The 45,300-nt window shown below is 63.5% G+C and carries 41 protein-coding genes; 31 read left to right on the forward strand and 10 right to left on the reverse strand.

The genetic code is table 11. From position 1 onward, the window contains the following. Positions 1-33: 33 nt before the first annotated feature. Together hflX and ACIQC5_RS07535 are read left to right on the forward strand one after the other, a co-directional pair. Positions 34-1,596 (forward strand): GTPase HflX, encoded by a 1,563-nt coding sequence (hflX, locus tag ACIQC5_RS07530; protein WP_400280048.1) that lies wholly within the window; start codon positions 34-36, stop codon positions 1,594-1,596. Further along, positions 1,589-3,646 carry an ATP-dependent DNA helicase gene (locus ACIQC5_RS07535; protein ID WP_400280050.1) on the forward strand — a complete coding sequence of 686 codons (2,058 nt, stop codon included), beginning with the start codon at positions 1,589-1,591 and terminating at the stop codon, positions 3,644-3,646. Before hflX ends, ACIQC5_RS07535 begins: the two co-directional genes overlap by 8 nt. Before the next feature lie 9 nt (positions 3,647-3,655). On the opposite strand, the gene lexA is transcribed toward ACIQC5_RS07535, so the two are convergent. Next, complete coding sequence (lexA, locus tag ACIQC5_RS07540; RefSeq protein ID WP_400280052.1) at positions 3,656-4,399, reverse strand: transcriptional repressor LexA; 744 nt, start codon at positions 4,397-4,399, stop codon at positions 3,656-3,658. Between the two features lie 354 nt (positions 4,400-4,753). On the opposite strand from lexA, the gene ACIQC5_RS07545 reads away from it, so the two are divergent. The 8 genes from ACIQC5_RS07545 (at position 4,754) to ACIQC5_RS07580 (ending at position 10,975) form a co-directional block, all read left to right on the forward strand. Beyond that, positions 4,754-5,113, forward strand: coding sequence for a LysM peptidoglycan-binding domain-containing protein (locus tag ACIQC5_RS07545; protein WP_400280054.1), 360 nt, complete (start codon positions 4,754-4,756; stop codon positions 5,111-5,113). Positions 5,114-5,235: 122 nt separating this feature from the next. After that, entirely contained in the window at positions 5,236-6,354 is a 1,119-nt protein-coding gene (locus tag ACIQC5_RS07550; RefSeq protein ID WP_400280056.1) for a histidinol-phosphate transaminase, read from the forward strand. A gap of 46 nt (positions 6,355-6,400) precedes the next feature. Further along, positions 6,401-7,027 carry an imidazoleglycerol-phosphate dehydratase HisB gene (gene hisB, locus ACIQC5_RS07555; RefSeq protein WP_026541582.1) on the forward strand — a complete coding sequence of 209 codons (627 nt, stop codon included), beginning with the start codon at positions 6,401-6,403 and terminating at the stop codon, positions 7,025-7,027. Then, positions 7,024-7,770 (forward strand): imidazole glycerol phosphate synthase subunit HisH, encoded by a 747-nt coding sequence (gene hisH, locus ACIQC5_RS07560; RefSeq protein ID WP_400280059.1) that lies wholly within the window; start codon positions 7,024-7,026, stop codon positions 7,768-7,770. Before hisB ends, hisH begins: the two co-directional genes overlap by 4 nt. Position 7,771: 1 nt before the next feature. Next, positions 7,772-7,930, forward strand: a complete 159-nt coding sequence (locus tag ACIQC5_RS07565) for a hypothetical protein (RefSeq protein WP_400280061.1) — start codon at positions 7,772-7,774, stop codon at positions 7,928-7,930. A 33-nt stretch (positions 7,931-7,963) separates the two neighbouring features. Further along, positions 7,964-8,707, forward strand: a complete 744-nt coding sequence (gene priA / locus ACIQC5_RS07570; protein WP_400280063.1) for a bifunctional 1-(5-phosphoribosyl)-5-((5-phosphoribosylamino)methylideneamino)imidazole-4-carboxamide isomerase/phosphoribosylanthranilate isomerase PriA — start codon at positions 7,964-7,966, stop codon at positions 8,705-8,707. After that, positions 8,707-9,621, forward strand: coding sequence for an SseB family protein (locus ACIQC5_RS07575; protein ID WP_400280065.1), 915 nt, complete (start codon positions 8,707-8,709; stop codon positions 9,619-9,621). The genes priA and ACIQC5_RS07575 overlap by 1 nt, the downstream gene beginning before the upstream one ends. A gap of 52 nt (positions 9,622-9,673) precedes the next feature. Then, complete coding sequence (locus ACIQC5_RS07580) at positions 9,674-10,975, forward strand: MFS transporter (RefSeq protein ID WP_400280067.1); 1,302 nt, start codon at positions 9,674-9,676, stop codon at positions 10,973-10,975. An 89-nt stretch (positions 10,976-11,064) separates the two neighbouring features. On the opposite strand, the gene ACIQC5_RS07585 is transcribed toward ACIQC5_RS07580, so the two are convergent. Continuing rightward, the gene (locus ACIQC5_RS07585) at positions 11,065-11,463 is read right to left on the reverse strand and encodes a DUF1844 domain-containing protein (RefSeq protein WP_400280069.1); all 399 of its coding nucleotides are present in this window, start codon (positions 11,461-11,463) and stop codon (positions 11,065-11,067) included. A gap of 393 nt (positions 11,464-11,856) precedes the next feature. On the opposite strand from ACIQC5_RS07585, the gene infC reads away from it, so the two are divergent. The 5 genes from infC (at position 11,857) to ACIQC5_RS07610 (ending at position 15,992) form a co-directional block, all read left to right on the forward strand. Beyond that, on the forward strand, positions 11,857-12,885 hold the full coding sequence (gene infC / locus ACIQC5_RS07590; protein WP_400280071.1) for a translation initiation factor IF-3: 1,029 nt from the start codon (positions 11,857-11,859) through the stop codon (positions 12,883-12,885). Between the two features lie 117 nt (positions 12,886-13,002). After that, complete coding sequence (gene rpmI, locus ACIQC5_RS07595) at positions 13,003-13,197, forward strand: 50S ribosomal protein L35 (protein ID WP_059387794.1); 195 nt, start codon at positions 13,003-13,005, stop codon at positions 13,195-13,197. Between the two features lie 119 nt (positions 13,198-13,316). After that, complete coding sequence (rplT, locus tag ACIQC5_RS07600; protein WP_400280074.1) at positions 13,317-13,997, forward strand: 50S ribosomal protein L20; 681 nt, start codon at positions 13,317-13,319, stop codon at positions 13,995-13,997. Positions 13,998-14,023: 26 nt separating this feature from the next. Beyond that, positions 14,024-14,920 carry a TrmH family RNA methyltransferase gene (locus tag ACIQC5_RS07605; protein WP_400280076.1) on the forward strand — a complete coding sequence of 299 codons (897 nt, stop codon included), beginning with the start codon at positions 14,024-14,026 and terminating at the stop codon, positions 14,918-14,920. Positions 14,921-15,071: 151 nt separating this feature from the next. Beyond that, positions 15,072-15,992: a cation diffusion facilitator family transporter gene (locus ACIQC5_RS07610; protein WP_400280078.1), complete on the forward strand. Its 921-nt coding sequence runs from the start codon at positions 15,072-15,074 to the stop codon at positions 15,990-15,992. 131 nt (positions 15,993-16,123) lie between these two features. On the opposite strand, the gene ACIQC5_RS07615 is transcribed toward ACIQC5_RS07610, so the two are convergent. Further along, positions 16,124-17,332 (reverse strand): MFS transporter, encoded by a 1,209-nt coding sequence (locus tag ACIQC5_RS07615; RefSeq protein WP_400280080.1) that lies wholly within the window; start codon positions 17,330-17,332, stop codon positions 16,124-16,126. A 133-nt stretch (positions 17,333-17,465) separates the two neighbouring features. On the opposite strand from ACIQC5_RS07615, the gene ACIQC5_RS07620 reads away from it, so the two are divergent. Next, positions 17,466-17,900: a (deoxy)nucleoside triphosphate pyrophosphohydrolase gene (locus tag ACIQC5_RS07620; protein ID WP_400280082.1), complete on the forward strand. Its 435-nt coding sequence runs from the start codon at positions 17,466-17,468 to the stop codon at positions 17,898-17,900. A gap of 32 nt (positions 17,901-17,932) precedes the next feature. Here ACIQC5_RS07620 and ACIQC5_RS07625 read toward each other — a convergent pair whose 3' ends face one another. Next, positions 17,933-19,039 carry an Rv2578c family radical SAM protein gene (locus tag ACIQC5_RS07625; protein ID WP_400280084.1) on the reverse strand — a complete coding sequence of 369 codons (1,107 nt, stop codon included), beginning with the start codon at positions 19,037-19,039 and terminating at the stop codon, positions 17,933-17,935. Positions 19,040-19,116: 77 nt separating this feature from the next. Between ACIQC5_RS07625 and pcp the strand changes: the two genes are divergently transcribed. Continuing rightward, the gene (pcp, locus tag ACIQC5_RS07630; RefSeq protein ID WP_400280086.1) at positions 19,117-19,758 is read left to right on the forward strand and encodes a pyroglutamyl-peptidase I; all 642 of its coding nucleotides are present in this window, start codon (positions 19,117-19,119) and stop codon (positions 19,756-19,758) included. On the opposite strand, the gene ACIQC5_RS07635 is transcribed toward pcp, so the two are convergent. Together ACIQC5_RS07635 and ACIQC5_RS07640 are read right to left on the reverse strand one after the other, a co-directional pair. Further along, the gene (locus ACIQC5_RS07635) at positions 19,755-20,387 is read right to left on the reverse strand and encodes an SIMPL domain-containing protein (protein WP_400280088.1); all 633 of its coding nucleotides are present in this window, start codon (positions 20,385-20,387) and stop codon (positions 19,755-19,757) included. The two genes, pcp and ACIQC5_RS07635, sit on opposite strands and share 4 nt — an antisense overlap. Positions 20,388-20,389: 2 nt before the next feature. Continuing rightward, on the reverse strand, positions 20,390-20,836 hold the full coding sequence (locus ACIQC5_RS07640) for a hypothetical protein (protein ID WP_400280090.1): 447 nt from the start codon (positions 20,834-20,836) through the stop codon (positions 20,390-20,392). Positions 20,837-20,951: 115 nt separating this feature from the next. Between ACIQC5_RS07640 and ACIQC5_RS07645 the strand changes: the two genes are divergently transcribed. The 5 genes from ACIQC5_RS07645 to ACIQC5_RS07665 all read left to right on the forward strand — a co-directional run bounded on the left by ACIQC5_RS07645 (position 20,952) and on the right by ACIQC5_RS07665 (position 27,904). Further along, complete coding sequence (locus ACIQC5_RS07645; RefSeq protein WP_400280092.1) at positions 20,952-21,995, forward strand: LppM family (lipo)protein; 1,044 nt, start codon at positions 20,952-20,954, stop codon at positions 21,993-21,995. Positions 21,996-22,214: 219 nt separating this feature from the next. Then, complete coding sequence (gene pheS / locus ACIQC5_RS07650; RefSeq protein ID WP_400280094.1) at positions 22,215-23,276, forward strand: phenylalanine--tRNA ligase subunit alpha; 1,062 nt, start codon at positions 22,215-22,217, stop codon at positions 23,274-23,276. 2 nt (positions 23,277-23,278) lie between these two features. Next, positions 23,279-25,822, forward strand: a complete 2,544-nt coding sequence (gene pheT, locus ACIQC5_RS07655) for a phenylalanine--tRNA ligase subunit beta (RefSeq protein WP_400280096.1) — start codon at positions 23,279-23,281, stop codon at positions 25,820-25,822. 184 nt (positions 25,823-26,006) lie between these two features. Further along, a complete protein-coding gene (locus ACIQC5_RS07660) occupies positions 26,007-26,873 on the forward strand; it encodes a trypsin-like serine peptidase (protein ID WP_400280098.1) in 867 nt (288 codons plus the stop codon). 380 nt (positions 26,874-27,253) lie between these two features. Continuing rightward, complete coding sequence (locus ACIQC5_RS07665; RefSeq protein WP_400280100.1) at positions 27,254-27,904, forward strand: 4'-phosphopantetheinyl transferase family protein; 651 nt, start codon at positions 27,254-27,256, stop codon at positions 27,902-27,904. 18 nt (positions 27,905-27,922) lie between these two features. Here the strand turns inward: ACIQC5_RS07665 and ACIQC5_RS07670 are convergent, their stop codons facing one another. The 4 genes from ACIQC5_RS07670 to ACIQC5_RS07685 form a co-directional block, all read right to left on the reverse strand. Then, entirely contained in the window at positions 27,923-29,251 is a 1,329-nt protein-coding gene (locus ACIQC5_RS07670) for a M1 family metallopeptidase (protein ID WP_400280102.1), read from the reverse strand. A gap of 65 nt (positions 29,252-29,316) precedes the next feature. Beyond that, positions 29,317-33,273, reverse strand: coding sequence for a Pls/PosA family non-ribosomal peptide synthetase (locus ACIQC5_RS07675; RefSeq protein WP_400280104.1), 3,957 nt, complete (start codon positions 33,271-33,273; stop codon positions 29,317-29,319). Between the two features lie 103 nt (positions 33,274-33,376). Further along, the gene (locus ACIQC5_RS07680) at positions 33,377-34,342 is read right to left on the reverse strand and encodes a quinone oxidoreductase family protein (protein WP_400280106.1); all 966 of its coding nucleotides are present in this window, start codon (positions 34,340-34,342) and stop codon (positions 33,377-33,379) included. An 83-nt stretch (positions 34,343-34,425) separates the two neighbouring features. Further along, positions 34,426-35,514, reverse strand: a complete 1,089-nt coding sequence (locus ACIQC5_RS07685; protein WP_400280108.1) for a fatty acid desaturase family protein — start codon at positions 35,512-35,514, stop codon at positions 34,426-34,428. A gap of 182 nt (positions 35,515-35,696) precedes the next feature. On the opposite strand from ACIQC5_RS07685, the gene argC reads away from it, so the two are divergent. The 9 genes from argC (at position 35,697) to ACIQC5_RS07730 (ending at position 45,128) form a co-directional block, all read left to right on the forward strand. Next, positions 35,697-36,728: an N-acetyl-gamma-glutamyl-phosphate reductase gene (gene argC / locus ACIQC5_RS07690; RefSeq protein ID WP_400280110.1), complete on the forward strand. Its 1,032-nt coding sequence runs from the start codon at positions 35,697-35,699 to the stop codon at positions 36,726-36,728. Continuing rightward, positions 36,725-37,891, forward strand: a complete 1,167-nt coding sequence (gene argJ, locus ACIQC5_RS07695) for a bifunctional glutamate N-acetyltransferase/amino-acid acetyltransferase ArgJ (protein ID WP_400280112.1) — start codon at positions 36,725-36,727, stop codon at positions 37,889-37,891. The genes argC and argJ overlap by 4 nt, the downstream gene beginning before the upstream one ends. A 10-nt stretch (positions 37,892-37,901) precedes the next feature. Continuing rightward, complete coding sequence (argB, locus tag ACIQC5_RS07700; protein WP_400280176.1) at positions 37,902-38,843, forward strand: acetylglutamate kinase; 942 nt, start codon at positions 37,902-37,904, stop codon at positions 38,841-38,843. Then, positions 38,840-40,108 carry an acetylornithine transaminase gene (locus ACIQC5_RS07705; protein ID WP_400280114.1) on the forward strand — a complete coding sequence of 423 codons (1,269 nt, stop codon included), beginning with the start codon at positions 38,840-38,842 and terminating at the stop codon, positions 40,106-40,108. Before argB ends, ACIQC5_RS07705 begins: the two co-directional genes overlap by 4 nt. Continuing rightward, a complete protein-coding gene (gene argF, locus ACIQC5_RS07710; protein ID WP_400280116.1) occupies positions 40,105-41,106 on the forward strand; it encodes an ornithine carbamoyltransferase in 1,002 nt (333 codons plus the stop codon). The genes ACIQC5_RS07705 and argF overlap by 4 nt, the downstream gene beginning before the upstream one ends. Then, positions 41,106-41,642 carry an arginine repressor gene (locus ACIQC5_RS07715; protein ID WP_400280118.1) on the forward strand — a complete coding sequence of 179 codons (537 nt, stop codon included), beginning with the start codon at positions 41,106-41,108 and terminating at the stop codon, positions 41,640-41,642. The genes argF and ACIQC5_RS07715 overlap by 1 nt, the downstream gene beginning before the upstream one ends. A 55-nt stretch (positions 41,643-41,697) precedes the next feature. Further along, positions 41,698-42,903, forward strand: coding sequence for an argininosuccinate synthase (locus tag ACIQC5_RS07720; protein WP_091466547.1), 1,206 nt, complete (start codon positions 41,698-41,700; stop codon positions 42,901-42,903). Further along, entirely contained in the window at positions 42,903-44,318 is a 1,416-nt protein-coding gene (argH, locus tag ACIQC5_RS07725; protein ID WP_400280120.1) for an argininosuccinate lyase, read from the forward strand. Before ACIQC5_RS07720 ends, argH begins: the two co-directional genes overlap by 1 nt. 72 nt (positions 44,319-44,390) lie before the next feature. Next, complete coding sequence (locus tag ACIQC5_RS07730) at positions 44,391-45,128, forward strand: maleylpyruvate isomerase family mycothiol-dependent enzyme (protein ID WP_400280122.1); 738 nt, start codon at positions 44,391-44,393, stop codon at positions 45,126-45,128. The last annotated feature ends 172 nt before the right edge of the window (positions 45,129-45,300 follow it).

The following is a 45,300-nucleotide window of genomic DNA, read 5'->3' on the forward strand; positions in this document are numbered from 1 at the left end:
TATTCTGGATATGCCGAACAGTCTAAGGAGACCATGACCACCCAGAAGCACTCCGGATCCGATTCCGACGCCCAGGACATGAGTCCTGAACAAATCCAGGCCGTCATTGACCGGATTCTTTCCAAGGATGTACCTGCGCAAACATCCGATGACAACGATGCCAAAGGTGTGTTCGGCAAGGCGCAGGCGATCTCCACGCTTGATCAGGAACACAGCATCTACGACGGCGACCAGGAAGATCTGGCCGAGCGCCGTGCCCTGCGTCGTACCGCCGGCATGTCGACGGAACTCGAGGATGTCACCGAGGTCGAATATCGGCAGTTGCGCCTTGAGCGCGTTGTCTTGGCGGGCCTCTGGACCGAGGGGACGTTGGCAGACGCCGAGAACTCCCTCCGCGAATTGGCAGCTTTGGCCGAAACCGCGGGCTCGGAGGTCCTCGATGGCCTGGTGCAGCGGCGCATGAAGCCGGACCCCGGTACGTTCCTCGGCTCAGGCAAAGCCCAGGAGTTGAAGGACATCGTCTCTGCCACCGGCGCGGACACCGTGGTGGTGGACACCGAGCTTTCGCCGTCACAGCGGCGTGGACTCGAAGACATCGTCAAGGTCAAGGTTGTTGACCGGACCACGTTGATCCTGGATATTTTCGCCCAGCACGCAAAGAGCCGCGAAGGCAAGGCGCAGGTTGAGCTCGCGCAGCTGGAATATCTGCTTCCCAGGCTCCGCGGCTGGGGCGATTCCATGTCCCGCCAAGCAGGTGGACAGGTGGGCGGTGCCGGTGCCGGCATGGGCTCGCGAGGTCCCGGTGAAACCAAGATCGAACTTGACCGTCGCCGGATTCGCACGCGCATGGCCAAGTTGCGGCGTGAGATCGCCGCGATGAAGCCTGCGCGCGAGACCAAGCGCGCCAACCGCCGTCGTAACGCCGTACCGTCGGTCGCAATTGCCGGCTACACGAACGCCGGAAAGTCTTCGCTGCTCAACCGCCTCACGGACGCCGGGGTGCTCGTGGAGAATGCGCTGTTCGCCACGCTGGATCCCACGGTCCGCAAGGCGCAGACGCCGGACGGCATTGGTTACACGCTTGCTGACACTGTCGGCTTCGTGCGGTCACTGCCTACGCAGTTGATCGAGGCGTTCCGTTCCACGCTGGAAGAGGTGGCCGACGCCGACCTCATCCTGCACGTGGTGGATGCATCGCACCCCGACCCGGAAGGCCAAATCGCTGCCGTACGTGCGGTCTTCACGGAGGTCGACGCCCGCAAGGTTCCCGAAATCATCGTCTTGAACAAGGTGGACGTCGCGGATCCCTTCGTGGTGGAGCGGCTCAAGCAGAAGGAGCCGCGGCATGCCGTGGTCTCTACCCGGACGGGGCAAGGAATCGTTGAGCTCCTGAGGGACATCAGCGAAGCCATCCCGCGGCCTGGAGTGCGACTCGAAGTTCTCATTCCGTACAACCGTGGTGACATGATCAGCAAGCTGCACGGCTCCGATGCGGAGATCCTGAGCCTTGAGCACGAGGAACATGGCACCCGCGTAGTGGTCAAGGTCCGCGAGGGCATGGCCGCCGAACTGGAGTCTTTCGTCAGTAATGGTTGAGAAGGTGGCGGCGGACGCCGTCGAGTCGGCAGCGGAGAAGTTCGCGCTCGAACTGCTGGACAAAGCTGTTGACGGAATGGGTGGGCAAAGCCGTGCCGGCCAGCATGAGATGGCCCGGCATGTTGCCAAGGCCATTGATACTGGCGAGCACCTGCTGGTTCAGGCGGGAACGGGAACAGGTAAGTCCTTGGCGTACCTGATTCCGTTGATCGCGCATTCCATGGACAGTAACAAGCCGACTTTGGTGTCCACCGCCACCCTTGCTTTGCAAACCCAGATTGTTGGCCGGGACCTTCCCCGACTGCTGGAAACCATCAACCCTGCCTTGGAACGGCCGGTCAACGTGGCGCTCGTCAAGGGACGGGCAAACTACGTATGCCTGCAGAAACTCGAAGGCGGGTTTCCAAGTGAGGAACCGTCGGAGGGCCAGCTGTTCTCGTTGGGTGAGGACACGAGCGTGCCGCATTTTGCGGCGGCCGTTGGCGGTCCGTCGTCGCAGCTGGGCAAGGAAGTGGTCCGGCTGCGCGAGTGGGCCGGGAAGACAAGCACCGGCGATCGCGATGAATTGATGCCCGGTGTGACGGACCGGGCGTGGCGACAAGTGTCGGTGACCTCCATGGAGTGTCTGGGTGCCCAAAAATGCCCCATGGCAGAGGAGTGCTTCAGCGAGCTGGCCCGCGCCCGCGCGGCCGAGGCCGACGTCGTGGTCACCAACCATGCCATGTTGGCCGTGAGCGCCTTCGAAGGCCTTGCTGTGCTGCCTGAGTACGACGTCGTGGTGGTGGATGAAGCCCACGAGCTCCAGGACCGCGTGACGGGGGCGGTATCCGGGCAGTTGTCGGTCGCCATGGTGCACGCTGCGGCCTCGAGTGCACGCAAGCACACTGCCATAACCGTCGACGCGCTCAATGCGGCCGCAGACCGCTTGGATCTTGCGATTGCCGGCGTGTCCAACGGGCTGCTCCCGAGCGGACTCAATGACGAACAGCTGGATTGCCTGGACCAGCTGAGGGACGCGACCCGCGCGGCCCTTTCGGATTCGAAAACAGACTCTTCGAACGCGGTCGACGGCGGTCGGCAGCTGGCGCGGTCGCGGCTGATGCTGATTCTGGAACTCTGTGAACGGCTGCTCGCTGCCCGCGAGAACCGCGAGGTTGTGTGGTTTTCGCGCAACAGCACCTTCGATCCCCAGCAAGGCTATTCCCAGCCGGATGAAACCGCTCCGGCATTGATCAACATTGCGCCACTGAGTGTGGCCGGCCGGTTGCGGGAAGGGCTGTTCGCGGGTCATACCGTGGTGTTGACCTCAGCCACGCTGGCGATCGGTTCTGCTTTTGAACCTGCTGCCGGTGGACTCGGGCTTATCGGCGACGGCGCGCCCAGCTGGACCGGGATCGACGTCGGTTCGCCGTTCGATTACCCCAAACAGGGGGTGTTGTACGTAGCCAAGCACCTGCCAAAGCCTGGTCGCGGCACATCGCTGGAAGCCCTGGACGAACTCGAAGACCTCATCCGAGCCTCGGGCGGGGGAGCGCTGTGCTTGTTTTCCTCACGTCGGGCTGCGGAAGAAGCAGCCGACGCCATGCGCCTCCGGCTCGATGTCGATATCCTCTGCCAAGGCGAGTCGACCATGGCTGCTTTGGTGAAGCAGTTCGCGGACGAACCTGATACCTGCCTCTTCGGAACCATGTCCTTGTGGCAAGGGGTGGACGTGCCGGGTGGTTCGTGCAGGCTCGTGGTGATCGACCGCATTCCGTTCCCGAGGCCGGATGACCCCCTGATGACCGCCCGATCGCGTGCCGTGGCTCAATCCGGAGGCAACGGTTTCATGGCCGTCTCGGCGACCCACGCTGCTATCCGATTGGCGCAGGGCGCAGGTCGCCTGATCAGGTCAACGGGGGACAAGGGCGTTGTAGCGGTCTTGGATTCCAGACTATCCACCGAGCGGTACGGAGGATTCCTGCGTGCCGCGTTGCCCCCATTTTGGGCGACGACCGACCGGGGCGTTGTACGTGGTGTCTTGCAACGATTGGGCGGCAAGAAGCCGTAAAGGCGTGCCCTAGAGGGAACGCAATACTGAGACCACCTTGCCCATGATGGTGGCTTGGTCGCCGAGAATTGGCTCGTACTGGGTGTTCTGCGGCAATAGCCACGTGTGGCCGTCGCGCTGACGGAACGTCTTCACCGTGGCTTCGTCATCGAGCAGTGCTGCAACGATGTCGCCGTTGATGGCGTCGTTCTGGCGGCGGACCACTACCCAGTCGCCGTCGCAGATGGCCGCATCAATCATGGAATCGCCGGCCACTTTGAGCATGAACAATTCTCCGTGACCTACCAGTTGGCGGGGGAGCGGCAGGACGTCCTCGACTGTTTGTTCGGCCAGGATCGGTCCACCGGCCGCAATGCGGCCAACGAGCGGAACCATGGCAGTGTCACTGGCGCTGGCAAGTTCTGTGACGTTGAATCCGCCGGCACTGCGAAGGTTTGTGGGGGTCTCGACGCCCGGGATGGCGCCGCCGTCGAGCGTCAAGGGCATCAGGACTTCCATGGCGCGCGGCCGCTTCGGGTCCCTGCGCAGGTAACCGAGCTTCTCCAGTTGCGAGAGTTGGTGGGTCACGCTGGACAGGCTGGCCAGGCCAACTGTGTCCCCAATCTCGCGCATGCTCGGCGGATAGCCGTTGTCGTTGACTGAACGCTGGATGGTCTCCAGAATCTTCTTCTGCCGAACGGTCAGGCTCTTGGGGCTCTTTTGAGGCTGCTGGCTCCGCAGGGGTGTCCCGCCGCCGGTGGCTTTCGCTGCCATGTTCGCCATTGCCTTTCCGTCCGCCCATGCACCAACCGAGGTGCCCGGGGATGTCAGGTCTGAAAAATGTCAGACCCTCCTGTTCCACTGAAACAGTGCCTGTTTCTTCACTCAAACGTAGGGCAGGCGCAGGCGTTTATCAAACATTTGTTCTAGCGAGTCTCGACACCGTTCGTTGATAAGTGCTAAAAATGTCATAGCAAGGTTCGAATATGTGTTCTATAAAACCTGCGGAACCGCTGCGAGTGTTCGAAGAAAGTGTTCGAACGGTTGGGTGGCTCCGGAGGGAACACAAGGAATTGGCAGCCGATCACCGGGCATCCGGTGCGGCAATCGCTCAGAAGGGCTCAGCTCATGTCCGCACGCACCACCATCGCTGATATCCGCAGTACACCGGTTCCGGCACGGCTCCGGCTCACTACGCGGGGACGGTTCGTCTTCTTCGGTCTTCCGGCAATGCTGCTGATGGCCGTGCTGCTGAGCCTCGCCGGATTCGTCAATTCACCCGCCAAGGCCTCGGACTCCACGGCCCAGCTTCAGCCGCTGGTTGCCAGGACCGTCACCGTCCAATCCGGGCAGTCTTTGTGGGGTATCGCCGGCGCAGCTGCACCCGAGCGTGATCCGCGTGACGTTATTGCCGAGATTATCCAGCTGAACGATCTCCGCGGCGGACGAATCCAGCCCGGGCAGCAGCTGTTCGTCCCGGCAAACTGACGGCTTCAACTGAGCATGCCGTGGCAGAATCCGGTAGTAACCCCAAGGGGTCTTTCGGCATCCCGGGGGTGGCCTGGCGTCACAGTTACTCGGCATGGGTGGCGGCCCCTTAAACTGTCTTGGTGAGTGACCAGCTTGAGCGACTTGACCGACTTCCCCTCCGGACCAACCTGCGTGGACTGAGCCCCTATGGCGCACCGCAGCTTGATGTCCCTATTCTGCTCAACGTCAACGAGAACACTCATGGAGTCCCTGCGGATGTCCAGGCCGCCATTACCGAAGCCGTTTCTGCTGCGGCTACCGGGCTGAACCGCTATCCGGACCGGGAGTTCACTGAGCTCCGCGAGTCCCTGGCCCAGTACTTGGGCCACGGTCTTTCGCCGGACAATATCTGGGCCGCCAACGGTTCCAACGAGGTCCTCCAACAGATCCTCCAGGCTTTCGGTGGACCGGGACGCAAGGCCCTGGGATTCCCTCCCACGTATTCCATGTACCCTCTGCTGGCCAGCGGAACGGACACCGAGTATGTCCGCGGTGTCCGCGGTGACGATTACGGGCTCGACGCCGCGTCGGCGGCTGCGCAGGTGCGTGACACGGGAGCCAACATTGTGTTCCTGTGCTCACCGAATAACCCCACGGGCACGGGCTTGGGTCTTGACGTCGTGGAGGCTGTTTACGAGGCCGGCGAAGCCAGCCAAGCGATCGTGATCGTTGACGAGGCCTATCACGAGTTCGCGCACGACAATACGCCCAGTGCCTTGACGCTTCTTCCCGGACGCGAGCGATTGATCGTCTCCCGGACCATGAGCAAGGCGTTCGCTTTGGCTGGCGCCCGCCTGGGCTACATGGCGGCAGCCCCCGAGGTCACGGATGCCATTCGCCTGGTCCGCCTGCCGTACCACCTGTCGGCTGTCACACAGGCAACTGCTCTTGCGGCCTTGACGCACCGCGAGGCCCTGATGGCCGACGTCGAGGACATCAAGGTCCAGCGCGACCGAATCGTCACCGAGCTTCTTCGCATGGGGCTCAAGCCTGCGGCGTCGGACTCCAACTACGTCTTCTTTGGTGGCTTGGAAAACCCGCACGCCATCTGGCAGGGCTTGTTGGACGCGGGCGTGCTGATCCGCGATGTCGGTATCCCCGGCCACCTGCGCGTGACAGCCGGAACCGAGACGGAAACCACTGCCTTCCTGGAAGCGTTGGAATCGCTTCTGGACGGCCAGAAGCCTGTGCCCGCCTAAACTGGTACCTAGACCCCACCCACCCTTTGCACATAAGGACGTCCCAATGAGCGAAACCGGCGCCACGCCGTCCGCTGCCCGCACCGCGCGCATGGAGCGCACCACGAGTGAATCCTCTGTCTTGGTTGAGATCAACCTTGATGGCACGGGTGTCTCGGACATCAGCACTTCGGTTCCGTTCTATGACCACATGCTGACCGCGTTGTGCAAGCACTCCCTGATTGACATGACCGTCAAAGCGACGGGTGATACTCACATTGATGCCCACCACACGGTGGAAGACGTCGCCATTACCTTCGGTGAGGTCCTGCGGACAGCGTTGGGAAACAAGGCCGGTATCCGTCGCTTCGGCGAAGCAACCGTTCCCCTGGACGAAGCACTTGCCCACGCGGTGGTTGACGTATCCGGGCGTCCTTACCTGGTGCACGGTGGCGAGCCTGCCGGCCAGGAATACCACCTGATCGGTGGCCACTTCACGGGATCGCTCACGCGGCACGTCTTTGAAGCCATCACCCTCCACGCCGGCATCTGCCTGCACATGAACGTGCTGGCCGGCCGCGACCCGCACCACATCGTGGAAGCCCAGTTCAAGGCGTTCGCGCGCGCACTCCGTGCTGCCGTTGAGTCGGATCCCCGCGTTGAGGGTATTCCTTCCACCAAGGGTGCCCTGTGAGTGGACAGATCCTGAAGGACGGCGCCGTCAAGGACGCCACGGCTGCCATCAAACCGGAGTCCCCGGAAGGCAAGCCCACTGTCACAGTGCTGGACTACGGGTCCGGCAACGTCCGCTCTGCCGTGCGCGCTTTGGAGCGTGCCGGTGCCCAGGTGGTCCTCAGCGCGAAGCCGGAAGACGTCCTGAATGCGGACGGCCTGCTGGTGCCGGGTGTTGGCGCCTTTGAGACCGTCATGAACGAGCTCAAGTCAGTGGATGCCATCCGCATGATTGGTCGTCGCGTTGCCGGTGGACGTCCTGTCCTTGCCATCTGTGTTGGCCTGCAGGTCCTCTTTGAAGCCGGGGTCGAGCACGGCATCGAGTCAGAAGGCATGGCCGAATGGCCCGGCAAGGTGGAACTACTCCCGGCACCCGTCGTGCCGCACATGGGCTGGAACACAGTCCAGGTGCCGGAGGGCTCCAAGCTGTTCGCCGGAGTCGAAGACGAACGTTTCTACTTCGTGCACTCCTATGGTGTGCAGGAGTGGAACTTCGATGTCGTCCAGCCCCGCATGGCCCCGCCGCTGGTTACCTGGTCCGAGCACGGAGCACCGTTCATTGCTGCCGTGGAAAACGGTCCGCTGTGCGCCACGCAGTTCCACCCCGAAAAGTCAGGCGACGCCGGTGCGCGACTCCTGCGCAACTGGGTAGACGGTCTGCGGAAGCCGGGCACGACGACTCCCAGCGGGAACGGTGCCGCCTGACATGTGGTCCGTCATCCTGATGGGACTCGCCGGAATCCTGGTGGGCGGAGGAATCTCTTTCCACCAGCAGAAGAAGCCCACCTGGGTCTCAGTCTCTTTCTACGTGCTCGCGGGAATGTCCCTGCTGGCCGCTTACCTCCTGACGCTGCCGGGCAACTGACAGCCCGCGTCCCAACCAATTTCGAGGACCTTCATGACTACCTCCGCAACGTCCGTACTGGAACTCCTGCCTGCCGTCGACATCGTTGATGGTCGGGCCGTCCGTCTGCTCCAGGGCGAGGCTGGATCCGAAACCAGCTACGGAACTCCGCTCGAAGCAGCCCTGAACTGGCAGAACGCCGGAGCCGAATGGGTACACATGGTGGACCTCGATGCCGCCTTTGGCCGCGGCAACAACGCAGACCTCATCAGCGAGGTCGTTTCCCAGCTCAACGTGAAGGTAGAGCTCTCCGGTGGCCTGCGTGACGACGAATCCCTTGAACGCGCCCTGGCGTTGGGTGTTGCCCGCGTGAACCTCGGAACGGCTGCGCTGGAGAACCCGGAGTGGACGCGCCGCGCCATTGATCGCTTTGGCGACAAGATCGCCGTCGGACTCGACGTCCGCGGAACCACGCTTGCCGGCCGCGGCTGGACCAAGGAAGGCGGCGACCTCTGGGAGGTCCTGGCCCGCCTGGAGGATGCGGGCTGTGCACGCTACGTCGTCACCGACGTCACCAAGGACGGAACTTTGCAGGGGCCGAACGTGGAGCTGCTCCGTCAGATGGTGCAAAAGACCGGCAAGCCCGTGGTCGCTTCCGGTGGCATCTCCAGCCTGGAAGACCTCAGGGTGCTCCGCGAATTGGTACCCCTGGGCGTGGAGGGCGCGATTGTTGGCAAGGCGCTCTACGCCGGTGCCTTCACCTTGCCCGAAGCCTTGGACGTTGCCGGCCGTCGCTGATGCCTCACCCCGACAACAACCACCACGGCCACGGCGATCACGCTGGCAGGCGTGAATTGCCCGGCCACATCGCGGCCGCCCTGGCTGGCGCCGGGGGCGCGACCGACTCCGCAGGGCAGCCCTGGGCTGGCCGCAGCCTCAGCGGTGACGACGCGAAGATCCACAATTTCGAGGACGACGACGGTTCGGCCGACACCGGATATCTCACCGCCATAGCCGCCCTGGTGGATGGAACGGGTGGCGAAGCTGCTGTGGTCGCGTCGCTTGCAACGGCAAGGGTGTTCGTCCCGATAGTCGCCCAGCTCGCGGAGGAGGCTGAAGGCGTTGACGGCCTTCACGCCGACAAGCAGGCCGATATGGCATTGGTCACACTGAAGGCGCCGGATGGTCGTACTGCCATGCCGGTCTTCACGTCGGCTGCTGCTTTGGAGAAATGGCACGCCGATGCCCGGCCTGTGGCTGTTTACGCCGCGCGTGCGGCATTGTCGGCCGTCTCCGAAGGTGCGCAGTTGCTGGTCCTCGACCCCGGTTCGGACTTCACTTTTGTTGTCCGCCGCCCAGCCATGTGGGCCCTTGCCCAGCAGCGGGACTGGACGCCGTCATACCTTGATGATCAACTGGAGGCTGCTCTCGCTTCAACGGTTTCGGCCTTCCGGGCGGTCCATCGACTCGAAACGCAGCCCGGCGCCGGAATTGCGTCGCTGACCTCGGATGGCCGATCGGTCCCCGGCGGCGGCGCGGGTCCTGAGCTGCGCGTGGTGCTCTTCCTGGAAGATGGCCTCGATGCCGTGGCAGTGCAAGCGCTCGTTGCTCAACTGAACGAGGCGTGGGCGCGGATGGATTCTTTCGCCGAGGGTGTTGACTCCATTGAAGTGAAATTGCAACGTGCGGCGCAGGAGCCTGGGCAGCACTAACGGCGGTGCCTGTTCCCAGGGGCTGCCCCGGGGGAACAAGAGGATATAGCCAGTGAATTTCGCTCTCTACAAAGAGATGCTCGCCATCCGCCCTGTCCGGCGGCTCCTGATCGTGGGCATGATCGCCCGTATCCCGCACTCGGCAGCAGGCGTGCTCTTGACGCTGCACATCGTCCTGACGCTGGGTCAGGGGTACGCGGCTGCCGGTGCGGCTGCAGCTGTCATGACCATCGGTATCGCTTTGGGTGCGCCATGGCGCGGACGCCGCGTGGACATGGTTGGGCTGCGGAAGGCGCTCATTCCGTCGGTGATTTCCGAACTGGTGATCTGGTCCATCGTTCCGCATGTGTCCTACGCATGGCTCCTGCCCCTGGTCTTTGTAGGCGGCCTTTTCACGTTGCCGATCTTCAGCGTGGTGCGGCAATCCCTCGGCGTCCTGGTGGACGGCGACCAGCGGCGTTCGGCGTTCGCGCTGGACTCGATCGCAACGGAGATGGTCTTCATGATCGGCCCTGCGGTCGGCGCCATTGTGGCCACCACTGGATTCTCGGCCATCGGATTGACAGCAGTCGGGGCCTCGGTCTCTGTGGCGGGCATGTTCCTTATCTGGTTCAATCCACCCACGCGGAGCGAGGACACGTGCAGCCCCGAGGAATCTGCGGTCCGGGCTGCCGATGACCTCGCGGCGGCGGAAGCGGCCATGGTGGCCTCCGCTCCCGGACACGTCCAGGAGGCGGCCTCTGAGATGGCGCCTGCAGCATCCAGGGCAGCTGCGATGAAGAGCCGGGTCGCGCGGAATTTCACGTGGTTTACTACCGCGGTGGCTGCTTTGTTCGCCGTTGCTGCCGGTTCCGGCATGGTACTTAGTGGCACCGACGTGGGCATCGTGGCGCTGCTGGAACGAGGCGGTCACCAGAACGAAATCGGAATCGTCTTCTTCTTTTGGTGCGCAGCTTCTGTGGTCGGTGGCCTGATTTACGGTGCCATGAACCGACCGGTCCCACCCATGCTGCTCCTCCTCGGAATGGCGGCGCTGACGATTCCCATGGGCTTTGCGCAGGATACGTGGACGCTGGCGTTCTTGTCGCTCATGCCTGGCCTCCTTTGTGCGCCGGTGCTGTCGGCATCATCGGAGATGGTTGCCGACCTCGTGGACGAGGAACGTCGCGGCGAAGCGATGGGCTGGTATGGCTCGGCACTGACTGCGGGTGTCGCGCTTGGTGCGCCAATAGCAGGTGTTTTCATCGACGGCGTGGGGCCGTCCGGCGGGTTCGTTGCGATTGGTTCGGCCGGCGTCGTGCTGTGCCTGACGGCACTCGTCCTCATGAAGCGGCGGCGCGCTGCCAGAGTCTGAACGTTTCTGACCATCACCATTGAAACGACGACGGCGGGCCGACCACGTGTGGTCGGCCCGCCGTCGTCGGTCCTTATGGCAGCTACTGCCTAGTTCACCGGTCCGGTGAACTTTTCGCCTGGGCCCTTGCCGGGCGCATCCGGAATCAAGGAAGCTTCGCGGAAGGCGAGCTGCAGGGAACGCAGGCCGTCACGCAACGGGCCGGCGTGCTGCGAACCGATTTCGGGGGCAGCTGCGGTCACGAGGCCGGCCAAAGCGGTGATGAGCTTGCGGGCTTCGTCGAGGTCCTTGAGGTCTTCGGCGTTGGGGTCGTCGGCCAAGCCAACCTTCACAGCTGCGGCGCTCATCAGGTGAACGGCGCCGGTGGTGATGACCTCAATGGCTGGAACTTCCGCGATATCGCGGATTTGCTGGGATACCCCGGCGTCTGCGGCGGGGACGGCGTCTTCGCTGTACGCGTGGCGGGGATTGCTGTCTTCAGTGCTCATACTGGTAAGCTTGTCACAGACCGACTGGAAGTCGTTATTCGCAGAAATGCGATACAGAAGTTGTCGTTAAGTACATCCCGCCGCGTGCAATGTGCGCTTGGCGGGTTCTTTCTGTAGAATTGACTTTCAGTTTGCAAGCGGAGTTCTCTCCCACCCGCGTCAGCCGTTTCCCCTCGGGGAACAAGAGGTTGCCGGGTACCTGGTCGGACACTTTCGGTGGCGCAGCCCCCGTCAGTGCGTACTTCCCGTTGACGGGGAGTGCACCCGATCTTCGAGGCCTTCGATTGCACCAGCAATTGGAGGCCTTCTCTATTTGCCGGTGAAACTCACCACAACCACAGGAGCTTTAACATTAGCGAGCCAAGAATCAATGAGCGTATCCGCGTCCCCGAGGTGCGGCTGGTCGGCCCTGCCGGCGAACAGGTAGGAATTGTCCGCATTGAGGACGCCCTGCGTCTCGCTGCCGAATCCGATCTCGATCTCGTTGAAGTTGCCCCGCAGGCTAAGCCTCCTGTTTGCAAGTTGATGGACTTCGGCAAGTACAAGTACGAAGCCGCTGTCAAGGCGCGCGAAGCCCGCAAGAACCAGACCAACACGGTTCTCAAGGAAATCCGCTTCCGCCTCAAGATCGACAAGCACGATTACGAAACCAAGCGTGGACACGCGCTTCGCTTCCTCGGCGCCGGTGACAAGGTCAAGGCCATGATCCAGTTCCGTGGCCGCGAACAGCAGCGCCCCGAGATGGGTATCCGCTTGCTGCAGCGCTTCGCTGAAGACGTTGCCGAGGTTGGCGTTGTCGAGTCCAGCCCGCGCATCGATGGCCGCAACATGGTCATGGTGATTGGTCCGCTCAAGAACAAGGCAGAAGCCAAGGCTGAAGCCCGCCGTGCGGCCCAGCGCGCCGAAGCCAAGGCTCAGAATGAGGCCAAGGCTGCCGGACGCGTGGACGTCACTGGTGAGCAGGCTCCGTTGACGCAGACCCTGGGCGATCTTCTTCCCGCAGGATTGCTCGGTTCTTCCGAGGAAACCGCTCCCGAAGAGTTCACGCAGGTAACTGTTGACGCTCCCGAGGCTGAGGTCACCGAAGCCGAAGCCGCTCCGGCCGTCGAAGAGGCACCGGTTGCCGAAGAAGCGCCCGCCGAAGAGGCACCGGTGGTTGAAGAGGCACCCGCAGTCGCTGAGGCTCCGGTTGTTGAAGAAGCACCCGTGGTAGAAGCACCCGCTGCCAAGGAGGCGCCTGCAGCTGTTGAAGCTCCGGTTGCCGAGCAGGCACCGGCAGTCGCTGCCCCGAAGCCCGTGGTTCCGAAGCCTGCCGTCCCGGCAGCTCCGAAGCCCGTCGCCAAGCCGGCAGCCCCCAAGCCAGCAGCACGGCCCGCGGCCCCCAAGGCCACGCCGAAGCCTGCGGCACGCAAGACCAACTAGTTCGATGCCGGTGAGGCCAAGCCTCCACCGGCAAGCAACCAGCACGCCGGCCCACGCAGGCCGGCTGCACGAAAGAACTGCGGACTCGTCCGCGGACACGTAAGGAGATCGGTTCCCATGCCGAAGATGAAGACCCACAGCGGTGCTAAGAAGCGCTTCAAGCTGACCGGTACCGGCAAGCTGAAGCGCCAGCAGGCCAACCGCCGCCACTACCTGGAGCACAAGTCCTCCACGCTGACCCGTCGCCTTGCCGGCGACAAGATCGTCTTCAAGGGCGATGCCAAGGTCATCAAGAAGATGCTCGGCGTCTAAGTTCCAAGTTCTTTGGTTGATGCCATCCGGCAGCAGCCGACTACACCAAAAGCCTTCTCAGGCGGGCCGGGTCTCCGGCAGTAGCAGCTTGGGATAAAGATTTCTGAAGGAGTACGCACGTGGCACGTGTGAAGCGGGCGGTAAACGCCCACAAGAAGCGCCGGGTTATCCTCGAACGCGCCAAGGGTTACCGCGGTCAGCGTTCGCGCCTGTACCGCAAGGCCAAAGAGCAGCTGCTGCACTCGTTTGTGTACAGCTACGGCGACCGCCGTAAGAAGAAGGGTGACTTCCGTCGCCTCTGGATCCAGCGCATCAACGCTGCATCCCGTGCCAACGGCCTCACCTACAACCGTCTGATCCAGGGCCTGAAGGCCGCTGAGGTTGAGGTTGACCGCCGCATGCTGGCAGAACTGGCCGTCTCCGACGCCAACGCCTTCGCCGCTCTGGTGAACATTGCCAAGGCTGCTCTGCCTGCTGACACCTCCGCTCCGGCTTCCAAGGAAGCTGCTGCACCGAAGGCTGCTGCCAAGGCTGCTCCGGCTGCCAAGACCGCTACGGCTGTCAAGGCTGTCGTTTCCGAGAAGCCGGCCATCGACGGCGCAGTTGCTGCTGTTGAGGGCGAAGAAGCTCCGGAAGGCCACGCCATCAAGGGCAACGCCGAGTCCAAGAAGTACCACGTTCCGGGTTCCACCTGGTACGACGCCACTGCTGCTGAATACTGGTTCGCTACGGTTGAGGCTGCAAAGGCTGCTGGCTTTGAGCCGGCCGGCGGCGAAGCCCGCCAGCAGATCAAGAACTAGTCGCAACTGCCACTAAAGTTCTTTATATGAACGAAACCGGGCGCCCGCAAGACGTGATGATGACCAACCCCCGAGCCGATCGGGTGAGGGACGTCGCCAAACTTGCCGGGCGCCCGGCGCGTTTAAAGCGCGGGCGGTTCCTGGCTGAGGGACCGCAGGCGGTACGTGAGGCACTTAGCCTCCACCGCGACCGCCTGGCGGCGGGGGAGCCCGCCGTCGTCCATGAAGTGTTCGCCAGCGAGGCGTGCCTGGAACGCCTCCCCGAACTGGCCGACCTCTCGCGTGGAACGCTGCTGCGGATTGCGACCGACGAGGTTCTGTCTGCCATGGCGGACACCGTCAACCCGCAGGGAATTGTGGCTGTCTGCAGTTTCGTCGACGTGACGTTGGACTCAGTGCTCGACGCCGATCCTCGTTTGATCGCTGTGATGTGCCAGGTACGGGACCCCGGGAACGCCGGTACAGTTCTGCGGGCAGCGGACGCAGCCGGCGCTGATGCTGTGGTGTTGACCGGGTCAAGCGTTGATATCTACAACCCCAAAGCCGTACGTTCGACTGCTGGTTCGCTGTTCCACCTGCCGGTGGTTCTCGGAGCTGACGTGGAGGACGTCGTTGCCCAGTGCAAGCAGCGGGGGATCGGGGTCCTTGCTGCAGACGGCTACGGCACTGTGAACCTGGATCAACTGCAGGATGAGAACGCCGCGCGGCGCCTCGGCAAGGACGGCATCGCGTCCGAATATGCCCTTGAAGCCCCGACCGCCTGGTTGTTCGGGAATGAAGCCCAGGGCCTGTCTGACGTTGAACTGGCTCTGGCAGACCACAGGGTGGCTGTCCCCGTCTACGGGTCAGCTGAGAGCCTGAATCTAGGCACCGCGGCCACGGTGTGCCTCTACGCCAGCGCAAGGTCACAGCAAGGCGCCTAGGACTTCGCCAGCCACGTCACGTCGGGTGCCGCGCTGTGTGGGTGTGCGCTGGTGCCCCGCATCCGGGTACGGTAATGCTTGCAAGATCAGACGATGACGACTCTTCTTTGCGCATTCCAATAGTTCCCGAACCCGAAGAGGTGAAGCTTTCGTGGCTGCAAGTGGCGGTACCAAAGCGATCGTGGCGGCCCTCGCCGCGAATTTGACCATCGCAGTACTGAAGTTCATTGCTTTCATCCTGACGCTGTCATCGTCCATGCTGGCTGAAGCCATTCACTCAGTGGCGGACTCCGGAAACCAGATCCTGCTTCTGGTGGGCGGCAAACGAGCCAAGCGCGCAGCCAGCCCGGAGCACCCGTTCGGTTATGGCCGTGAACGGTACATCTACGCATTCATCGTTTCCATTGTGTTGTTCAGCGTGGGTGGCCTTTTCGCACTGTACGAGGCGTGGGAGAAGTTCCAGCACCCGCACGGCATCGAAGGCGACTTCTGGTGGGTGCCGTTGGCAGTACTGGTGGGTGCGATCGTTGCCGAGTCGTTCTCGTTCCGCACGGCCATCATCGAGTCCAACCACATCCGCGGTAAGCAAAGCTGGGTTAAGTTCGTCCGCAACGCCAAACAGCCGGAACTTCCCGTGATCCTCCTTGAAGACTTTGGCGCCCTCCTTGGGCTGGTCTTCGCCCTCTTCGGTGTCAGCATGACCCTAATCACCGGAAACGGCGTTTGGGACGCCCTCGGCACGGCCATGATCGGCCTCCTGCTGGTTGCCATTGCCGTGATCCTCGCGCTGGAAACCAAGTCTCTGCTGCTGGGCGAGTCCGCCACCAAGGAAGATGTCGCCCGCATTGCCCAGGCTATCGAGGCCGATGGCACCCGCATCATCCACTTGAAGACCCTTCACCTGGGGCCGGATGAACTGCTGGTCGCCGCCAAGATCACCATGGGTGCCGCCGACACCGGTCAGGCAATCGCCAAGGTGATTGACGACGCCGAACAGCGCATCCGTGCTGCCGTGCCGATCGCCCGGGTCATCTATCTCGAGCCTGACGTTGAGCGCGTCACCGCTCCGTAAGCAAGCAAAGACAAAAAGGGCGGGCTCCGCGATGCGGAGTCCGCCCTTTTTGGTGCTGCTGTCGTCCCGTTATTGATGGCTGATAGTGGCCCTCCGTGTCGTGGCTGGCCTAACCGTCTTGGCTGCGGCAGTCAGACGGCCAACGGGCGTTTCCGTTCGAGCCAGCCGCTCAAGGAGGCAACGCCAAGGCCCAAGATGGCGAGGGCCGCGCCAACGAGCGCCGGAGCCACGTAGCCCCAACCCCAAGCGATCACCGTTCCGCCAAGGAAGGCCCCCAGCGCGTTGGCGATGTTGAGCGCGGAGTGGTTGAGGGAGGATGCGAGCGACGCGGCGCCGGGGGCCGCGTCCAGGAGGCGGGTCTGCAGGGCGGGCACCAACATGGAACCGATGGCGCCCACAACAAAGGCCATGATGAAGGCGGACCAGGCCCAGTGTGCCGCGATGGCGTAAACAACCAACGCAGCAGCGATGCCGGGCATGACCTTGTAGATGGTGCCCATGACGGAGCGATCGGCGATGCGCCCACCCATGATGTTGCCCACCACCATGCCCAAGCCGTACAACGCCACGACTGCGGGGATGAGGCTCTCCGGAATCCCTGCCACCGCAGTCATGGTGTGCGCGATGTAGGTGTAAACCGCAAAGAAGCCGCCAAAGCCGATGATGCCGATCAGCAGGGCCAGCCACACTTGCAGCCGCTTCAGGGCGCCGAGCTCACGCCGGATACTGGCCTCAGGATGCGCGGCTTCGAAGGGCACGAACTTCCAGATGAGGGCGACGGTCAGCAGGCCAATGACGCCGACCACGATGAAGAGGAGCCGCCAACCGAATGCCTGGCCAAGCCACGTTGCCAGGGGCACGCCAATGACATTGGAGACGGTAAGTCCGGCCATCACCATGGAGATTGCCCAGCCCCGCTTGGTGGGCGCTACGAGGCCGGCTGCGATGACAGCTGCAACGCCGAAGAATGCGCCGTGGGGGAGTCCGGAGGCGAAGCGTGAGAGCAGCATGAAGCCGTAGTCGGGTGCGATGAATGATGTCAGGTTTGCAACGGACAGGAACAACATGAGTCCCAAGGCCAGATGCTTGCGGGGCAGCTTCGCACCAAAGGCCGCGAACACCGGTGCACCGATGACAACGCCCAAGGCATAGGCCGAGATCAGGTTGCCTGCCTCGGGCGTACTGATGCCGAGCCCTTGCTCAATTTCCTTGAGCAATCCCATCATCGCGAATTCGGTAGTGCCAATGGCGAACCCGCCCATGGCCAGCGCCAGAATGGCCAGGCCGAGGTGGCGTTGTGGTGATGTGGCGGTTGCGTGTGAGGACACGGTGGTAGTCATAAGCCTGCTTCTTAGGGTGCCTTGTGGGCCGGGGGATGCTGGAGAAAATCCGATAACAAGTTTAGTCCTGTGCCTGCCACTTGACGTCGTATTGTGACGATGCCCATGACCTCGGCCCCCATACACTGTTGTGGTGACTTCCCTGATACACGTTGTGGGCGCCGCCGTGGTCGACTCCCTTCAAACGCCCAGCCGCCTTCTGGTCGCACGCCGAACCGCGCCGCCGCAGTTCGCCGGGATGTGGGAATTCCCAGGAGGCAAGGTGGAGTCGGGGGAGGCCGCGGAGGCCGCCCTGCACCGCGAACTTGCGGAAGAGCTGGGCGTCGCCGTTCGTCTAGGTGCCGAACTGGAGTCTGGCCAGACGGACGGCTGGCCGTTGAATACGCGTGCGGCCATGCGCGTTTGGTTCGCGGAAATCACGGGAGGCGAGCCACGTCCTCTTGAAGACCATGACGAATTGCGTTGGGTTTCGCTGGGTGATGATGGGGAAGCTCTCAATCTCCCGTGGATCCCCGCGGACTTCCCCATTGTCCGGGCTTTGTTGGAACGGGTAGCTGCACCGGCATAACGGAGCACCTTTGGAGGGCGCTGGTCAACGATTCAGAAAAGTGGCTGTTGCCCGGGCAGAACCAGGCTTTCGTCGTGGCTTGGCGCTGCTGTGTGGGCGATGGCCCTGCCAGCTGCCGGTCGGGCATTCCGGTGGCTGAAACCGTGCGTGCCGGCGTAACCGTACTTCGCTTTGAAATGACTGACCCGGCCAGCGAGCCAGGTCCGATATTCCTTGGAAGCGTAGGAGCCTTGGCCATAGAGGCGGCGGTACTTGCCCAGCAGTTCGGGTTGGTGGGCGGCGAGCCACTTCATGAACCATTCCCGTGTGCCGGGCTTGAGGTACAGGGCACCGGCAGTAACTCCTGTGGCGCCGGCCTCTGTCAGGGCTGAGAACAGCGCGTCCAAGGCTTCATCCGAATCAGTGAGCCACGGCAGGATGGGCATGGCCATCACCCCGCATCCCAGTCCGGCGTCCCGGAGGCGGCTGATCAGTTTCAGTCGTGCCCTGGGCGAGGGCGTGCCAGGTTCGATGATGGCAGCGAGGTCCTGGTTGGTCATGGCCAGCGAAATGCCAAGGTCCACGGGAACCTGCGTGGCCGCGTGCTTGAGCAGCGGGATGTCCCGGGCCAGCAACGTGCCCTTGGTGAGGATAGAGAATGGAGTGCCGGAATCGGCGAGAGCACCGATGATGCCAGGCATAAGTGCATACCGGCCCTCGGCGCGTTGGTAAGGGTCTGTGTTGGTGCCGAGGGCTACCTGATGCCGCTCCCATGAGGGTTTGGCGAGTTCTTTCCGGAGGACCTCTGCGGCATTGATCTTCACCACTACCTGCGAATCGAAGTCTTGGCCGGCATCGAACTCCAAATACGTGTGGCTCTTGCGTGCGAAGCAATAGACGCAGGCGTGACTACATCCCCGGTAGGGGTTGACGGTCCATTCGAACGGCATCTGCGAACCGGCAGCCACCTTGTTGAGCACTGACTTGGCGGTGACCTCATGGAAGGTGACTCCGGAGAATTCGGGTGTCGAAACGGAACGCACAAGCCCGGCAAGCGGCAAAAGTGCCTCCAGGGCCGGGGCCGACCCTGGACCCTTACCGCCATTGTCTCCGGGCGCCGGTTCGCGATTGGGCGAAAGTGCTTGTGCGTCCCATCTCATGAGCTCTATTCGAATGTATGTTCGAATGATTGTCAAGGCCATCGAAGGCCGATTCCGGATGTTGCTATGGTTGGCCCATGATTCTCCTGACCGGCTTCGAGCCCTTCGGTGCGGACAGCATCAACCCGTCCTGGCAGGCCGTCCAGCTGGCCAGGGAAATCCTCCGTCGGGAGGGTTACACGGCCGAGGCGGTGGAGTTGCCCTGCGTTTTCGGCGAGTCCGTAGACGTGCTCGTGGAGTCCATTGCCCGCTATCAGCCGAACGTCATCGTGTGCGCGGGCTTGGCGGGTGGGCGTGAACGTCTTTCCTTGGAACGGGTGGCCATCAATTGTGATGATGCGCGCATTCCGGACAACAAAGGTCAGCGGCCCATCGACGAAGAAGTGGTGCCTGGAGGGCCCTCCGCCTACTTTTCCAAGCTGCCGGTCAAAGCCGCACTGCGGAACCTCCAAGTCGCCGGAATCAAGGCAGAGGTATCCCAGTCGGCAGGCACCTATGTTTGCAACCACGTGTTCTACGCACTGATGCATCACTTGGCGGCAGACACGGAGACGCGCGGCGGGTTCGTTCACGTCCCTTACAGCGCCGAACAGCTGCAGGCCGAAAGCACGGCCCCATCCCTGCCTCTTGGGGTCATGGCCGAGGGGATCGCCGTCATCGCCAGAACAGCGGTGGGGACCGGCCTCGACGTGAAACTTTCAGCAGGGGCAATCCACTAGGACTCCAGCAGCTCCCACTGCACCGTGACGCTCGCTGACACCGATGATTCGCCGGCCTCAACCGGAACGGCTTCTGCGGCGTAGGCCCGGGCCAGTCCGCCGACGGGGATCGGAGCGCCATGCGTGGGCAGCTGCGAAATGGAAATGACGGGTCCCAGACGGGCGGAGGCCAATTCGGCATATTGCTGCGCACGGGCCAAGGCGTCCTGCCATGCTGCTTGCTGGGCCTGGGCTGTCACCGCGGAAGCATCCGCGAAGCCCTGCTCTATGCCGTTGATGCGGATGGCGTCTCCACCCGCGGCGATGGCGGCCGCGATGACGGAAGGCGCATCGGCATGCGCCCGGACCCCCACCTGCAAGTTGGTGCTGGCCACATAGGCTGTGACTTTTTGGCCCTGGCCTTCGACCCAAACGAGCTCCGCCCGGAGATTCAGGCCGTTCGTCCTCACGTCGCGGTTTTGCAATCCTGCGCCATGGAGAGCGGCGGCAACAGCGCTGGCCGCGCGTCCGGCGTCGTCGTACGCTTTCGCGGCGGTTCCGCTGCGGGTCTCCACGCCCAGCGTCAACGTGACCAAATCCGGGACTGCCCCCGCGCTGGCGGTTCCTGTAACAGTGATGCTTCGGTTCATGCCTAAGCCTCGATTCCCTTGCCGGCAGGACCGTCCTGCCCTTGGTGGTCAGTGTCAATGTAGCCGCCCGCAGCGAGCCCCGCCTGTCGTTCAAAGAAATTGCCCGACGCCGGATTGCCCGTGCGGAGCATGGACCAGCCGGCGGAAGCTCCATACAGCACGAGGAACGGCAGTCCGAGGCAATACGAGTACTGAGTGCTGTGCCGCTCCTCGTGCCCGAGCAGAACGGGGTCGCGGCCCGCCAAGCCCTCGGGTGCCCTGTACAGAACGACGTTCCCAACCGTGAACGCGCCGGCGTGGGGGAGTTTCCAGGAGTAACCTGCAGCCACCAGCAGGCCACGGGGTCCATGTGAGACTTTCGAATGGGACGCTGCGGCCACCAAGAGTCCTATGGGCGTGCTCAGGTTCAGGACGTTGGCGATCTGCCGCAAGCGCTGCCCGGGGGTCATGAAGCCATGCTAATACCGGTGACTTATGGCTTGCGGGCCAAAGCCGGGGATACTCTGTTCACGGACCACCGGGGCACGCCTGGTGCCTCCGGATCCGAGGGGGAAGAGGGGGAACATGAACGCGAAACGGGCCATCGGCATCGTCGGCGTGATGATCGCAGTAATGGTGGCATTGACCGGCTGCTTCAAGCTCAACATGTCAGTCAAGGTCAACAACGAGAAGAGCGTCGACTACGAAGTTGTCTACGCCATCCAGAAATCGGTCCTGGGTGAGAAAACCTTCGACGAATTCATGGAGTCCAACGGCAGCGCAAGCGGGGACATGGACATCCCTGAGGGCGCTACGGTGGTGGACTACGAGGACGACAAATACAAGGGCAAACGCATCACCGCCGTCAACTTGGACCCGGCCAAGTTGGCGGAATCGTCAAGTTCCGCAGAAACGCCCTTCGAATTGAAGAAGGAGGGCGACTTCTACCTCATCACCATGGGCGGAGTCACGGGGACAGACAGCAGTGACCCGGCAGCTGCCAGCATGGCCAAATCCATCTTCGACGAAGCGTCCGTGAAGTTCACCTTCCCCGGCAAAGTGGTTGAGGCCAAGGGCGCAACCATCGACGGCAACACAGCAACGTTCGACATGCTTGCCGTCACCGACACCACAGTCCATGCCAAAGCCGAGGCGAGTGCAGGATTCGCCGTGCCGATGTGGTTGATCTGGACTCTGGTGGCCGTGCTCGTCATTGCCGCTGCACTGGTTCTCCTCTTCGTGCTGTTGCGCAGGCGGTCCGCGCAGCCGGTGCCGGCGCTCGCAGGAACCCCGCCCTATGGCCAGCCTGGCTTCGCGCCGCAGCAGTTTGCCCCACAGCAGCCGGGTTACCAGCAGCCTGCCCAGCCGGGTTACCAACAGCCTGCCCAGCCGGGTTACCAGCAACCCGGCCAGCAAGGTTTCCAACCTCCCGCCCAGCCGCCGCAACAGCCCGGCTACCCCCAGCAACCAGTTCAGCCACCCCAACAGAACTGGGCTGGCCAGGGCTACACGCCAGGGGCTCAGCCCCCGCAGGCGCAGCCGCCAGCCCAGCCGCCGGTCGCAGAACCCAGGCACGACGACGGCCAGGCGCCACCGCCACCCGCCACACCACCGGTGGCGGGCAAGTAGCCTTTCCGAAGTTTTTGTCCAGGCTCTGCCTTTGCACAGGTCCCGCCCTTAGCCAGCGGGCTCATAAAGACAGAAGCTGGACATAACTCCACGGTTAAATCCGGTCCGCGAGGTTCAACTAGACTGAAGGGTAGTGCCCACCGTCCGCGGTGAGCGCTACCCTTTCGTTTTGCAGGCCTGCCATGCCGGCCGTTCCCGACTCGTAGCTAAGAACAGTAGATGACTGACACTTTGCCAGGCGCCGCCATCCCGAATCCGCTGGATGAAGCCGCCATCACCTCCGCCGTTGAGGACGCCATTGCCGCCATTGCGGCCGCTTCCTCCCTCGAAGAACTCAAGGCCGTCCGCCTCGCACACACGGGTGAGAAGTCGCCCCTGAGCCTGGCCAACCGTGAAATCGGTGGCCTTGCCAAGGAACAGAAGGCAGCGGCAGGCAAGCTCATGGGTTCCTCGCGCGGACGGGTCAACCAGGCGCTCGCAGCCCGGACCGAAGTTCTCGAGGCAGAGAATGACGCCCGCATCCTCATTGAGGAAACCGTGGACGTCACTGCCGGACCCCGTCGTCGACGCGCCGGTGCCCGTCACCCGTTGTCCACGCTGCAGGACCGCGTGTCGGACATCTTCGTTGGCATGGGTTGGGAAATCGCAGAGGGTCCCGAGGTGGAGTCTGAGTGGTTCAACTTCGACGCCCTGAACTTCAAACCGGACCACCCTGCCCGCGAGATGCAGGACACGTTCTTCGTGGAACCTCCGGAGGCGCACCTGCTTATGCGCACGCACACGTCACCGGTACAGGTGCGCTCCATGCTGGAACGCGAAGTGCCCATCTACGTGCTGTGCCCGGGCAAGGTGTTCCGCACGGACGAGCTGGACGCTACGCACACCCCTGTCTTCCACCAGTTCGAGGGCTTGGCGATCGACAAGAACCTGAGCATGGCGGACCTGCGCGGCACGCTGGAGCACTTCGCGCGCCAGATGTTCGGCGACGAAGCCTCCATCCGCCTGCGCCCCAACTACTTCCCGTTCACCGAGCCGTCGGCCGAACTGGACATCTGGCACCCCGGTGCCAAGGGTGGTCCCCGCTGGATCGAATGGGGCGGCTGCGGCATGGTCAACCCCAACGTCCTCCGGGCAGCCGGCATCGATCCGGATGTTTACTCAGGTTTTGCCTTCGGCATGGGCATTGAGCGGACGCTCATGTTCCGCAACGAAGTCGGCGACATGCGCGACATGATCGAGGGCGATGTACGTTTCAGCGAGCACTTCGGGATGGAGATCTAACAGTGCGTATCCCACTTTCCTGGCTGCGTGAATTCGCGCAGGTTCCGGCCGATGCAACGGCCGAAGACGTTATGGCGGACCTGGTCAAGGTTGGCTTCGAAGAAGAAGAAGTTCACCGTCCCACGGATGAATTGAAGGGTCCTGTTGTGGTGGGCCAGGTGCTGAGCCTGGTCAAGGAACCGCAGACCAACGGCAAGACCATCAACTGGTGCCAAGTCCGCGTTGTTCCGGAAGGGCAGGAGCAGACCCTCGCCGGCAAGGGTATTGATCCTTCCGGTGTGCAGGGCATCATCTGTGGTGCCCACAACTTCGTAGAAGGCGACAAAGTTGTGGTCACGCTTCCGGGCGCAGTGCTGCCCGGCGACTTCCACATCTCCGCGCGTAAGACGTACGGCCACCTGTCTGCGGGCATGATCGCCTCAGTTCGCGAACTCGGCATCGGAGATGACCACGACGGCATCCTCGTGCTGTCCCGCATCGGCTTGGATCCGGAAATCGGCACTGACGCGATGGAACTGCTCCGTCTCTACGACCAGGCAGCGGAAATCAATGTGACTCCGGACCGCGGTTACGCTTTCTCCATCCGCGGTGTGGCACGCGAATATGCCCACGCCACGGGTACGGCGTTCGTGGACCCCGCTTCCAAGGTCACTGCACCGGCTACGCTCCAGGGCGGATACGGCGTCAAGCTCAACGATGACGCCCCGATTTACGGAAAGCCTGGCTGCGACCGCTTCGTGGCCCGCACAGTCCGTGGTGTGGACGCGTCCCGTCCCACCCCGCCGTGGATGTCTGCCCGCCTTCGCCTTGCCGGCGTGCGTTCCATTTCGCTGCCTGTGGACATCTCCAACTACGTGATGCTTGAGCTCGGTCAGCCGAACCACTGTTACGACCTCGACAAGCTTTCGGGCGACATCGTGGTCCGCCGTGCCGTCGCGGGGGAGAAGATCACCACCCTTGACGACAAGGAGCGCAAGCTCGACGTCGAGGACCTCCTGATCACCGACGACTCCGGCGCCATCGGCATCGCAGGGGTCATGGGAGGTGCACACACCGAGGTTTCCGACTCCACGACGAACATCCTCGTGGAGGCGGCGCACTTCGACGAAGTTTCCATCGCCCGCTCCCGTCGCCGCCACAAGCTGCCGTCGGAAGCATCCAAGCGTTTCGAGCGCGGCGTGGACTGGCACGTGGCGAACATCGCTGCCCAGCGCGTGGTGGACCTCCTGGTTGAACTCGCCGGTGGGACGGCGGATGAGACCGGGACCGACGTCGGCACCGCACCTGACGCCGTCACCATCGAGCTGCCCGCCGACTTCGCCTCCGCCCGTATCGGCATCGACTTCACCAACGAGCAGATCACTACCTCCTTGGTGGACCTTGGCGCCGTGGTTGAGAAGACCGGCTCCGGTTACTTGGTCACCGCCCCGAGCTGGCGAAATGACCTCGAAACCAAGGAAGACCTCTCCGAGGAAATTGCCCGGCTGGTGGGCTACGAAAACATTCCGGCCACGCTTCCTGTGGCTCCTCCGGGCCGCGGCCTGAGCCGCACGCAGCAGCAGAAGCGCCGCGTTGTGCAGGCGCTGGCGGACGCAGGGCTCACCGAGGTGCTGTCCTACCCGTTCGTTTCCAAGGCATCCAACGACACCTTCGGTGTGGCCATGGAAGGCGAAGCTCGTCCCGCTTTGAAGCTGGCGAACCCCATCAGCGAGGAGCATGGCTACCTTCGCACGTCTATCCTGCCCGGACTTTTTGAGGTTGCCCGCCGCAACCACTCCCGCGGATTCCGCGACCTTGCCATCTATGAGGCTGGTTCCGTGTTCCTTCCGGGGGAGAAGCTCGGTACGGATTCCATTCCTCCGCTGGGCATCAAGCCTGCAGATGAGGTACTGGATGCCCTGTACGACGGCGTCCCGCACCAGCCGCTCCACATCGCTGCGGTCCTGACTGGCCATGACTCTCCGGCCGCTGCCACGCACAAGCCGCGCGCGTGGGATTGGGCAGATGCGTTGGATGTTGCTCGTCTCATGGCCGATGTCCTTGGCATTGAGCTGGTTGTCAGCCAGGGCAGCCACCAGGCATTCCACCCTGGACGCGCAGCCCAGCTTGCGCTTCGAAGCGGGGACATCGTGGGCTATGCCGGCGAGTTGCACCCGAAGCTGCTTGCCGCCCACGACATGCCGGCCCGCTCGGTTGCGCTCGAGGTCAACGTCGACGCATTGTTCGAGGCAGCTGCTGACGTCATCGTAGCCAAGCACATCTCAGGCTTCCCGGTGGCGACGCAGGATGTCGCCTTGGTGGTCCCGCAGGAGGTGCCGGCTGACGAGGTCCTGGCTGCGTTGCGCGAAGGCGCCGGAGAACTCCTGGAAGACGTCGCCTTGTTCGATGTCTATGCGGGTCCGGGCATTGACGAGGGCAAGAAGTCCCTGGCGTTCGGGCTCCGCTTCCGTGCCACGGACCGCACTCTGACGGCTGACGAGGCCTCGGAAGCCCGTTCCGCAGCGGTGGCCGTTGCTACGGAACGCTTCGGAGCAGTCCAGCGCTGATCTTCTTCACCAACGATAATCCCCGGGACCGTTCTGGTTCCGGGGATTTCGTTTTAATGAGATTGCACTCCCAGCATCTTGACAGAGTATTCACATGTGTATGACAGTTTTGTCATACATATGTGAAACATGTGTATCACATCCCTCGTGCGGTTTCACAAGAGCCGTCCTTTGAAAGGTACCCATGAAGAAGCAGAACGTTGCTTTGCTTGTCGGGGCAGCAGTAATTGCCCTTACGTCCTCGCTCGGCGGAGCGGCCGTGGCGTCAGAGTCGACGCCCCAGCCGGCCCAGTCCGAGGTGCAGCCTGTGGAGCACGTCGTGGACAAGGCTCAGACATCCGGCTCGGACGCCTCGCCGCTGGCCGACAAATACAAGTTCTTCCAGCCGTTCAAAAATGGTGGCGCGTCCACGGACTCCGTCATTGGCGCCGATGGTCGGGTCAAGATCACGAACACCACGGCTGCCCCTAGCCGCTCGATTGTTCAGATTGAATTCAACGGTGGATACATCTGCTCCGGGGCCTTGATCTCAGACGACACCGTCCTGACGGCAGGTCACTGCGTCCATGAGGGCGGCACGGGTTCGGAAGCTGACTACTCATGGGGAATCAAAGTGGCTCCAGGGCGCAACGGCTCCACTGACCCCTACGGCAGCTGCGGAGCCACCAACATCTACACCGACCAGCGCTGGATCGATTCGGCCAACACCAACGCCGACTGGGGCGTCATCAAGCTCGATTGCACCATCGGCAACACCACTGGCTGGTTGAACTACTCCGGAACGACGGCAAGCCTGAACGGCATCAACGTGACCGTCCGCGGCTACCCGGGCGACAAGCCGTTCGGCACCATGTGGTCCATGACCGGCCCCATTGAGAGCACGCAAGCCGAGAAGGTCTTCTACAAGATGGACACTTACGGCGGCCAGAGCGGCGCCCCCGTCTACAACAGCTCCAATACCATCGTGGCCATCCACACCAACGGTGGCAGCTCCAACTCGGGTACGCGTATTACCCCAACGCTGGCGAACTACCTCACATCCGTGAAGTAGCCCTGCTGGGTTAAGTCATGAGGAGCGTTCCCCGCAGCGTCGGCTGCGGGGAACGCTGCTGTCCGGGGCTGGGTTTGGTCTAAACATGGGAACCAGTCCAAACCCAGGAGCGTGACGAATGCGGCTTACCAGATGGCTAAACTTCTAGAAAGGGTGGAAGGTCCGGCATTCCCTCCAGGAATGATCGTGCCAGCGTGCGGCAGGGCGCCGAGCAGCGACAGAGCTGTGCAGTGACAGAGCTGTGCAGTGACAGAGCTGTGCAGTGGCAGAACCGGGCAGTGACAGAAATGAGACGGGACGAGGGCGCAAGGATGGATCGAACTGGCGGCCCCACCCTGTGTGAACAACTTCGGGTGGCCCAACCCGCTATGGAGGTCCTGATGCAAGGCACGGCCCTTGAGCTGCTCAGGCTCGACGGTGTGCTCATTCCAGACGACCTTCTCCAGACACTAGGACTACCGGCCACGGACCGCGCCCTTCGTTTCGCCAGTACCAATCATCGGGATGAATTCGTCGCCGGCAGGGTTGCCCTCCAACGATTCGCCGCCTCCCTTCTGAAGGTCGAGCCCCACGAACTCGTGCCCGACTATCGATGCCCGCAGTGTGGTCCCCGCCAGGATCACGGACGTCCGGGTTTCATGCTCGACGGCGGCCCCGCGCCCTTGGTGCTCAGCGCGTCACGGGCATCGGGCTGGGTGCTGCTGGCCGGCGTCGTACATCCAACGGATGGCCTCCGGCTGGGAGTGGACCTGGAAGCGACCAATCAAGCAGCGTTCGAAGGCTTCGACGACGTTGCGTTGGCCGCAGGGGAGAAGCATTTCCTGGAGACCGTGCCAGAAGCGCAGCGGACAGTGCAGCGCGCACGCTTGTGGGCCCGTAAGGAGGCCTGGCTCAAGATGACGGGTGAGGGCTTGCGGCGAAACCCCACAGAGCTCGATGTCCTGAACCTGCCCGGCCTTTGCGACATCACCGGCATCCACGAAAGTGGCAATGTGCCGGATGGACTCGTGGCTGCCCTGGCCCTGGGATGAACGTTCCGGGATGAACGCCTAAGGGAGCGGAGGCAGCGGCGCCTCGTAAAGCCACGGCCGCAGGATCTCTGCTGCTCGCAACCCCGGAATGAAGAATTCCGCCGCCTCAAGGAATGCCTCAGTAGAGATGGATCCGTGCCGGTTCTCGGCGGTCCAGTGCCGCAAAAGACCGAAGAAGGCTTCGTCCCCGGCGGCGATGCGTACAGCGTGGACGGCAAGGGCGCCGCGCTTGTACACGCGGTCATCAAACATCAGGCTTGGACCAGGATCCCCAACGAGCAAGTCCTGGGGCGCGCTGGCCAGCTTCTTCCATGCCGCCGCCGCGCGGTCAGCCACCGTCATGGTTCGGGATTCTTCTGACCACAGCCACTCGGCGTAGCAGGCGAAGCCTTCGTGCAGCCAAATGTCTTTCCAATTGCTGACCGTGAGTGAGTTGCCGAACCATTGGTGGGACAGTTCGTGGGCGATGAGCCGCTGGGCCTCCCAAGAATCGCGCATGTGGTTCCGGCCAAAGATGGAAACCGTCTGGGCCTCAAGAGGAATCTCGAGTTCGTCCTCGGTGACCACCGAGGTGTAGTCCGCGAACGGATAGGGCCCAAAGCAGTCCTCGAAGGTCCTCATCATGTCGGGCTGGCGGCGCAGTCCCCGCCGGGCGTCGTCAGCCATGTCTGCGGGTACCGCTGCGAATTGCGGCACCCGGTGGTGGGTGTCTGCCGCGTTGAGGGGGAGCATGCCGTAGCGACCGATTTGCACCGTGGCCAAGTAGGTGGCCATGGGTTCGGATTGTTCGTAGACCCAGGTCTCACGGCTTGACTTGCGGCTGCGGGAGACCAGCCGTCCGTTGCATACCGCCCGGTAATTGTCATCGGTTGTCACGGAGATGCGGAAGGTCGATTTGTACCGGGGATGGTCGTTGCACGGGAACCAGGATGCTGCACCATTCGGCTGCCCCGCTACCAATACGCCGTCGTTCAGCTCCTCCCAGCCAACCTCGCCCCACAATCCGCGGCGGGGTTGGGGGTTGCCGTCATAGCGGACCTCCAGCGTGAACTGTTGGCCAGGCTGGAGGCTGGAAGCGGGTGTGAGCACCAGATGTTCGGCGCGGTGGCTGAACTTCGGGATCTTCTTGCCGTCCAGTTGGATCTTGGACGCCCGCAAGCCCACGAGGTCCAGGACCAGCCGGGATGTCGCCTCCAAGGCAGTACACCGCAGGACTGCTTTGCCGATCAGCTTGTTGCTGCCGAGCCTGACGTCGAGATCCAATTCGTACCGGTCTACACGGTAGCCGGTGCTCCCGTGGTCCAGGGTGTAGGGGTCAGCGACAGGGGTGACGATCGGTGCAGTCATGGAATCCGGTTGCCTCAATTCGAGTTGTCTTGTGTGGCGCCTCGCCGCGCTCCCGTCTGTCCAATCTACTTGAGCAGGGCACCTTGCGGAGCCGGACCCTCCCACGGACTCACGGGATTTCCCATCCAGTACGTTCCGGCCGGGACGGTTTCGCCGCGCATGACCAGCGACGCAGGGCCAACGGTGCCGCCGTTGCCAATGCTGGCTGCGGGGAGGATGACGCCGTGCGGACCCATGGTTGCGCCATTGCCCAATGTCACGGTGTCTATGCTCATGACACGGTCATGGAAAAGGTGGGTCTGGACCACGCAGCCCCGGTTGACCGTGGAGTTTTCGCCGAGCGTCACGAGGTCGGCTTCGGGTAGCCAATAGCTTTCGCACCACGTTCCGTGACCAATTTTTGCGCCGAGGCCTCGCAGCCACCACACCAAGGCCGGGGTTCCCGCAGCTGAACGGGCGAACCACGGTGCACTCACCATTTCGATGAACGTATCCACTACCTCGTTGCGCCAAATGAAGGAGCTCCACAGCGGGTGCTCACCGGCGCGAATCGTCCCTACCAGCGCCCACTTGGCAACGATTGAGCTGAAGGCAGCCACGGCCCCTGCCGCCAGCACCACGACGCCTCCAAGGAGAGCTGCCAGCCAATAGCCCCACCCGCGGGCCATGAGGTCGAGCACCAGCATCACGCCGACGCCGATGGCCACGGTGAGTATGACCGGCAGGAGTCGGCATAGTTCCCAGAGCCCGCGTGCCAGCTTGAGCTTCAAGGGCGGCTGGAACGTCAGGCTCTGATCGGCGTCCACGGCGGTGCGGCGCAGCCTGACAGGCGGGCTGCCCAGCCAGGACGTTCCGGATTTGGCCTTGGCCGGTGTAGCGGAAAGAACGGCTACCAGAGAGTTCTTGGGAACATTGCGGCCCGCGGCGGTCATGCCGGAATTGCCCAGGAACGAGCGCTTCCCGATCTTGGTGGGTGCGATTTTCATCCAGCCGCCGCCAAGCTCGTAGGAAGCCACCATGGTGTCGTCGGCCAGAAACGCGCCGTCGCCGATGGTTGTCATGCGGGGCACCAACAGCACCGTGGATGCTTCTACGTTCCGCCCTACCTTGGCGCCGAGCAGACGCAGCCAGACGGGAGTGAAGAGGCTGGCGTAGATGGGGAAGAGCAGGTCCCTGGCCATGTCCAGAAGGCGTTCAGTAGCCCAGACCTGCCACCCGATGCGGCTCCGGACCCGGTAGTAGCCCTCCTTGAGCCCCAGGCCCAGGAGACGGGCGACCACCAGAATCAGGATGAGGTTTCCGAAGAACCACACCAGCGCAGCCAAGGGCAACGCCATACCGATCTGCGGCAGGGCCGCCCCGAGAGACTCATGCCCACGAATGAAGGAGTAGATGACCCAAGCGCCAGCGGAGGCCGATAAGTACGGGATCAGGGCAAGCAGGGCCGAGGCCCCCGCGAACGCCGAGAACCATAGGCGGTCCAGGACTGGGCGCCGCACGGACGGTTCGGGCCAGTCGTGCTTGGCTTTGCCTCGCCGCTCGGCCGGGGAACCAGCTACGAGGTGCCCGGCTTTGACCTTGCCAAGCACTGCGGATCCTGGTTCCACATGGGCGCCCGCTCCGAGCGATGCGCCGGGCATGAGAGTGCTGCGGGACCCGACGACGGCTCCGGCGCCAACGTGGATCTGCCCGATGTGGACGGAGTCGCCATCCACCCACCAGCCCGAAAGGTCCACTTCCGGTTCGATGTTGGCTCCGCCGCCGAGGGACAGCAAACCCGTAACTGGGGGCAGGGAATGGAGATGTACGTCCTTGCCGATGCGGGCTCCAAGAGCACGCGCGTAGTACGGGACAAACGGGGCACTGGCCAGCCCGATCGCGCCGGAAAGATCCTGGATCTGTTCAGCGAGCCACAGCCGCAAATGTGTCTTGCCGGAGCGCGGGTACGTTCCCGGCTGGACCTTCCGCAAAAGGAGGCGTGCTGCCAAGACGGAGATCCCCATCCGGCCCAACGGGCTCACGAACACCAGCCATGACCCTGCAATCCACCACCAGGACACCACGGGAGCCGCGGAGAACCCGGCAAGATCAGCCAGGAGCCGATTGGCGGCCATTAGATAGGTGAGCCATCGCATGCCCACCAGGATGTGCAGCGGGACGCCCATGAGGACCTGGAAGATTTGGGACTTCCTGGCGGTCGGGCGGACGGTGCGCTCCGCCGCCGGACCGGGGACACCGCCGTCGGGAATCGACTGCCTGGCGGCGTCGATCAGCGCGCCCACGCGCGGCGTGGCGTAGATGTCTGCCACAGTGATGGTGGGATAGCGCACGCGGAGCGCGGAAACCAGCTGGGCGGCGGCCAGGGAGCCGCCGCCGTAGGCGAAGAAGTCAGCGTCGAGGGATCCCACGGGGCTTCCCAGCACGGATTCCCACTGTTCGACCACCCAGCGCGCATCATCTGGAAGGTTCAACGGTGCGTTGCGGGCTTCGGTGGCGCCGGCTCCTGCCAGCGGCCAAGGCAATGCATGGCGGTCGACTTTTCCACTGGTTTTGGTGGGGAGGGAATCCACCATGGTCAGCAGCGGTATCAGGGCAGCTGGAAGACTGCCGCCCAAAAGCGCCCGAGCGTCGTCAAGGTTCAGTTCGAGGCCCTCAACAGGGGCCAGGTAGCCCACCAGGATCTGGTTCCCCGCGGCAGTCGTTTGGACGGCGGCCGCAGCGCCGGCGACACCCGGAAGGGACTGAAGCGCTGCATCGACCTCGCCGAGTTCGATCCTCCGCCCACCCAGCTTGACCTGCTCGTCGGCGCGGCCCATGAAGATCAGGCCCTCGGTTTCGAATCGCACCAAGTCGCCGGACCGGTAGGCGCGCGTCCAGCCCAGTGTGGGCATGGGGGCGTATTTTTCGGCATCCTTGGCGGGATCCAAGTAGCGGGCCAGGCCGACACCGCCGATGATCAGTTCGCCGATCTCGCCTTCTGCGACCGGAACGCCGTCGGAATTGACGACGGCGAGGTCCCACCCGTCCAGCGGAAGCCCGATCCGTACGGGGCCGGGTCCGCCGAGCGGAGCCGCGCATGCCACCACGGTCGCCTCGGTGGGGCCATAGGTGTTCCATACTTCACGGCCGTCGACGGCGAGCCGTTCGGCAAGCTCCGGCGGGCATGCTTCGCCGCCAAAGATGAGCAGGCGGACGCTTTCCAGCGCCTCGGCGGGCCACAGGGCAGCAAGGGTGGGAACTGTGGACACCACGGTGATGCCATGGTTGATAAGCCACGGTCCCAGGTCCATGCCTGTGCGCACCAGAGCGCGGGGAGCGGGAACCAGGCATGCACCGTGGCGCCAGGCAAGCCACATTTCCTCGCAGGACGCATCGAAGGCAACAGAGAGTCCTGCGAGGACTCTGTCCTGGGGGCCGATCGGTTCGGCCTGCAGGAAGATTCTGGCTTCGGCGTCCACGAAAGCAGCTGAGGAACGATGCTTGACGGCGACCCCCTTAGGCGTTCCAGTGGAGCCGGACGTGAAGATGATCCATGAATCGTCGTCCAGGCCGGGCTTCGTGGAATCCGTCAGTGCCGGGCGCGCTGCACCTGCTGCGTCAATCCGCAGCCCGGCGCCTACCACGGCAGCCACTTTGGCTTCACCGAAGACCAGCCGTGCGCGTTCGTCGGGATCATCGGCATCTACGGGAACGTATGCTGCCCCCGCCGAGAGGATGCCCAGGATGGCGATGTACAGCTCATTTGTTCCCGAGGCGATACGGACGCCGATCTTGTCCCCGCGACCCAGTCCGGACGCGCGGAGCTTCCTGGCGAAAGCGCGGACGGATGCGAGCAGTTCCGTGTAGCTCAGTGACTTCTGGCCGTCGTCGAGCGCCGATGACTCCGGGAAGGAAGCCGCGGTAGCTTCGAGGATGTCCACAAGGGTCCGCTCGGCTGGTGCGGCGGAGGCACCCGGCAATTGCGGACGATGGGTGGCCAAGGCGTGCGTATTTCCAGCCACGGCAGGGTGTTCTGTGCTCACGGGCTCAGCTTTTCGCAAGAAGGTGAACAAAAGGTGTCTGACGTTTCCTGCTCGTCATATTTTGTTTCACTACGGTTTCCGTGACCGACACCCAATGTTTGGCTCAGGGGATGAGCAGGACCTTGCCGGTAGTGAGCCGGCCTTCGAGGTCGCGGTGTGCCTGGGCTGCTTCCGCCAACGGGTAGCTGGCACCTACGCGCACCGTCAGCGTTCCGTTGGCTGCGGCTTCGAAAATCTCAGTGGAGCGCCACCGACGTTCGCGGGCGTTCTGGAGGAAATGGGCCATGGTGGGCCTGGTGACCGAGAGCGACCCGCCGGAGTTCAAACGCTGGGGATCGAACGGCGGTACGGGTCCTGAGGCTGCACCGAAGAGCACCATGGTGCCCCGGATGCGCAGGCTCTTCAGGGAATCGTCGAAGGTGTCCCGGCCTACGCCGTCGAAGACTACATTGACGCCTTCGCCGTCGGTGAGTTCGCGGACCTTGTCGGCGAACCCGTCGTACCGGAGAACGTCGTCCGCTCCGGCGAGTTTTGACAGTTTTGCTTTCTCGTCCGAGGACACTGTGGTGATCACGCGTGCGCCGCGGGCTTTCAGGAGCTGGGTCAGGAGCAAGCCCACTCCGCCGGCGCCCGCATGGAGGAGCACGGTGTGGCCCGGCTCGACGCGGAAGGAGGAGTTCATCAGGTAGTGGGCGGTGATGCCCTGAAGGGGGAGGGCCGCAGCAGTCTGGTCGTCGACGCCGTCGGGAACGGGGAGCGCCTTTGCAGCATCCACCAGGGTGTAGTCCGCATAGGTCTTGGCACCTTCGGCCGTTGCGATACGGCTGCCAATGGCAAAATCCTGCACACCCTCGCCAACGGCCTCAACTGTGCCGGCGGCTTCGGCGCCCGGCGTGAACGGATAGTTCACCTTGTACGCACCGCTGCGCTGGTAGGTTTCGATGAAGTTGACCCCGGCAGCAGCGACCTTGACCAACAACTGTCCTGGCCCCGGAACCGGCGGCTCCACGGAGGCGTATTCAAGGACGTCAGGTCCTCCGGGCTGCTTTGCGACGATGGCGTGCGTCATGGGGCTCCTCACTCCGGGACGGTCCTTCCGGTGCCCGGCTCTGCATCCATCCTATGGAGTGAGGCGCCCTTGGTGTCGAACGCCTAACGCCGTCCGTGCGTCGAAGCGACGGGGCAATCGAAGCCGCGCCCGGCCGCAAGGCCGACCTCGTTCAGGTAGCTGACCACAATTCCATAGGACTGGGCCAGAGTGGTTTCCGTGTAGGGAATGGAGTGCTTGGCGCAGAAGGTGCGGACGATTCCAGCGGCGCGGTGAAGTTGAGGGCGGGCCATGTCCGGGAACAGGTGGTGCTCAACCTGGCGGTTCAGGCCGCCCAAGAGGAAGTCCATGAAGCGTCCACCGGAGATGTTGCGGGACGTCAGGACCTGGCGGCTGAGGAAGTCCACACGGCTGTCGGCGGGAAGGACAGGCATTCCCTTGTGGTTCGGGGCAAAGGAGGCACCCATGTAGAAGCCGTAAACCATGATCTGGACACCGAGGAACGCGAAGGCCATGCCGATGGGGAGGAACGTGAAGGCCAGTACCGGAAGGGCGGCAAGTCGCGCAACAAGGATGGGTGTCTCTACCCAGCGGTGACGCACCTTCTGGCGACCGAAAACGAAGCGCAGGGAGTCAAACTGCAGGCTAAGGCCCAAGAGCGTGAGCAGCGGGAAGAAGAACCAGCCCTGCTTCTTGGTCAGGAAGGCCAGGCGGCCCTTGCGTTCTGCAGCGGCTTCTTCGTAGAAGACGAGGGCGTTGTTCCGGATGTCCGGGTCTTTGGAGATGACGTTGGGGTTATTGTGGTGGGCGCCGTGTTTCTGCTCCCACCAGGAGTAGCTGATGCCGGCGATCCCGGTAGCCAGCAGCCTGGCCGACCAGTCATTGGCACGACGCGAAGCGAAGATCTGCTTGTGCCCGGCCTCGTGGGCCAGGAAGCTCAACTGAGTGCAGAAAATACCGACGGCTGCGGCAATCAGGAGCTGAAACCAGGAGTCGCCCAACAGCGCGAAGCCTGTCCATGTTGCGGCCATGAGGATCATGAGGGCTACAAAGAGCCAGATGTAGAACCCGCTGCGCCGTTCGAGCAACCCGGCGGCCTTGACGCTCTTAAGGAGTTCCGAATAGCTGTGAACAACGGGGTTGGGCTGAATAGCGCGTACTTTGGGGCGCTCAGCGGTGGATGTGGGTGCCATATATGGTTGTGCCCCGTATCGCTAACGGGCAACGCTGCAGCCGACGTTCGGACTGCACGGTCTGGATCACCCTTCATCAAGCATACGCCCCCGCGTCTAACGAATGTGACGGCCGCCATTTCCCAAAACTGGGCATGCATAAATATCGGCAACCATGAATAGTTTTGCTGTATAGTCGTGCCATGACTATTTCTGTTGCCGTCTCCGGTGCCAGCGGCTACGCCGGGGGAGAAGTGCTGCGGTTGCTCGCAGGCCATCCGAACGTCACCATTGGTGCGATCACTGCCCACAGCAACGCCGGTTCCAGACTAGGGGAGTTGCAGCCGCATCTCCATGGTTTGGCCAGCAGGATTCTCGAAGACACCACGGTGGAGAACCTCTCAGGTCACGACGTCGTGTTCCTGGCCCTTCCGCATGGAGCATCGGCCGAGATCGCTGCGCAACTGCCGGAAGGAACAATAGTCATCGACGCCGGAGCGGACCACCGCTTGCAGGACGCCGCCACGTGGGAGAAGTTCTACGGCTCGGCCCACGCCGGGACGTGGCCTTACGGCCTTCCGGAGCTCCCTGGGCAGCGCGAAGCACTCAAGGGTGCCAAGCGCATCGCCGTTCCCGGTTGCTACCCGACGTCGGCCCTGCTCGCCTTGACGCCAGGGTTCGACAACAACCTCCTGCTGACGGACGACGTCGTGATCGTCTCAGCTTCGGGCACGTCCGGCGCCGGCAAAGCAGCCAAAGTCAACCTGATCGGCTCCGAAGTCATGGGCTCCATGAGCCCCTACGGCGTGGGTGGCGGACACCGCCACACGCCGGAAATCGAACAGGGGCTCTCAAACGCCGCCGGGGAGCAAGTGACCGTATCCTTCACGCCTACCTTGGCTCCAATGAGCCGCGGCATCCTTACAACCGCCACGGCCAAGGTGGGGCACGGCGTCACGTACGCGGAGCTTCGCCAGGCCTGGACAGAGGCCTACGACGACGAGCCCTTCGTGCATGTGCTTCCGGAGGGTCAGTGGCCCAGCACCAAGTCGGTCCAGGGTTCCAACCACGCCGTCATGCAGCTGGCCTTCGACCAACACACTGGCCGCGTGATTGTCACGTGCGCCATCGACAACCTCACCAAGGGGACCGCCGGCGGAGCCGTGCAGTCCATGAACATTGCCCTCGGCCTGGACGAAACCGCCGGCCTGAACCTGCAGGGAGTTGCACCGTGACCATTACCGCCCCCAAGGGATTCCGCGCCGCTGGAGTCAAAGCCGGCATCAAGGCATCGGGCAACCCGGACCTGGCCCTCGTGGTCAACGACGGTCCGCTCAAGTCCGCGGCCGCAGTCTTCACTTCCAACCGCGTTGCCGCGGCGCCCGTGCATTGGTCGCGCCAGGTAGTCAGCGACGGCCGCGTCGACGCCGTGGTCCTCAACTCCGGTGGAGCCAACGCCTGCACCGGGCCGCAGGGTTTCCAGAACACCCATGCCACGGCTGAGAAAGTGGCAGAAGTGCTGGGAGTCTCAGCTTCCGACGTCGTCGTTTGCTCTACCGGCTTGATCGGCGAGCAGCTGCCCATGGACAAGATCCTCCCGGGCGTCGAGGCTGCGTTCCGTGAACTGTCCGAGGACGGCGGCTCTGCTGCCGCAACCGCCATCATGACCACGGACAGCGTTTCCAAAGAGGCCGTTTTTACCGGGACGGACGCCCAGGGTAAGCAGTTCACCGTCGGTGGCATTGCCAAGGGCGCCGGCATGCTGGCCCCGGGCCTGGCCACCATGCTGGTGGTCCTCACCACGGACGCTGAAGTGCCCGCGGATGAGCTCGACGTCGTCCTCCGCGACGCCACGCGGGTCACCTTCGACCGCGCTGACTCGGACGGCTGCATGTCTACCAACGACACCGTGGTGCTGCTGGCATCGGGTGCCTCCGAGGCTCTGCCGTCGGCTGAACAGCTGAGCGAAGGCATCACGCAAGTTTGCGCCGAGCTCGCCCGCAAGCTGATCGGCGATGCTGAAGGTGCCAGCCACGACATCGCGATCCGAACGTTCAACGCCGCGAGCGAGCGCGATGCGGAAATCGTCAGTCGCTCGGTGGCCCGGTCCAACCTCTTCAAGGCGGCAATCTTCGGCAAGGACCCCAATTGGGGTCGCGTTCTCTCGGCAGTGGGAACCACCGACGCCGTGTTCGAAGCGGACCAGCTCAACGTCTCCATGAACGGCGTCCAGATCTGCCGTAACGGCAGCATCGGCGACGACCGCAACCTGGTGGACTTGGAACCGCGCGAAGTACTGGTCGAAATCGACCTGCAGGCCGGCGAGGCCGAAGCCACCATTTGGACCAACGACCTCACGCACGACTACGTGCACGAGAACAGCGCCTACTCAAGCTGAGCGGATGACAATGACTGCGCACACCCGCGAGACCACGTCCATGAGCGACGCCCAGGACAAAGCCGGAACGTTGATCGAGGCACTGCCGTGGATCCAGCGATTTGCCGGCACCACCATGGTGATCAAGTACGGCGGCAACGCCATGGTCAACGATGACCTTCGGCGTGCCTTCGCGGAGGACATCGTGTTTCTCCACCACGTGGGCATCCACCCGGTGGTGGTTCACGGCGGCGGTCCGCAGATCAACTCCATGCTGGGCCGGCTTGGCATCGAGTCCGAGTTCAAGGGTGGCCTGCGCGTCACCACACCGGAAGCCATGGACGTGGTGCGCATGGTCCTCACCGGCCAGGTGGGTCGTGAACTTGTGGGCCTCATCAATTCGCACGGACCATACGCCGTAGGCATGTCCGGCGAGGACGGCGGGCTCCTGCGCGCAGTCCGTACCGGCACGGTTGTGGACGGCGAAGAGGTGGACCTCGGCCTGGTGGGCGAGGTAGTGGGTGTGGATCCCGCCGGCATTACGGACATCCTCGACGCCGGTCGCATCCCCGTGATTTCGACCGTGGCCCCGGAGATCCTTGACGACGGCAACGGCTTCCAGACCACCGGACAGGTCCTGAACGTCAACGCTGACACGGCGGCTGCCGCTGTCGCTTCTGCGCTGGGCGCCTCCAAGCTGGTCATTCTGACCGACGTCGAGGGCCTCTACGCCAACTGGCCGGACAAATCGTCGCTGATCTCCTCGCTGACCGCCACTGAACTCCGTGCCATGCTGCCCAAGCTCGAATCGGGCATGATCCCCAAGATGGCTGCGTGCCTCAAAGCGATCGACGAAGGCGTTGAACGCGCGCACATCGTGGACGGGCGGCTCCCGCATTCGATGCTTCTTGAAACTTTCACCACCGCCGGCATCGGCACCCAAGTTGTTCCTGATGAGGATGTGAATGCATGACCGCCAACGAAGCTGAACTGGTTGAAACTCCCGCTGACGCCATCGCTGGCCATAGCAGCGGCGCCGACTGGCTTGCCCGCTACTCTTCCTCGCTGATGGGCGTCTTCGGCACGCCCCAGCGGGTCCTGGTCCGCGGTGCGGGTAGCCTCGTGTGGGACGCCGACGGCAAGGAGTACTTGGACCTCCTCGGCGGCATCGCCGTGAACGCCCTGGGCCACGCCCACCCGTTTGTCACCTCGGTCATTTCCAGCCAACTCGCCACGCTGGGGCACGTGTCCAACTTCTTCACGAGCCCCACGCAGATCGCGCTGGCAGAAAAGCTGCTGTCCATCAGCAAGGCGCCGGCCGGTTCCAAGGTGTTCTTCGCCAATTCCGGCACGGAGGCCAATGAAGCGGCGTTCAAGCTCGCCCGGCGGCATAACTCCGATGGGAAGCGCACCAAGATCATCGCCCTCGAAGGGGCCTTCCACGGCCGCACCATGGGTGCACTGGCGCTCACAGCGAAAGAGGCGTACCGGGCGCCGTTCGAACCACTGCCCGGTGGTGTGGTCCACATCCCGTTCGGTGATATCGAAGCCCTCCGCGCCGCCGTCGACGATTCCACAGCGGCTGTCTTCCTTGAACCGATCCAAGGCGAAGCGGGCGTCCGGCCACTCAGTGCCGAATACCTGCAAGCTGCCCGCGAAGCAACCACCGAGGCCGGTGCGCTGCTGATTCTTGACGAGGTGCAGACCGGTATCGGCCGTACCGGCAAGTGGCTTGCCAGCGAAGACGCCGGTATCGTGCCCGACGCGGTGACACTCGCCAAGGGCCTTGGCGGCGGCTTCCCCGTGGGAGCGCTGATCACTTTCGGAAGCACGACGTCGGCCCTGCTCACCGCCGGTCAGCATGGCACCACCTTCGGCGGGAACCCCGTGGCAACGGCTGCCGCCCTGGCCACGCTGCACGCGATCGAAAGCCAGAACGTCCTGCACAACGTCCTCACCGTCGGAGCGCACCTGCGCAAGGGGCTGACTGCCATCGAGGCTGTTACCGAAGTCCGCGGTGAGGGTCTGCTGATCGGTTTCGATGTGAACGCTGATGTCGCGGCTGCCATGGTGACCGCCGCCCTGGATGCCGGATTCATCATCAACAGCCCGGGACCGCGGACCATCCGTTTGGCTCCTCCGCTGATCCTGACCGTCGAGCAGGCCGACCGTTTCCTGGCTGCCCTGCCTGAGCTGATTGCCACGGCCACCGCCCAAACCGCTAAGGACGCACAGTGAGCACTTCAACCCGTCACTTCCTCAAAGACACGGACCTGAGCCCGGCCGAGCAAGCCGAGGTGCTGGAACTCGCTGCGCGGATGAAGGCCGCGCCATACAGCGTGCAGCCCTTCGCTGCTGACGGAAACGGCCGCAAGACCGTCGCTGTGATCTTCGACAAGACATCAACCCGTACCCGAGTCTCGTTCGCCACCGGCATCGCGGACATGGGCGGCAACGCCTTGATCATCAACCCCGGCGAAGCGCAGATCGGCCACAAGGAATCCGTGGAGGATACCGCCAAGGTCCTGGAGCGCATGGTGTCCACGATTGTGTGGCGGACCGGGGCACACTCTGGCCTGGTGGCCATGGCAGAAAACTCCAAGGTGCCCGTCATCAACGCACTGTGCGATGACTACCACCCCTGCCAGCTCCTTGCCGACCTCTTGGCCGTCAAACAGCACAAGGGCGAACTGGCCGGACTGACCATGGCCTACTTGGGCGACGCCGCCAACAACATGGCGAACTCCTACCTTCTTGCTGGCGTAACGGCTGGAATGCACGTCCGCATCTCCGGCCCGGAAGGTTACCTGCCGGCCGCGGAGATCGTGGCTGCAGCGGAAGAACGCGCCGCTGAGACCGGCGGCTCGGTGCTGATCACCAGCGACGCTGCCGAAGCCCTTAACGGCGCGGATGTCGTGGCTACGGACACTTGGGTCTCCATGGGCCAGGAAGCCGAGAAGGAAGCCCGCATGCAGCTGTTCCGCGACTATTCCGTGGATGAAGCAGCCATGGCTCACGCCGCACCGGACGCAGTTGTGCTGCATTGCCTTCCCGCTTATCGCGGCTACGAGATTTCGGCCGGCGTCATCGACGGTCCGCAGTCGATCGTTTGGGACGAAGCTGAGAACCGCCTCCACGCCCAGAAGGCGCTCATGGCGTGGCTGATGCACCGCTCAGGCCTCGCCTTTGTAGAGGGTCTTTCGCCCGTTGAAGGTACCGGGGAGAGCACGTTCTAGTGTCCGCCAATCCGTCCGTCCCGGGCGCCAGCCCGGCCACCAAGACTGCCCGCCAGGCGCGAATCACCGCGATCCTGACGGGTGAGTCCGTGCGTTCCCAAGCAGAGCTTGCGGCCCTGCTGGCGGACGACGGCGTCCAGGTCACCCAAGCCACCCTGTCCCGGGATCTCGTCGAACTTGGCGCAGTAAGGGTTCGTGGCAAGGAAGGTGCGCTTGTTTACGCCGTACCGGGCGAAGGCGGCGACCGCAACGCCAAGAGTGGCGTCACCCAGGAAATCCTGGATGCACGGCTCTCGCGGCTCTGTGGTGAGCTGCTGGTGACGGCCGAGGCTTCCGGCAACATTGTGGTGCTGCGAACGCCGCCGGGTGCCGCAAATTTCCTGGCCCTGGCCATCGACCACTCGGTGATGCCGTCCGTATTGGGTACGATCGCAGGCGACGACACTTTGCTGCTGGTCGCACGGGATCCCGATGGCGGGGCGGAACTGGCGGCACGCTTCCTGCGCATGGCCGAAGAAGCCGGGCCGGGCAACTAATTGATCCACACAGCATTGATCCACATGAACCAAGCAACAACAAAGGAGCACTCTCGTGACTGAGCGCATTGTTCTGGCCTACTCCGGTGGCCTTGATACTTCTGTAGCCATCGGCTGGATCGGTGAAGCCACCGGTGCCGAGGTCATCGCCGTGGCCGTCGACGTCGGACAGGGCGGCGAGTCGCTGGAGACCATCCGCCAGCGCGCCCTCGGTTGCGGCGCCGTCGAGGCCTATGTCGCTGACGCCCGCGACGAATTCGCCAACGAATACGCCATGCCCACGCTGAAGGCCAACGCCCTGTACCAGGGCCACTACCCGCTGGTTTCGGCCATTTCGCGTCCGGTCATCGTCAAGCACCTGGTGAAGGCCGCCCGCGAATTCGGCGCCACCACCGTTGCGCACGGCTGCACCGGCAAGGGCAACGACCAGGTCCGCTTTGAAGTCGGCATCCAGACCCTCGGCCCGGACCTGAAGTGCATCGCACCCGTCCGCGACCTCGCCCTGACCCGCGACAAGGCCATCGCGTTCGCCGAGGAAAAGGGACTGCCGATCGAGACCACCAAGAAGAACCCGTACTCGATCGACCAGAACGTCTGGGGACGCGCCGTCGAGACCGGATACCTCGAGGACATCTGGAACGCGCCCACCAAGGACATTTACGACTACACCGCCACCCCGGAATTCCCGCCGGCACCGGATGAGGTCACCATTTCCTTCCAGGCCGGTGTGCCGGTAGCGATCGACGGCGTCAAGGTCACCCCCCTGCAGGCCATCCAGGAACTGAACCGCCGTGCAGGCGCGCAGGGCGTTGGCCGCATCGACGTCGTCGAGGACCGGCTCGTGGGCATCAAATCCCGCGAAATCTACGAAGCACCGGGTGCCATGGCGCTGATCACCGCGCACAAGCACCTCGAGGACATCACCATCGAACGCGAGCAGGCCCGCTTCAAGGCCACTGTTGGCCAGCGCTGGGCAGAGCTCGTCTACGACGGACAGTGGTTCTCCCCGCTCAAGCGCTCCCTGGACGCCTTCATCGAGGACACGCAGCAGTACGTTTCCGGCGACATCCGCATGGTCCTCCACGGCGGCCAGGCAATCGTCAACGGTCGTCGCTCCGAGACCTCGCTGTACGACTTCGACCTCGCCACCTACGACACCGGCGATACTTTCGACCAGTCCATGGCCCGCGGCTTCATCGAGCTGTGGGGCATGTCCTCCAAGGTTGCCTCGGGTCGCGACCTGCGGGTCGCAGGCGAATAATGACGTCGGCAACAAACGAAGGCGCACTGTGGGGCGGCCGGTTCGCCGGTGGCCCCGCGGATGCGCTTGCCGCACTGAGCAAGTCCACGCACTTTGACTGGCGGCTGGCCCGCTACGATATCGCCGGCTCCAAGGCCCACGCCCGCGTGTTGGCCAAGGCCGGGCTGTTGGACGACGCCGAGCTCGAGGGCATGCTCACCGCCCTCACCCAGCTGGACGAGGATGTGGCGAGCGGTGCCTACCTCCCGGCCGAGAGCGATGAGGATGTTCACGGTTCACTGGAGCGTGGCCTGATCGAGCGTGCAGGAACACAGCTGGGCGGCAAGCTCCGCGCCGGCCGTTCCCGCAACGATCAGGTTGCCACGCTCGGCCGCATGTTCCTCCGCGACCATGCCCGGATCATCGCGGCTGGCGTCCTTGCCACCATTGACGCCCTGGTGGAACAGGCAAAGACGCACCACGGTGTGGCCATGCCTGGCCGGACGCACCTGCAGCACGCACAGCCCGTCCTCCTGAGCCATCACTTGTTGGCTCACGCCTGGGCGCTGCTGCGCGACGTGCAGCGGCTCCAGGACTGGGACAAGCGCGCCGGGGTTTCGCCGTATGGCTCGGGTGCCCTGGCTGGTTCGTCGCTCGGTCTGGACCCCGAAGCTGTTGCTGCTGATCTCGGTTTCTTCTCGGCGGTCCACAACTCGATCGATGGCACAGCATCCCGCGATGTCTTCGCTGAGTTCGCCTGGGTCTGCTCCATGATTGGCGTGGATCTGTCCCGTATCTCCGAGGAAGTCATTTTCTGGGCCACCAAGGAGTTCTCCTTCGTCACGCTGCACGACTCGTACTCCACGGGGTCCTCGATCATGCCGCAAAAGAAGAACCCGGACGTTGCGGAGCTCGCCCGAGGCAAGGCAGGACGCCTGATCGGCAACCTGACCGGGTTGCTGGCGACGCTCAAGGGCCTGCCACTCGCGTACAACCGCGACCTTCAGGAAGACAAGGAGCCGGTGTTCGACGCCGCAGACACCCTGGAGCTGCTGCTCCCGGCCGTGTCCGGCATGATCGCCACGCTCAAGTTCAATACCGAGCGCATGGAATCGTTGGCCCCGCAGGGCTTCGCGCTGGCAACGGACATCGCTGAATGGCTCGTTCGCCAGGGCGTTCCGTTCCGCGAGGCCCATGAGCTCTCCGGTGCGGCCGTCAAGCAGGCTGAGGGCCGTGGCGTGGAGCTGTGGGACTTGACTGACGAAGAGTACGCGGCCATCTCCGAGCACCTCACTCCCGCGGTGCGCAGCGTGCTCAGCACCGAAGGCTCGCTCAACAGCCGCAACTCCCAGGGCGGTACCGCGCCGGCCGCCGTCGAGCGCCAACTGGCAGCGCTCGAGGCCGAACTGGAAGCCGCGCGCAGCTACGTAAGCTAGCAATCCTGGCGGGATGGTACGTCGCGGCATTTTCCGCGAGGTGCCATCCCGCAGTGCGTTAACATTGGCGCTATGACCCGACTCACACCTGAGACGCTGCTCGCCGAGCTTCACAAAGCTGCCGACGTCGTCACCCGCCTCGTTTCCACGTTGGACGAATCGTCCGTCGCCGAACCGTCGGTGCTCCCTGGCTGGTCCCGCGGCCACGTCCTTGCCCACATCGCCGGTATCTCGAATGCCATGGCCCGCCAACTCGAATTCGCCCAGCGCGGCGAGACGATCGAGCTGTACGACGGCGGTCCGGAAGGCCGCACCAAGGCCATTGAGCTCGCAGCGGGGCACAGCCTCGCGGACCACACTGAGTCAGTGGGTGCTGCCTTGGCCCGGGCGTTGGCCGTCTTCGATGCCCTGGCGCCGGGGGACTGGCAGGCGCGCATCGCCTACCGGGACGGGACAGTGCTCGACGGCGGTCTGGCGTTGTGGCGCGAACTCGTCATCCATGCTTCCGACCTGGGAACGGGACGGGGACCCGAGACCTGGAGCCGGCCGTTCTGCGAGCACCTGGTGGAGTTCCTGACGGCCCGGGTTCCTGAGGCCTACAAGTTTGTTCTTCAGCCCACCGGTTTGCCGCAGATGACCATCGGCAGTGGCGGGACGTCCATTGCCATCACGGGGATGCTCACGGACATCGCTGCCTGGCTCGCAGGCCGGGAGCCCAGCCTGGGAAGCCTGAGGGCCACAGCGGCAGCGGACGGGGTGGAACTCCCGGACCTGTTGCCGTGGCCTGCGGCGCTGCCCGCGCCCCGCTAAGGCGCCGCTCGCTCTCTAACGTCCTGTCGTGTTTGGCGGTTCGCGCTCCCACGTCCTGTCGTGTTTCGCGGCTCGCTCGTTACCTTTTTCGTAGCCCCTTTCTGGTGAAGGATGTGGGTGTGCTGGCCTGCCGGTCCCGGCATGATTGCGACGCTCTGTTTTTGATGATCCG

The organism is Paenarthrobacter sp. NPDC092416, from assembly GCF_044755025.1.
Taxonomy (GTDB): domain Bacteria; phylum Actinomycetota; class Actinomycetes; order Actinomycetales; family Micrococcaceae; genus Arthrobacter.

Bases quoted from the DNA above. Each gene is read 5' to 3' on its own strand.
- ACIQC5_RS07685 (WP_400280108.1), bottom strand. From the start codon at position 35,514: ATGGCACCCACATCCACCGCTGAGCGCCCCAAAGTACGCGCTATTCAG.
- ACIQC5_RS07585 (WP_400280069.1), bottom strand. From the start codon at position 11,463: ATGAGCACTGAAGACAGCAATCCCCGCCACGCGTACAGCGAAGACGCC.
- argB (WP_400280176.1), top strand. From the start codon at position 37,902: ATGACTGCGCACACCCGCGAGACCACGTCCATGAGCGACGCCCAGGAC.
- ACIQC5_RS07680 (WP_400280106.1), bottom strand. From the start codon at position 34,342: ATGACGCACGCCATCGTCGCAAAGCAGCCCGGAGGACCTGACGTCCTT.
- ACIQC5_RS07660 (WP_400280098.1), top strand. From the start codon at position 26,007: ATGAAGAAGCAGAACGTTGCTTTGCTTGTCGGGGCAGCAGTAATTGCC.
- rpmI (WP_059387794.1), top strand. From the start codon at position 13,003: ATGCCGAAGATGAAGACCCACAGCGGTGCTAAGAAGCGCTTCAAGCTG.
- ACIQC5_RS07705 (WP_400280114.1), top strand. From the start codon at position 38,840: ATGACCGCCAACGAAGCTGAACTGGTTGAAACTCCCGCTGACGCCATC.
- ACIQC5_RS07670 (WP_400280102.1), bottom strand. From the start codon at position 29,251: ATGACTGCACCGATCGTCACCCCTGTCGCTGACCCCTACACCCTGGAC.
- ACIQC5_RS07625 (WP_400280084.1), bottom strand. From the start codon at position 19,039: ATGAGATGGGACGCACAAGCACTTTCGCCCAATCGCGAACCGGCGCCC.
- ACIQC5_RS07640 (WP_400280090.1), bottom strand. From the start codon at position 20,836: ATGACCCCCGGGCAGCGCTTGCGGCAGATCGCCAACGTCCTGAACCTG.
- argC (WP_400280110.1), top strand. From the start codon at position 35,697: ATGACTATTTCTGTTGCCGTCTCCGGTGCCAGCGGCTACGCCGGGGGA.
- ACIQC5_RS07665 (WP_400280100.1), top strand. From the start codon at position 27,254: ATGCAAGGCACGGCCCTTGAGCTGCTCAGGCTCGACGGTGTGCTCATT.
- pheS (WP_400280094.1), top strand. From the start codon at position 22,215: ATGACTGACACTTTGCCAGGCGCCGCCATCCCGAATCCGCTGGATGAA.
- hflX (WP_400280048.1), top strand. From the start codon at position 34: ATGACCACCCAGAAGCACTCCGGATCCGATTCCGACGCCCAGGACATG.
- argH (WP_400280120.1), top strand. From the start codon at position 42,903: ATGACGTCGGCAACAAACGAAGGCGCACTGTGGGGCGGCCGGTTCGCC.
- ACIQC5_RS07730 (WP_400280122.1), top strand. From the start codon at position 44,391: ATGACCCGACTCACACCTGAGACGCTGCTCGCCGAGCTTCACAAAGCT.
- lexA (WP_400280052.1), bottom strand. From the start codon at position 4,399: ATGGCAGCGAAAGCCACCGGCGGCGGGACACCCCTGCGGAGCCAGCAG.
- ACIQC5_RS07615 (WP_400280080.1), bottom strand. From the start codon at position 17,332: ATGACTACCACCGTGTCCTCACACGCAACCGCCACATCACCACAACGC.
- hisB (WP_026541582.1), top strand. From the start codon at position 6,401: ATGAGCGAAACCGGCGCCACGCCGTCCGCTGCCCGCACCGCGCGCATG.
- ACIQC5_RS07565 (WP_400280061.1), top strand. From the start codon at position 7,772: ATGTGGTCCGTCATCCTGATGGGACTCGCCGGAATCCTGGTGGGCGGA.
- ACIQC5_RS07535 (WP_400280050.1), top strand. From the start codon at position 1,589: ATGGTTGAGAAGGTGGCGGCGGACGCCGTCGAGTCGGCAGCGGAGAAG.
- ACIQC5_RS07575 (WP_400280065.1), top strand. From the start codon at position 8,707: ATGCCTCACCCCGACAACAACCACCACGGCCACGGCGATCACGCTGGC.
- ACIQC5_RS07635 (WP_400280088.1), bottom strand. From the start codon at position 20,387: ATGAACCGAAGCATCACTGTTACAGGAACCGCCAGCGCGGGGGCAGTC.
- ACIQC5_RS07605 (WP_400280076.1), top strand. From the start codon at position 14,024: ATGAACGAAACCGGGCGCCCGCAAGACGTGATGATGACCAACCCCCGA.
- ACIQC5_RS07645 (WP_400280092.1), top strand. From the start codon at position 20,952: ATGAACGCGAAACGGGCCATCGGCATCGTCGGCGTGATGATCGCAGTA.
- pcp (WP_400280086.1), top strand. From the start codon at position 19,117: ATGATTCTCCTGACCGGCTTCGAGCCCTTCGGTGCGGACAGCATCAAC.
- ACIQC5_RS07545 (WP_400280054.1), top strand. From the start codon at position 4,754: ATGTCCGCACGCACCACCATCGCTGATATCCGCAGTACACCGGTTCCG.
- priA (WP_400280063.1), top strand. From the start codon at position 7,964: ATGACTACCTCCGCAACGTCCGTACTGGAACTCCTGCCTGCCGTCGAC.